General features: G+C 73.5%; 50 protein-coding genes and 5 tRNA genes (2 of these 55 cut by a window edge). 27 read left to right on the top strand and 28 right to left on the bottom strand.

The features are described from left to right. On the top strand, window positions 1–436 hold the 3' portion of the coding sequence (locus ACY34I_RS13685) for a DUF488 domain-containing protein (protein WP_462755321.1). The gene continues 104 nt to the left of window position 1, outside the view; the window shows 436 of its 540 coding nt (coding positions 105–540); the start codon falls outside the window, past its left edge; its stop codon occupies window positions 434–436. On the opposite strand, the gene ACY34I_RS13680 is transcribed toward ACY34I_RS13685, so the two are convergent. The 3 genes from ACY34I_RS13680 to bioB are packed head-to-tail and all read right to left on the bottom strand — an operon-like array spanning window position 418 to window position 2,149. Next, complete coding sequence (locus ACY34I_RS13680) at window positions 418–924, bottom strand: GNAT family N-acetyltransferase (RefSeq protein WP_462755319.1); 507 nt, start codon at window positions 922–924, stop codon at window positions 418–420. The two genes, ACY34I_RS13685 and ACY34I_RS13680, sit on opposite strands and share 19 nt — an antisense overlap. A 1-nt stretch (window position 925) precedes the next feature. Then, window positions 926–1,135, bottom strand: coding sequence for a biotin synthase auxiliary protein BsaP (gene bsaP / locus ACY34I_RS13675; RefSeq protein ID WP_462755317.1), 210 nt, complete (start codon window positions 1,133–1,135; stop codon window positions 926–928). An 18-nt stretch (window positions 1,136–1,153) separates the two neighbouring features. Continuing rightward, window positions 1,154–2,149, bottom strand: coding sequence for a biotin synthase BioB (gene bioB / locus ACY34I_RS13670; protein ID WP_462755315.1), 996 nt, complete (start codon window positions 2,147–2,149; stop codon window positions 1,154–1,156). A gap of 178 nt (window positions 2,150–2,327) precedes the next feature. Between bioB and ACY34I_RS13665 the strand changes: the two genes are divergently transcribed. The 4 genes from ACY34I_RS13665 to ACY34I_RS13650 are packed head-to-tail and all read left to right on the top strand — an operon-like array spanning window position 2,328 to window position 6,636. After that, window positions 2,328–3,524, top strand: a complete 1,197-nt coding sequence (locus ACY34I_RS13665; protein WP_462755313.1) for an 8-amino-7-oxononanoate synthase — start codon at window positions 2,328–2,330, stop codon at window positions 3,522–3,524. Beyond that, window positions 3,521–4,249, top strand: coding sequence for a dethiobiotin synthase (gene bioD / locus ACY34I_RS13660; RefSeq protein ID WP_462755311.1), 729 nt, complete (start codon window positions 3,521–3,523; stop codon window positions 4,247–4,249). The genes ACY34I_RS13665 and bioD overlap by 4 nt, the downstream gene beginning before the upstream one ends. A gap of 54 nt (window positions 4,250–4,303) precedes the next feature. Further along, the gene (locus ACY34I_RS13655; RefSeq protein ID WP_462755309.1) at window positions 4,304–5,962 is read left to right on the top strand and encodes a sensor histidine kinase; all 1,659 of its coding nucleotides are present in this window, start codon (window positions 4,304–4,306) and stop codon (window positions 5,960–5,962) included. Next, window positions 5,959–6,636, top strand: coding sequence for a response regulator transcription factor (locus tag ACY34I_RS13650; protein WP_148795200.1), 678 nt, complete (start codon window positions 5,959–5,961; stop codon window positions 6,634–6,636). The genes ACY34I_RS13655 and ACY34I_RS13650 overlap by 4 nt, the downstream gene beginning before the upstream one ends. An 84-nt stretch (window positions 6,637–6,720) precedes the next feature. On the opposite strand, the gene ACY34I_RS13645 is transcribed toward ACY34I_RS13650, so the two are convergent. The 5 genes from ACY34I_RS13645 to ACY34I_RS13625 form a co-directional block, all read right to left on the bottom strand. After that, window positions 6,721–7,545, bottom strand: coding sequence for an ABC transporter permease (locus tag ACY34I_RS13645; RefSeq protein WP_462755306.1), 825 nt, complete (start codon window positions 7,543–7,545; stop codon window positions 6,721–6,723). Further along, window positions 7,542–8,477 carry an ABC transporter ATP-binding protein gene (locus ACY34I_RS13640; RefSeq protein ID WP_462755304.1) on the bottom strand — a complete coding sequence of 312 codons (936 nt, stop codon included), beginning with the start codon at window positions 8,475–8,477 and terminating at the stop codon, window positions 7,542–7,544. The genes ACY34I_RS13645 and ACY34I_RS13640 overlap by 4 nt, the downstream gene beginning before the upstream one ends. A 69-nt stretch (window positions 8,478–8,546) precedes the next feature. After that, a complete protein-coding gene (locus tag ACY34I_RS13635; protein ID WP_462755302.1) occupies window positions 8,547–9,710 on the bottom strand; it encodes a cytochrome P450 in 1,164 nt (387 codons plus the stop codon). 9 nt (window positions 9,711–9,719) lie between these two features. Next, window positions 9,720–10,388 carry a class I SAM-dependent methyltransferase gene (locus ACY34I_RS13630; protein WP_462755300.1) on the bottom strand — a complete coding sequence of 223 codons (669 nt, stop codon included), beginning with the start codon at window positions 10,386–10,388 and terminating at the stop codon, window positions 9,720–9,722. 135 nt (window positions 10,389–10,523) lie between these two features. Further along, a complete protein-coding gene (locus ACY34I_RS13625; RefSeq protein WP_462755298.1) occupies window positions 10,524–11,126 on the bottom strand; it encodes a TetR/AcrR family transcriptional regulator in 603 nt (200 codons plus the stop codon). A 259-nt stretch (window positions 11,127–11,385) separates the two neighbouring features. Here ACY34I_RS13625 and ACY34I_RS13620 point away from each other — a divergent pair. The 3 genes from ACY34I_RS13620 to ACY34I_RS13610 all read left to right on the top strand — a co-directional run bounded on the left by ACY34I_RS13620 (window position 11,386) and on the right by ACY34I_RS13610 (window position 11,651). After that, window positions 11,386–11,458, top strand: a tRNA-Gly gene (locus ACY34I_RS13620). A gap of 34 nt (window positions 11,459–11,492) precedes the next feature. After that, window positions 11,493–11,563: transfer RNA gene (locus ACY34I_RS13615), tRNA-Cys, on the top strand. Between the two features lie 13 nt (window positions 11,564–11,576). After that, window positions 11,577–11,651: transfer RNA gene (locus ACY34I_RS13610), tRNA-Val, on the top strand. A gap of 73 nt (window positions 11,652–11,724) precedes the next feature. Here the strand turns inward: ACY34I_RS13610 and ACY34I_RS13605 are convergent. Beyond that, window positions 11,725–12,705, bottom strand: coding sequence for an ArsR/SmtB family transcription factor (locus ACY34I_RS13605; protein ID WP_462755296.1), 981 nt, complete (start codon window positions 12,703–12,705; stop codon window positions 11,725–11,727). 69 nt (window positions 12,706–12,774) lie between these two features. Between ACY34I_RS13605 and ACY34I_RS13600 the strand changes: the two genes are divergently transcribed. After that, complete coding sequence (locus ACY34I_RS13600) at window positions 12,775–13,593, top strand: isocitrate lyase/PEP mutase family protein (protein ID WP_462755294.1); 819 nt, start codon at window positions 12,775–12,777, stop codon at window positions 13,591–13,593. A gap of 97 nt (window positions 13,594–13,690) precedes the next feature. Here ACY34I_RS13600 and ACY34I_RS13595 read toward each other — a convergent pair whose 3' ends face one another. Further along, on the bottom strand, window positions 13,691–13,930 hold the full coding sequence (locus tag ACY34I_RS13595) for a DUF6458 family protein (RefSeq protein WP_462755292.1): 240 nt from the start codon (window positions 13,928–13,930) through the stop codon (window positions 13,691–13,693). A gap of 163 nt (window positions 13,931–14,093) precedes the next feature. Here ACY34I_RS13595 and ACY34I_RS13590 point away from each other — a divergent pair. The 3 genes from ACY34I_RS13590 (at window position 14,094) to ACY34I_RS13580 (ending at window position 17,576) form a co-directional block, all read left to right on the top strand. Then, a tRNA-Gly gene (locus tag ACY34I_RS13590) sits at window positions 14,094–14,166 on the top strand. Between the two features lie 57 nt (window positions 14,167–14,223). Continuing rightward, window positions 14,224–14,298, top strand: a tRNA-Val gene (locus tag ACY34I_RS13585). A gap of 146 nt (window positions 14,299–14,444) precedes the next feature. Next, entirely contained in the window at window positions 14,445–17,576 is a 3,132-nt protein-coding gene (locus ACY34I_RS13580; RefSeq protein WP_462755290.1) for a BTAD domain-containing putative transcriptional regulator, read from the top strand. Here the strand turns inward: ACY34I_RS13580 and ACY34I_RS13575 are convergent. The 3 genes from ACY34I_RS13575 to ACY34I_RS13565 form a co-directional block, all read right to left on the bottom strand. Next, window positions 17,560–18,309 (bottom strand): ABC transporter permease, encoded by a 750-nt coding sequence (locus tag ACY34I_RS13575; protein ID WP_462755288.1) that lies wholly within the window; start codon window positions 18,307–18,309, stop codon window positions 17,560–17,562. The two genes, ACY34I_RS13580 and ACY34I_RS13575, sit on opposite strands and share 17 nt — an antisense overlap. Continuing rightward, a complete protein-coding gene (locus ACY34I_RS13570; protein WP_462755286.1) occupies window positions 18,306–19,247 on the bottom strand; it encodes an ATP-binding cassette domain-containing protein in 942 nt (313 codons plus the stop codon). The genes ACY34I_RS13575 and ACY34I_RS13570 overlap by 4 nt, the downstream gene beginning before the upstream one ends. A 116-nt stretch (window positions 19,248–19,363) precedes the next feature. Next, window positions 19,364–21,607, bottom strand: coding sequence for an MMPL family transporter (locus ACY34I_RS13565; RefSeq protein ID WP_462755284.1), 2,244 nt, complete (start codon window positions 21,605–21,607; stop codon window positions 19,364–19,366). A gap of 469 nt (window positions 21,608–22,076) precedes the next feature. On the opposite strand from ACY34I_RS13565, the gene ACY34I_RS13560 reads away from it, so the two are divergent. From ACY34I_RS13560 to ACY34I_RS13545, 4 genes are all read left to right on the top strand, one after another. Then, window positions 22,077–23,723: a PKD domain-containing protein gene (locus tag ACY34I_RS13560; RefSeq protein ID WP_462755282.1), complete on the top strand. Its 1,647-nt coding sequence runs from the start codon at window positions 22,077–22,079 to the stop codon at window positions 23,721–23,723. 208 nt (window positions 23,724–23,931) lie between these two features. Beyond that, entirely contained in the window at window positions 23,932–24,420 is a 489-nt protein-coding gene (locus ACY34I_RS13555) for a SigE family RNA polymerase sigma factor (protein WP_462755280.1), read from the top strand. Next, entirely contained in the window at window positions 24,413–25,108 is a 696-nt protein-coding gene (locus ACY34I_RS13550) for a hypothetical protein (RefSeq protein ID WP_462755278.1), read from the top strand. Before ACY34I_RS13555 ends, ACY34I_RS13550 begins: the two co-directional genes overlap by 8 nt. 220 nt (window positions 25,109–25,328) lie before the next feature. Beyond that, complete coding sequence (locus ACY34I_RS13545; RefSeq protein WP_462755276.1) at window positions 25,329–26,336, top strand: NAD-dependent epimerase/dehydratase family protein; 1,008 nt, start codon at window positions 25,329–25,331, stop codon at window positions 26,334–26,336. A gap of 64 nt (window positions 26,337–26,400) precedes the next feature. On the opposite strand, the gene ACY34I_RS13540 is transcribed toward ACY34I_RS13545, so the two are convergent. Continuing rightward, a complete protein-coding gene (locus tag ACY34I_RS13540) occupies window positions 26,401–27,375 on the bottom strand; it encodes an Acg family FMN-binding oxidoreductase (protein ID WP_462755274.1) in 975 nt (324 codons plus the stop codon). Between the two features lie 176 nt (window positions 27,376–27,551). Here ACY34I_RS13540 and ACY34I_RS13535 point away from each other — a divergent pair, with 176 nt between their 5' ends. Next, window positions 27,552–28,190, top strand: coding sequence for a response regulator (locus ACY34I_RS13535; protein ID WP_148801905.1), 639 nt, complete (start codon window positions 27,552–27,554; stop codon window positions 28,188–28,190). Window positions 28,191–28,236: 46 nt separating this feature from the next. On the opposite strand, the gene ACY34I_RS13530 is transcribed toward ACY34I_RS13535, so the two are convergent. Then, window positions 28,237–29,910, bottom strand: coding sequence for a sensor histidine kinase (locus ACY34I_RS13530; protein ID WP_462755469.1), 1,674 nt, complete (start codon window positions 29,908–29,910; stop codon window positions 28,237–28,239). A gap of 92 nt (window positions 29,911–30,002) precedes the next feature. Further along, the gene (locus tag ACY34I_RS13525) at window positions 30,003–31,013 is read right to left on the bottom strand and encodes an Acg family FMN-binding oxidoreductase (RefSeq protein WP_462755271.1); all 1,011 of its coding nucleotides are present in this window, start codon (window positions 31,011–31,013) and stop codon (window positions 30,003–30,005) included. 191 nt (window positions 31,014–31,204) lie between these two features. Here ACY34I_RS13525 and ACY34I_RS13520 point away from each other — a divergent pair, with 191 nt between their 5' ends. After that, window positions 31,205–33,553 carry a heavy metal translocating P-type ATPase gene (locus ACY34I_RS13520; protein WP_462755269.1) on the top strand — a complete coding sequence of 783 codons (2,349 nt, stop codon included), beginning with the start codon at window positions 31,205–31,207 and terminating at the stop codon, window positions 33,551–33,553. Window positions 33,554–33,614: 61 nt separating this feature from the next. Here the strand turns inward: ACY34I_RS13520 and ACY34I_RS13515 are convergent, their stop codons facing one another. The 4 genes from ACY34I_RS13515 to ACY34I_RS13500 all read right to left on the bottom strand — a co-directional run bounded on the left by ACY34I_RS13515 (window position 33,615) and on the right by ACY34I_RS13500 (window position 38,764). Beyond that, window positions 33,615–34,544 carry a universal stress protein gene (locus ACY34I_RS13515; RefSeq protein WP_462755267.1) on the bottom strand — a complete coding sequence of 310 codons (930 nt, stop codon included), beginning with the start codon at window positions 34,542–34,544 and terminating at the stop codon, window positions 33,615–33,617. Continuing rightward, a complete protein-coding gene (locus ACY34I_RS13510) occupies window positions 34,496–36,898 on the bottom strand; it encodes a phosphoketolase family protein (RefSeq protein ID WP_462755265.1) in 2,403 nt (800 codons plus the stop codon). The genes ACY34I_RS13515 and ACY34I_RS13510 overlap by 49 nt, the downstream gene beginning before the upstream one ends. Window positions 36,899–37,024: 126 nt before the next feature. After that, on the bottom strand, window positions 37,025–37,852 hold the full coding sequence (locus tag ACY34I_RS13505; protein WP_462755263.1) for a universal stress protein: 828 nt from the start codon (window positions 37,850–37,852) through the stop codon (window positions 37,025–37,027). Window positions 37,853–37,969: 117 nt separating this feature from the next. Next, window positions 37,970–38,764, bottom strand: coding sequence for a PP2C family protein-serine/threonine phosphatase (locus ACY34I_RS13500; RefSeq protein ID WP_462755261.1), 795 nt, complete (start codon window positions 38,762–38,764; stop codon window positions 37,970–37,972). A 110-nt stretch (window positions 38,765–38,874) separates the two neighbouring features. On the opposite strand from ACY34I_RS13500, the gene ACY34I_RS13495 reads away from it, so the two are divergent. The 6 genes from ACY34I_RS13495 to ACY34I_RS13470 all read left to right on the top strand — a co-directional run bounded on the left by ACY34I_RS13495 (window position 38,875) and on the right by ACY34I_RS13470 (window position 44,186). Next, window positions 38,875–39,111, top strand: coding sequence for an HTH domain-containing protein (locus tag ACY34I_RS13495; protein WP_073836364.1), 237 nt, complete (start codon window positions 38,875–38,877; stop codon window positions 39,109–39,111). Then, window positions 39,111–39,689 carry a Clp protease N-terminal domain-containing protein gene (locus ACY34I_RS13490; protein ID WP_148801917.1) on the top strand — a complete coding sequence of 193 codons (579 nt, stop codon included), beginning with the start codon at window positions 39,111–39,113 and terminating at the stop codon, window positions 39,687–39,689. Before ACY34I_RS13495 ends, ACY34I_RS13490 begins: the two co-directional genes overlap by 1 nt. Window positions 39,690–39,809: 120 nt before the next feature. Beyond that, the gene (locus tag ACY34I_RS13485; protein WP_462755258.1) at window positions 39,810–40,817 is read left to right on the top strand and encodes a diacylglycerol/lipid kinase family protein; all 1,008 of its coding nucleotides are present in this window, start codon (window positions 39,810–39,812) and stop codon (window positions 40,815–40,817) included. Then, window positions 40,810–41,811 carry a YihY/virulence factor BrkB family protein gene (locus tag ACY34I_RS13480; RefSeq protein WP_462755256.1) on the top strand — a complete coding sequence of 334 codons (1,002 nt, stop codon included), beginning with the start codon at window positions 40,810–40,812 and terminating at the stop codon, window positions 41,809–41,811. Before ACY34I_RS13485 ends, ACY34I_RS13480 begins: the two co-directional genes overlap by 8 nt. A 71-nt stretch (window positions 41,812–41,882) precedes the next feature. Continuing rightward, window positions 41,883–43,373: a phosphatase PAP2 family protein gene (locus ACY34I_RS13475; protein ID WP_462755254.1), complete on the top strand. Its 1,491-nt coding sequence runs from the start codon at window positions 41,883–41,885 to the stop codon at window positions 43,371–43,373. A 9-nt stretch (window positions 43,374–43,382) separates the two neighbouring features. After that, window positions 43,383–44,186: an endonuclease/exonuclease/phosphatase family protein gene (locus ACY34I_RS13470; protein WP_462755466.1), complete on the top strand. Its 804-nt coding sequence runs from the start codon at window positions 43,383–43,385 to the stop codon at window positions 44,184–44,186. Between the two features lie 250 nt (window positions 44,187–44,436). Here ACY34I_RS13470 and ACY34I_RS13465 read toward each other — a convergent pair whose 3' ends face one another. The 5 genes from ACY34I_RS13465 to ACY34I_RS13445 all read right to left on the bottom strand — a co-directional run bounded on the left by ACY34I_RS13465 (window position 44,437) and on the right by ACY34I_RS13445 (window position 48,807). Further along, a complete protein-coding gene (locus ACY34I_RS13465; protein ID WP_462755252.1) occupies window positions 44,437–45,399 on the bottom strand; it encodes a TIGR03557 family F420-dependent LLM class oxidoreductase in 963 nt (320 codons plus the stop codon). Between the two features lie 158 nt (window positions 45,400–45,557). After that, entirely contained in the window at window positions 45,558–46,802 is a 1,245-nt protein-coding gene (locus tag ACY34I_RS13460) for an RNA polymerase sigma factor (protein ID WP_462755464.1), read from the bottom strand. A 7-nt stretch (window positions 46,803–46,809) separates the two neighbouring features. Beyond that, on the bottom strand, window positions 46,810–47,202 hold the full coding sequence (locus ACY34I_RS13455; RefSeq protein ID WP_222870765.1) for a YciI family protein: 393 nt from the start codon (window positions 47,200–47,202) through the stop codon (window positions 46,810–46,812). Window positions 47,203–47,326: 124 nt separating this feature from the next. Continuing rightward, on the bottom strand, window positions 47,327–48,010 hold the full coding sequence (locus tag ACY34I_RS13450; protein ID WP_462755250.1) for an ABC-2 transporter permease: 684 nt from the start codon (window positions 48,008–48,010) through the stop codon (window positions 47,327–47,329). Between the two features lie 77 nt (window positions 48,011–48,087). Then, on the bottom strand, window positions 48,088–48,807 hold the full coding sequence (locus ACY34I_RS13445; RefSeq protein WP_462755248.1) for an ABC transporter ATP-binding protein: 720 nt from the start codon (window positions 48,805–48,807) through the stop codon (window positions 48,088–48,090). Between the two features lie 176 nt (window positions 48,808–48,983). Between ACY34I_RS13445 and ACY34I_RS13440 the strand changes: the two genes are divergently transcribed. Next, the gene (locus tag ACY34I_RS13440; protein ID WP_462755246.1) at window positions 48,984–50,180 is read left to right on the top strand and encodes a sensor histidine kinase; all 1,197 of its coding nucleotides are present in this window, start codon (window positions 48,984–48,986) and stop codon (window positions 50,178–50,180) included. Continuing rightward, on the top strand, window positions 50,177–50,854 hold the full coding sequence (locus tag ACY34I_RS13435) for a response regulator (RefSeq protein WP_462755244.1): 678 nt from the start codon (window positions 50,177–50,179) through the stop codon (window positions 50,852–50,854). The genes ACY34I_RS13440 and ACY34I_RS13435 overlap by 4 nt, the downstream gene beginning before the upstream one ends. 136 nt (window positions 50,855–50,990) lie before the next feature. Here ACY34I_RS13435 and ACY34I_RS13430 read toward each other — a convergent pair whose 3' ends face one another. Genes ACY34I_RS13430 through ACY34I_RS13420 form a run of 3 tightly spaced genes read right to left on the bottom strand, consistent with a single transcriptional unit; the run spans window position 50,991 to window position 55,847 of the window. Beyond that, window positions 50,991–51,659, bottom strand: coding sequence for a hypothetical protein (locus tag ACY34I_RS13430; protein ID WP_462755242.1), 669 nt, complete (start codon window positions 51,657–51,659; stop codon window positions 50,991–50,993). A 10-nt stretch (window positions 51,660–51,669) separates the two neighbouring features. Beyond that, entirely contained in the window at window positions 51,670–54,003 is a 2,334-nt protein-coding gene (locus ACY34I_RS13425) for an FHA domain-containing protein (RefSeq protein WP_462755240.1), read from the bottom strand. Further along, complete coding sequence (locus tag ACY34I_RS13420) at window positions 54,000–55,847, bottom strand: protein kinase domain-containing protein (RefSeq protein WP_462755238.1); 1,848 nt, start codon at window positions 55,845–55,847, stop codon at window positions 54,000–54,002. Before ACY34I_RS13420 ends, ACY34I_RS13425 begins: the two co-directional genes overlap by 4 nt. Before the next feature lie 201 nt (window positions 55,848–56,048). Between ACY34I_RS13420 and ACY34I_RS13415 the strand changes: the two genes are divergently transcribed. Further along, window positions 56,049–56,310, top strand: the 5' portion of a protein-coding gene (locus ACY34I_RS13415; RefSeq protein ID WP_462755236.1) for an AfsR/SARP family transcriptional regulator. The gene runs 2,750 nt beyond the window's last position; only the first 262 of its 3,012 coding nucleotides appear in the window; the start codon lies at window positions 56,049–56,051; the stop codon falls past the right edge of the window.

Raw genomic sequence — 56,310 nt, 5'->3', positions numbered from 1 at the left:
CAGCCGGACCAACCCGGACGTGCGGCGGGAGGCCCTGGAAAGCTGGCTCCCGGAGCGGGGCATCGACTACCGCTGGGAGCCCCGCCTCGGCGGCCGCCGGCACGTCCCGGCCGGGGAGCCGGAGCCGGACATCTGGTGGACGGTCGCGGCGTTCCGGGCGTATGCCGCGTACACCCGTACGCCGGAGTTCGACGCGGCCCTGGACGAGGTGCTCGCCGACGCGGCCCGCCGGACGACGGCGGTGATGTGCAGCGAGAGCGTCTGGTGGCGCTGCCACCGGCGGCTGATCGCCGACGTGGCGGCACTCGGCCGCGGGGTGCCGGTGCGGCACCTCATGCCGGACGGCCGGCTCAGCCCGCACCGCCCCGCCGAGGGGGCCCGCCGCCGGCCCGACGGCCACCTGGTCTGGGACGTGACTCAGTCGGACAGTTCGTGAGCGAGGAGGTCCATCAGCAGGCCGTCGTGCCAGCGCCCGTCCGCGCCGCGCTCGTAGCGCCGCATGATGCCCACCGGGCGGAAGCCCACCTTGGCGTACGCGCGGATCGCCGCGGTGTTCGCCGCGGCCGGGTCGATGGTGAACCGGTGGTGACCGTGCTCGTCGACCAGGTGTCGGGCCAGGGTGCGGATGGCGTCCCCGCCGAGGCCGGCACCGCGTACCGCCGGGTCGAGGAAGATGTCCAGGCTGGCGTGGCGGTAGTCGGGGTCGGTCTCGGCGTACCACTGGATGGCGCCGACCACCCGGCCGTCGTGCTCGATGGCGTACACGGTCAGGTCGTCGTCGGCCAGGTCGGCGCGGACGGCCTCGGCGAGGTCGTCGTCGCCGCGCCACCAGCGCCGGACCTCCGGTTTGGCGCGGATCTCGGCGAGGGCTGGCACGTCCGCGTCCGTCGCCGTGCGCAACGTCACCGCCCGCCCGCGCAGCACGTCAGCCCCGGCTCTCGCCGTGCTCGACACAGACCGCCGACCAGCCGGTCGGCACGACCTGCACCTTCATCCGCCGGCGGCAGCGGGTGCAGTAGCGCGGCGGCTCCAGCTCGCGCGCCGCCTGGCAGGCCGCGTGCGCGCCGGCGTCGGCGGGCTCACCGCAGCGGTCGCACCAGCGCTGCGCCGCCGCGGGCTCGACAAGCTCGGTCACGTCGTCCTCACCGGGTCTCTACAGGGTCGCCGACAGCGCCTTCACCGGCATCTTCAGGTCGTCCAGCAGCTTCAGGTCGTCGGTCGCCGGTCGGCCCAGCGTGGTCAGGTAGTTGCCGACGATGACCGCGTTGATGCCGCCCAGCAGGCCGTCCCGGGTGCCCAGGTCGCCCAGGGTGATCTCCCGGCCGCCCGCGTACCGGAGGATGGTGCGCGGCATGGCCAGCCGGAACGCGGCGATGGCGCGCAGCGCGTCCTTGCCCTCCACCACCGGACGGTCGCCGAGCGGGGTGCCGGGGCGGGGGTTGAGGAAGTTCAGCGGGACCTCGTGCGGGTCCAGCTCGGCGAGCTGCGCGGCGAACTCGGCGCGCTGCTCGACCGACTCGCCCAGGCCGAGGATGCCGCCACAGCAGACCTCCATGCCGGACTCGCGGACCATCTTCAAGGTCTCCCAGCGCTCCTCCCAGGAGTGCGTGGTGACCACGTTCGGGAAGTAGGAGCGGCAAGTCTCCAGGTTGTGGTTGTAGCGGTGCACGCCCATCTCGACCAGCTCGTCGACCTGCTCCTGGGTGAGCATGCCCAGCGATGCGGCGACCTGGATGTCGACCTCCGCCTTGATGGCGGCCACGCCCTCGCGCATCTGCTTCATCAGCCGGGCGTCCGGGCCGCGCACGGCGGCCACGATGCAGAACTCGGTCGCCCCGGTCGCGGCCGTCTGCTTCGCCGCCTCGACCAGCGCCGGGATGTCCAGCCAGACCGAGCGGACCGGCGAGGTGAACAGGCCGGACTGGGAGCAGAAGTGGCAGTCCTCCGGGCAGCCGCCGGTCTTCAGCGAGACGATGCCCTCGACCTCGACCTCGGGGCCGCACCAGCGCATCCGTACCTCGTGGGCGAGCTGGAGCGCGGCGGGCAGGTGCTCGTCGGGCAGGTTCAGCACGGCGAGGACGCCCGCCTCGTCGAGGCCGACGCCGTTCTCCAGCACCTGGGTCCGGGCCTGGTCGAGGATCTCTGGCATGGCTCGTACCCTACAAGGCCGCTCGGGCGGCGGAAACGGCCGAGTCCGGGGCCTACGAGCAGGGATCGACCGGCCTCGGCGAGCCGGGCCCGCGCCACGCCGGGGCCGCCGAGCCGGGTGGTAACTTCGCCCGGCGGAAGCGCCCGAGCGGCGACGATCGGCGGGAAGGGACGGGACGGTGGCGGACTGGCTGGCGGCACTCGACCGCCGCGCCGAGCTGCGGGCCAGGGCGGGGCTCACCCGTACGCTGCGTCCGCGTGCCGCCGACGATGCCGTGGTCGACCTGGCCGGCAACGACTATCTCGGCCTGGCCACCCACCCGGAGGTCGTCGCCGCTGCCGCACAGGCTCTGTCCGCGTACGGGCTGGGGGCGACCGGGTCCCGGTTGGTGCGCGGCTCCACCGACCTGCACCACGCGCTGGAGGACGCGCTGACCGACTGGCTCGGCACCGACCGGGCGCTGGTCTTCTCCTCCGGCTACCTGGCCAACCTCGCCGCCGTCCGGGGCCTGGTGCAGCCGCGTACGCTCCTCGTCTCCGACGCCCACAACCACGCCTCGCTGATCGACGGCTGCCGGATCTCCGGCGCGGAGACCGTGGTGACGCCGCACGCCGACGTCGACGCGGTGGCCGCGGCGCTCGCCGCCGCCCCGGGCCGGCCCGCCGTGGTGGTCACCGAATCGGTCTTCTCCGTCGACGGCGACCTTGCCCCGCTGGCCGCGCTGCACGCCGTCGCCCGCCGGTACGGTGCCCTGCTGCTGGTGGACGACGCGCACGCGCTCGGCGTGACCGGACCGGCCGGGGCCGGCGGGGTGGCCGCGGCGGGGCTGGCCGGCGAACCGGACGTGGTGGTGACGGCCACCCTCTCCAAGGCGCTCGGCGGGGCCGGCGGCCTGGTGGCCGGGCCGGCGGAGTTCGTCCGACACCTGGTGGAGACCGGCCGGACCTTCATCTTCGACACCGCGCTGCCCCCGGCGGTGGCCGCCGGCGTCCTGGCCGCGGTCGGCCTGGCCCGGGCCGACGACGGGCTGCGCGCCGAGCTCGCCGCGCGGGCCGCTGTCGCGGTGCGCACGCTGGGCGGGGCCGGGCTGGAGGTCTCCGCGCCGGACGCGGCGGTGGTGTCGGTGACCGCGCCCAGCCCGGAGGCGGCGACCGCGTGGGCGGCCGACTGCCGGGACCGGGGCGTCGCGGTGGGCTGCTTCCGGCCGCCGTCCACCCCGGACAGCCGCTCCCGGCTCCGGCTGACCATCAGTGCCGGGGTGACGCGGGCGGACTTCGAGCGAGCCCTCGACGTGATCCTGGAGTGTGCGCCCCTGAGCGCGAGGAGCGAGTCGGGTTTGCGAGCCCCGCAGTCGCGAACGAAGGAGGGCTCATGACGGGTGGCTGGACCGGGGCGGTGCTGGTGACCGGGACGGACACCGGGGTGGGCAAGACGGTGGTGACCGCGGCGATCGCGGCCGCCGCCCAGGCCGCCGGGCTGCGGGTGGCGGTGGTCAAGCCCGGCCAGACCGGTACGGCCACCGACGAGCCCGGCGACGTCGACTCGGTGACCCGGCTGGCCGCCCCGCTCACCGGCCGGACCCTGGCCAGCTACCCGGATCCGCTCGCCCCGCTCGCCGCGGCCCGGGTCGCCGAGCTGGAGCCGCTGGAGCTCTACACCGCCGTCGACGCGATCCGCGAGGAGATCGACAAGCACGACCTGGTGCTCGTGGAGGGGGCCGGTGGGCTGCTCGTACCGATGGGGTTGCGGCCCTCGGGCGAGCCCTGGACGGTGGCCGACCTGGCGGTGTCGCTGGGCACGCCGGCCGTGGTGGTGGCCCGCGCCGGGCTCGGCACCCTGAATCACACCGCCCTCACCCTGGAGGCGCTGGAACGCCGGGCGATCCCTGCCGGCGTGGTCATCGGCGCCTGGCCGGCCGAGCCGGAGCTGGTGCACTGGCTCAACCTGTCCGAGCTGGTGCCGAACCTGCTGGGCGCGGTGCCCATGGGTGCCGGGTCGATGGACCCCGGGGTGTTCCGGCGGTCCGCCCCGGGCTGGCTCACCCCCGCCCTGTACGGGGTGCTGGACGACTGGCGGGCCTGGGCCGAGGACGCGGGCTGAGCACCTGACTTTCGTCAGTGCCCGGTCCGGCCGCCCGTGGGTAGCCTGGCCGCCGTGAAACTGCGCTGGTGGCCGGCGGGACGCCCGGATCCCGACGGCGGGTCGAACGGCCGGCGGTGGGTCGGGGACCTGCTGCTGTGGGCGGCGCTGTCCGCGCCGGTGGCGTACGCCGGGGTCACCCCGCCCTATCCGCGGTTCGCGGTGCCGCTGCTGGTCGGGTCCCTGGCGCTGCTCGCGCTCGCGGTGGCGCTCGGCCGCCGGCTGCCCCTGGCGGCGTTGGTGGCGGTGGTGATCGGCTCGCTGCTCGACGGCAACTTCGTCTTCGCCATCCCGGTGTTCAGCTATCTCGCCGGGCGGCGCGGCACCGGCACCGGGCGGGCGGCGGCCGTGTTCGGCGCCATCGCGGTCGGCGGGAGCGCGGTCAACCTCGGGCTGCTCGGCACCGAGCCGGCGACCTGGTTCCTGCTGGCCTCGGTGCTGCTCTTCGCCGGGGTGTTCCCCTGGCTGCTCGGGCGGCACCGGCGGCAGCAGCGGGCGCTGGCGCGGGCCGAGCGGCGGCACGCCGAGGCGGAGGAGCGGGAGCGGCGCAGCGCGGTGGACCGGATCCGGCTGCGGGAACGGGCCCGGATCGCCCAGGAGATGCACGACTCGCTGGGCCACGACCTGAGCCTGATCGCGTTGCGCGCCGCCGCGCTGGAGGTGGCGGCCGACCTGGCCCCCGCGCACCGGGCCGCCGCCGGGGAGTTGCGCGCCAGCGTGGCCGCGGCCACCGAGCGGCTGCGGGAGATCATCGGCGTGCTCCGGGAGGACCGGCCGGGCTCGCTGCGCCCGGCGGACGAGACCGTGGCGGAACTGGTGGCCGGGGCCCGCGACGCGGGGATGACGGTCGCGCTGCGGGTGGCCGCCGACGTCAACGCGCTGCCCCCGCTGGCCGGGCACACCGTGCACCGGGTCGTCCGCGAGGCGCTGACCAACGCCGCCCGCTACGCGCCCGGCGCCCCGGTGACCGTCACCGTCGACCGGACCGGTGGTCAGGTGGCGGTCAGCGTGGTGAACGCCAGGCCGTCGGCCGATCCGCTGCCGGGGCCGGCCTCGCACGGCTCGGGCCTGCTCGCCCTGCGCGAGCGCGCCCGGCTCGCCGGCGGGGTCCTCGACGCGGGTCCGTGCGCCGGTGGCTTCGCGGTGCGGGCCCGGCTCCCGCTGGCCCCCGACCCGGCGCCCGGCGTGGATCGTGCGCCGCTGCCGGCCGACCCGGAGCCGGGCGGGAAGGGCCTGCCGGTTCCGCCCGATCCGGCGCCGGGCGGGGAGGGGTCGTGGGGGGCGGCCGACGTGCGGCGGGGCATCGTGGCGGTTCCGGCCGGCGACCGGGCCGGCGAGGCGGAACGGCGGCTGCGGGACGCCCGCCGCCGGGTGCGGCACAGCCTGCTCACGGCGTTCGGCGCCCCGGTCGTCCTCGGGCTGGTGCTTGCCCTGGTCTACTACCCGCTCGCCACGGCGGGCGCGGTGCTCGACCGGGCCGGGTACGAGCGGCTGAAGGTCGGCGACCCCCGGGACGGTCTCGGGCTGCCCCGGCGGCAGGCGGCCCCGCCGACGGCGGACGAGCCGGGGACCTGCGAGTACTACACCGACGGCAACTTTCCCTTCGCGGAGCCGACCTGGCGGCTCTGCTTCTCCGACGGCCGGCTGGCCAGCAAGGAGCGGATCGCGCGGTGACCGACGACCACGGGCGCCCCCTGCGGGTGGTGCTCGCCGACGACGAGGCGATGGTCCGCGCCGGGGTACGCGCCATCCTGGCGGCCGACCCGGCGATCGAGGTGGTCGGCGAGGCCGGCGACGGCCGCGCGGCGGTGGAACTGGTCCGCGCCCACCGGCCGCGGGTGGCGCTGCTGGACATCCGGATGCCCCGGTGGGACGGGATCAGCGCGGCGGAGGAGATCCGGCGACTGGTGCCGGAGACCGCCACGCTCATGCTGACCACCTTCGGCGAGGACGACCTGATCGCCCGGGCACTCGGGCACGGGGCGAGCGGGTTCCTGCTCAAGTCCGGTGATCCCCGGGAACTGCTCGCCGCGATCCGGGCGGTGGCCGACGGCGGGGCGTACCTGTCGCCCCGGGTGGCGCGCCGGGTGATCGAGCTGAGCGGCGGGCGGATGGCCCGGGGTCCGTCCGCCCGGGACCGCCTCGCCGGGCTGACCGACCGGGAGCGGGAGGTGCTGGCCCTGGTCGGGGCGGGACTGTCCAACGCCGAGATCGGCCGCCGGCTGCACCTCGTCGAGGGCACTGTGAAGAGCTACCTGACCAGCATCTTCACCCGGCTGGACGTACGCAACCGGGTGCAGGCGGCGATCCTCGCGTACGAGGCGGGGCTGGTCCCGCCGTCCGGGTGACCAGCCCCGCCCTCGCTCACGCCCCCGCTTCCGTGGCGGCGCGAGGGGCCCTGCCGAGCTCGTTGGTTCGCTCGCGCTGCTCGCTCACGCGTCCCGGCGGGCCAGCGCGTACCGGCCGAGCGCCAGGGCGGCGGCTGCCCAGCCGGCGAGCAGCAGCAGTCCCACCGCCGCCGGGTACGGCTCGGTGTCGCCGGCGAGGAAGTGGTTGCCGGCGACGCCGGGGAACGCGTCGGCGAGCCGGGTGAGCACGGTGATCCCCGGTTCCTGCAGCGACAGCGGCACGATCATCAGCAGGGCGAAGAGCACGGTCAGGGTGAGCACCGCGCCGCGCAGCGCCGCCGCCAGCCCCAGCGCCAGCACGCCGGCCAGCGCGAGGTACGCGGCCGAGGCGGTCACGTCACCGAGGGTGCCGGCGAGCGGGGCGCGACCCCACTCGCCGAGCACCGGCCCGGCGACCGCCGCGCCGATGCCGCCGAGCAGCAGCCCGAGCAGGAACGTCACGACGGCGACCACCACCGCCTTGGCCAGCAGCACCCGGCCCCGGGACGGGGTGCAGCGCAGCGTCGTGCGGATGGTGCCGGTGGCGTACTCGCTGGTGACGGCGAACAGCCCGAGGGCGAGGACGACGTACTGGGTGAGTTCCAGCGAACCGGTCACGATGTCGCCGACCGGGAGCACGCCCGGGTTGACCGCCGGGTCGTCGTCGGTGTTGGCGTTGACGGCGTAGATGGCGAGCTGGGCGGCGGTGGCCGCCATGGTCAGCGCCGCCGCCAGCATCGTCCACCAAGTGGACCGGACCGACCACAGCTTGGTCCATTCGGCGGCGACGGCGCCGGCGAACGGGCCGGTCGTCGGGGCGGGCCGGGACGCCGGCCGGGCGGTCGGCGGGACGGTGGACAGGGTGCTCATCGGGTCTCGCTTCCGGCCGGGCCGGCGGCGTACTCGACGCTGTCGGCGGTGAGTTCCAGGAACGCTTCCTCCAGCGAGGCGGCCAGCGGGGTCAGCTCGTGCACCCGCACCCCCAGCTCGTACGCCAGGTCACCGACCCGGGAGGCGGCGGCGCCGGTGACGGTCAGCCCGTCCGCGTCGTACCCGGTCACCGTCGCCCCCTCGGCAGTCAGCCGGGCGCCCAGCGCCGCCAGGCCGGCCGGCTCGGGGCCGCGTACCCGGACCGACGCGGCCGGGCTGGCGGCGATCAGCTCGGCCAGCGGAGCGTCGGCGATCAGCCGGCCCCGGCCGAGCACGACGACCCGGTCGGCGGTCTGCTGCATCTCGCTCATCAGGTGGCTGGAGAGCAGGACGGTCCGTCCCTCGTCGGCGAGGGTCCGAGTGAGCCGGCGGATCCAGCGCACCCCGTCCGGGTCGAGGCCGTTGACCGGCTCGTCGAGCAGCAGCACGGGCGGGTCACCGAGCAGCGCGCCGGCGATGCCGAGCCGCTGGCCCATGCCCAGCGACAGCGCCCGTCCCGGCTTGTCGGCGGCGCGCCCGTCCAGGCCGACCAGGTCGAGCACCTCGGCCACCCGCCGTGCCGGAATGCCGTTGCTGCGGGCCATCGCCCGCAGGTGGGACCGGCCGGAGCGGGTCGGATGAATGCCGGTGGCGTCCAGCAGCGCGCCCACCTCGTGCAACGGATGCCGCAGTTCCCGGTACGGCCGGCCGTTGACCAGGGCCCGTCCGGCGGTCGGCCGGTCCAGCCCGAGCACCATCCGCATGGTGGTGGACTTGCCCGCGCCGTTGGGGCCGAGGAAGCCGGTCACCTGCCCCGGTCCGATGTCGACGGTCAGGTCGTCGACCGCGGTCGCCGTCCCGAACCGTTTCGTCAACCCACGTAGTGTGATCATGCTCCGACGCTAGGCAGCGGGCGGGTGGCCGCACCGCTGCCGATCGGCGTCGGCCCACCCTGACTTTCGTCAGGCCCGGCGCACGACGAACGCGTCCGGCATCCGGAAGGTGAGGTTGTCCGGGCACCACGGCGGGCGGACCACGATCACCCCGTCGAGCAGCGGCGCCGCCTCGGCGACCACCACCGCCGCCTCCATCCGGGCCAACTGCGCCCCGACGCAGCGGTGCGCCCCGGCCCCGAAGGCCAGGTGCCGGCGGGAGCCGCGCTGCCCGGGCCGGAACTCGCCCGGCGCAGCGACCACCTCCGGGTCCCGTCCGGCCCGGGCCAGCCAGGCCACGATGCTGGTGCCCGCGGCGACGGCGGTGCCGCCCAGCGTGGTGTCCACCGCCGCCACCCGCCGCCAGGTGACGATCGGTGGCTCCAGGCGGAGCCCCTCCTCGACCACGTCGGCGACCGGGATCTCGCCGGTGCGCAGCCCGGCGCGGACCGCGGGTTCGCCGGCCAGCCGGTGCAGCAGCAGGGTGAGGAACTGCGAGGTGGTCTCCTGGCCGGCGACCAGCAGGAAGAAGAGTGCGCCGACGACCACGTCGGGGGAGTGCCCGGCGTCCCGCAGCCGGGCGGCCAGCCCGCCGCCGGTAGCGGCGAACGCGCGCAGCACGGTGTGGAACCGGCCGACCTCGGCGGCGAGCGCGAGCTGCCGATCCTCGTCCAGCGGGGCCCAGAACAGCTCCAGGGCGGCCCGGGCGAAGTCCTTCACCGCGCCGACCGGGGCGTCCGGCAACTCGACCAGGCGGGCCAGCACCAGCAGCGGCAGGTCGGCGGCGAGTTCGGCGTACAGGTCGACCGGCTGGCCCGCGTCGAGGGCGGCGGCGATCCGGGCCACCCGCCGCCGGACCAGGTCGGTCAGCCAGGGCTGCTGCGCGGCGACCCGGGTGGGGTGCAGCGCGTCGGCGACGATGCCGCGGATCTCCGGGTGGCTGGCCCCGGAATTGTTGGCCAGGGTCGGGGGCAGCCGGAACCGGTGGCCGGCGAGGACCCGCAGGGCGGCCACCGGGATCGGGGTCACCGCGTCGAGGGCGTTGTCCGGCCGGAAGGTTTCCGGGTCGGTGAGCAGCTGCCGGATCAGGGCGTGCCGGGTCACCACCAGGTGCGGCACGCCGACGTGGTCGACCACGGTGGCCACCTCGGGCCATCCGCCGTCGACGGACTTCCCCCAGCCCCGGAACAGCACGCCGTCACGCTAGTGGGCGGCTCCCGGCGGAGCCGGATTCAACTCCCACACCGTGGTGTGCTTCACCCGTACGCTCTCCAGCGCCTCCGGCACCGGCACGTCGTAGGTGGCCAGCCGGTGGAAGCGCTCGCGGGGCAGGAACGCCCGGCCCGGGTCGCCGACCAGCACCCGGGCCCCGGATCGGGCGGCCCGGAGCAGGAAGCGCAGCATCCGCCGCGCCATCGCCTCGCTGTAGAAGACGTCGCCGGCCAGCACCACCTCGGCGTCCCCGGCGTCGTCGTCGAGGATGTCGCCGAGCTCGGCGTCGACGCGTACCCCGTTGGCCTCGGCATTGAGCGCGACGGCCGCGACGGCCCGCTCGTCCACCTCGACGGCCCGGACGGCGGCGGCGCCGGCGCGGGCGGCGGCGATGGCGACCAGGCCGGAGCCGGCGGCGAGGTCGAGCACCCGCCGCCCGGCGACCAGGTCGGGGTGGTCGGTGACGTACCGGGCGAGCCCCTGCCCGCCGGCCCAGGCGAAGGCCCAGAACGGTGGGGGCTGCGCGCTGTGGAACTCGCCCTCGGTCAGCTCCCAGAGGCCGATCGGCTCGTCGGCCTGGTGCAGCCGCACCTCGGGGACGAAAGCGACCGGGGCGAGCCGGGCGTGCAGCCGGACGAAGGCCGCGGACAGGTCGGACACCGGCTGATTCTGTCGTACGCCGCGACGCCGCCCGTCGGCGATCCCGGACGTTTCGCGGGTACGCGTGACCGGTTCATCACGGAGGGCGAGGCGGTGGTGAGCGGGTGGCCCAGCGGACCGCGGTGAGCGGCCCGGTCAGTCGAGCTGGGCGGGTTCCAGGCCCAGCTCCCGGGCGGCCACCAGCCGGATCCACTCGGCGATCTGCCGGCGGGTGATCACCCGCTCGTGCACCGCGAGCTGCACGGCGAGGCCGTCCATCACCGCGCTGATCCGCCACGCCGCGCCCGCCGGGTCGGGGCAGTCGAAGGTGCCGTCGGCGACCCCGGCGGTGATCACCGCGGCGAGGTCCTGCCGCCACCGCAGGTCGAGCCGGCGGGAGAGCTTCTCCAGCTCCGGGGTGCGCAGCGATTCGGACCAGCCGTCGATCCAGATGGACCAGGAGGTCGACCGGCCGGTCGGGGCGTAGAGGCGCAGCATCCGGCGCAGTTTGGTCAGCGGCGGGGCGGAGGAGCGGAGCACCGCGTCGAGCCGGGCCAAGTTCTGCTCGACGGCGTACGCGAACGCCTGCGCGAGCAGCCGGTCCTTGGTGGCGAAGTGGTAGAAGACCAGCGCCTGGCTGACCCCGGCGGCCTCCGCCACGTCGGCCGTGCGGGTGTTGGCGAGTCCACGTTCCGCGATCACGTCACAGGCCGTGCGAAGCAGGGCATCCAGGCGGATTTCGGCGGCGCGTCTCGTCACGATCGCTACCGTAACCCATCGATGTGACCACGAGGAGTTACCGACGCGGCCGGTCGTACCCCCGACAGTCGGAAGCCGGACAGTCCCGCCCGGCGTGTCGGTAATCGATATTCCCTCGCCCGGCTCCCGCCCCTCTGGGAAGCTTGGCGAGGATGAGCCGGGCCATCACCCGGACGCGCCCGGAACGGGACCCGATTTGGCAACCGTTCCCCGGCTCGGCTAAAGTTCTCATCCGTCGCCGGGTAACAACCGGGGGCATGCGGACGTAGCGCAGTTGGTAGCGCATCACCTTGCCAAGGTGAGGGTCGCGGGTTCGAGTCCCGTCGTCCGCTCGGAGATGCCGCCACGCATGTCGGGGGCAACCTCGGTGGAGTGGCCGAGAGGCGAGGCAACGGCCTGCAAAGCCGTGTACACGGGTTCAAATCCCGTCTCCACCTCGGCAGTAGACGAGGGCGATTGGCGCAGTGGGAGCGCGCTTCCTTGACACGGAAGAGGTCACTGGTTCAAACCCAGTATCGCCCACCAGTTCGATGAGCAGACGGCTCGTCACCGGAGTCCGGTGACGAGCCTTTCTGTTCCTGGTGTCCGGTTGCGCCGCTCACGCCGACGCGGTCAGCAGCGCCTCCGCGACCGCCGTCCGGCTGCTCAGCAGTGACCTGCCCTGCCGATGCGTCACCACCAGGCCCGCCGCGCGCAGCGCGGTGAGATGCTGCGACACGCCGGCCGGGGAGAGACCCGTGCGCCGGGCCAGGTCGGTGGTCGACCGAGGCGCGTCCAGCGCCGCGAGCAGCCGCGCCCGCCCCCGGCCGAGCACGGCACCCAGCGCGTCCGGCGCGGTCGGCGGGCACGCCCACAGCGCGCCGAGACCCCGCGCCGGGTACGCCAGCTGCGGCACGTCCCCGGCGGAGATGCTGAGCACGGACGGCCAGGCGAAGACCGACGGCACCAGGACCAGCCCGCTGCCGTCCGGCACGTCGGGGGCGGCGCAGTGCCGCTGGCTGATCAGCAGGGCGTCGTCCTCCCAGCGGACCCGCTCGTGCAGGTCGTTGAGCAGCCCGGCGGCGCCGTCCTCGGCCAGCAGGCGGGCCCGCCGGAACACCTCCGCCTCGAGCAGCGCCCGGATCCGGGGCCAGTCGCCGGCCAGGGCCAGCCGCCAGTACGCCTCGATCTCCTCGGCGAGCCGGTGCAGCCCGTCCTCCGGATCGGCGTGGAGGGCGGACAGGGCCGGAGGCCGCGGGCCGGGGTAGAGGTCCAGGTGGGCGCGGACGGTCTCCGGCGGGGTGGCGCGCAGCGCGGCCAACTCCTGCCCGAGGTCGGGGGCCAGGCCGGCGGGCGGCGGGGTGAGGAAGTCGGCCAGGTATCCGGGCGCGGGCGGGACGAGGTGCCAGAGCAGGCCACCGCCCGGACTGACCAGCCCCGCCTCGGCCAGGCGCGGCCGGACCCGGTTCGCCCAGGGCAGGTGGATCGCGTGCTGGCCCGGGTCGCGGAGCACCCGCACGCTGGCGACCGCCTCCCAGAGGCAGGACAGGGCGAACCGGACCCGTGCCACGGCCCCCGCCGACAGGCCGATCGCGACCATGCCGCCTCCTTCGTTTCAGCTGGGACTGAAACATTACGTCCGCCGGCGGCGCGGACCCAGACTGGCCGGGTGAACGATCACCAGAGTCGAGCCCTGCACTTCCGTTCCCTGCACCTCCCCGGCGAGCCGCTGGTCCTGGTCAACGCCTGGGACGCCGCGAGTGCCCGGATCGTCGCCGCCGCCGGCGCCCGAGCGGTCGCCACCACCAGCGCCGGCGTCGCCTGGAGCCTCGGCGCCCCGGACGGCGACGCCCTCGGCCGGGCGGCCGCCGTCGACCTGGTCCGCCGGGTCGTCGCGGCGGCGCCCCTGCCGGTCACCGCCGACATCGAGTCCGGGTACGGCGACACCGCCGACGAGGTCGCCGTGACCGTCGAGGCGGTGATCGCGGCGGGCGCGGTCGGGGTGAACGTCGAGGACGCCCAGCACGACGGAGCGGCGCCGCTGCGCGCGGTCGACGAGCAGTGCGCCCGGCTGGCCGCCGCCCGGTCCGCCGCGGACCGGGCCGGCCTTCCGTTGTACGTCAACGCGCGCATCGACACGTTCCTGCGGAGTGCCGGCGGCTTCCCGGAGACGGTGGCGCGGGCCCAGGCGTACCTGGACGCCGGCGCCGACGGGGTGTTCGTGCCCGGCGTGGTGGACCCGGCGACCGTGGCCGCCCTGGTCGAGGCGATCCCGGCCCCGCTGAACGTGATGGCCGGACCGGGCGCCCCGGCCGTGCCGGAACTGGCGAAGCTGGGGGTGGCCCGGATCAGCCTCGGCTCGTCGGTCGCCCAGGCCGCGTACGCCGTGGCCCGCCGGGCCGCCGAGGAGGCGCTGGCCGCCGGTACGTACGGCGCGCTGGCCGACGCCCTCGACTACGGCACGCTCAACGAGCTGATGCGCGGCTGACCGGGCAGGCGAAACGGAGGCGCCGGCCGCGCTGGCCGGCGCCCCCGTACGCGTGCCTCAGGTCGGGGACCGATCAGCTCCCTCGGCCCCCGGACGGTCACAGCGGCGGGGCAGTGTCCCGACGCTCCTCGACCCGCCGGTACTCCACCGGCTCGGCCGTGGTGACCACCTCGCGGCGGCGGCCCCAGACCAGCGTGGTCATGATCAGGCCGAGTACGCCGGCCGCCATCAGGATCCAGCCGACGACGTCCAGGCTGACCCCGCCGATGTTGGCGTCCAGGGCGAAGGTGAGGATCGCGCCGACGGCGATCAGGAAGATGCTGGTGCCGATTCCCACGACAGCCTCCTTCTCCGGGGGCGGGTTGTGCTGCCGAGTGGAGTCAGTACCCCGGCGGCGACCAGCGCAATCACCGGGGGCGGCGGCGTGGGTGGGGGCTCCCGTGCGACGATCTTGTCATCGGGTACAGTTCTACCCGTCGCCGACGAGAGCCGGCGACAACGCGGACGTAGCGCAGTTGGTAGCGCATCACCTTGCCAAGGTGAGGGTCGCGGGTTCGAGTCCCGTCGTCCGCTCGCGATCCGCCCCTCGCGGGGCCGACCGCCGCCGGTGTGTCAACTCGGCGAGCGTTCGGGCGATTGGCGCAGTGGGAGCGCGCTTCCTTGACACGGAAGAGGTCACTGGTTCAAACCCAGTATCGCCCACCACACAATATGGACATTTCGCACAGGTGGAGGCCTGGCTCGTTGAGCTGGGCCTTCGCTGCGTTACTGGCTCCGTTGGCGAGCCATGTGCTTTCCGCGCCGCATCAGCAGGTGGGAGCCGGTCAACCGCCCGTGGCAAGATCTGCCAGGTGCAGATCGGGATGCTTGGACCGTTCGAGGTTCGCACGGACGGGGGCGTCTCAGCCGAGGTGCCGGGTGCGCGGTTGCGCGGGCTGTTGGTCGCCCTCGCGCTCAACCCTGGTCACGTAGTCCCGAAGGCGGCACTCGTCGACTGGATCTGGGGTGAAAACCCGCCGGCCGATGCGGCGAACGCCCTGCAACGCCTGGTCTCCCGGCTGCGGAAAGTGCTCCCGGAGGGGTCGGTCGAGGGGCAGCCGGACGGCTACCGGTTGACGGTGGAACCCGACGCCGTTGACGCCGTACGGTTCGAACGGCTCGTCAACCAGGCCCGCGACGGCGAGGGTCCGCAGCGGGTACGGCGGCTGCGCGAGGCCCTCGCACTGTGGCGCGGTGCGGCCATGCAGGACGTCGGCCTGCCCGACAGCCCGGCGCTGGACGCGGCGGTCACCCGGCTGGAGAGGCTACGCCTGACCGCCGTGGAGGATCGGTTCGACGCGGAGGTCGGCCACGGCCCCGATCTGATCGCGGAGCTGACCGACCTGGTGTCCGCCCACCCGGTGCGGGAGCGGCTCGTCATCGCGCTGATGCGTGCCCTCGCCATGGCCGGTCGCGACACCGAGGCGTTGCTCGTGTACCAGCGCACGAGCGAAGCCCTGGCCGACGCGCTGGGCGTCGACCCCTCACCGGAGCTCTCGGCACTGCACGTCGCCCTGCTGCGGGGCGAGTTGGGACGGCGGGAGGAGAGCCGGCGGACCAACCTGCGTGCCGAGCTGACCAGCTTCATCGGCAAGGACGACGTGGTCGCCGAGGTCGGCGCACTCGTCGCCGAACACCGGCTCACCACCCTGATCGGGCCGGGCGGCTCGGGGAAGACGAGGCTGGCCACGGAAACCGCGCGCAGCCTGCTCGACGACCTGCCGGACGGCGCCTGGCTGGTGGAGCTCGCCGCCATCGGCGCCGACGGTGACGTGGTGCAGGCGACGCTCGCCGGGCTCGGCCTCCGGGACGCTCTGCTCGGCGAGGCGCCGAACATGGAGCTGATCGACCGGCTCATCGCCGCGATCCGCGAGCGGGAGGCGCTGCTGATCCTGGACAATTGCGAGCACGTGATCGAGGCGGCGGCGGCGTTCGCCCATCGACTGCTCGGGGAGTGCCGGCGGCTGCGGATCCTGGCGACGAGCAGGGAACCGCTCGGCATCACCGGTGAGGCGCTGTGGCCGGTCGCGCCGCTGGCCTTGCCCGACGGGGACGCCGGCCCGGGCGAGATCGAGTCCTCTCCCGCCGTCCGGTTGCTGCGGGACCGGGCGAGCGCGATGCGCCGGGATCTCGCGGTCGACGCTCACACGTTGTCGGCGATGGCGCGCGTCTGCCGGGCGCTGGACGGGATGCCGCTGGCGATCGAACTGGCGGCGGCCAGGTTGCGCACTATGTCCATCGATCAACTCGCCAACCGGCTCGACGACCGGTTCCGCCTGCTCACCGGTGGCAGCCGTACCGCGTTGCCCCGGCACCGGACGCTGCGCGCGGTGGTCGACTGGAGCTGGGAGCTGCTGACCGACGCCGAGCGGGCGGTCCTGCGCAGGTTCTCGGTGTTCTCGGGCGGGGCGAGCCTGGAAGCGGCCGAGCGGGTCTGCGCCGGCGACGCGGTCGAGCCGGAGGAGGTGCTCGAGTTGCTCACCGCGCTGGCCGAGAAGTCGCTGCTGGTCGCCGAGGGCGACGGCGCACCGCGCTACCGGATGCTCGGCACGATCAAGGAGTACGCCGCGCACCGGCTCGCCGAGGCGGGGGAGGCGGACCTGGCGCGCCACGCGCATCTGGCCTACTTCACCGAACTCGCCGAGACCGCGGAGCCGCAGCTGCGCCGCGCCGAGCAGTTGACCTGGCTCGCCGCACTCGAGGCCGACCACGACAACATCGGGTCCGCGATGCGTGGTGCGCTCGCGGCCGGCGAGGCGCATGCGGCGATGCGGCTGGCCGCGGGCGCCGGCTGGTACTGGTGGCTCGGCGGCCACCGGACCGAGGGCATGGAGCTGATCACCGCGGCCACCGAGACGCCCGGCGAGGTGAGTGATGAGATCCGGGCCACGGTGTACGCGCTCGTCGTGCTGTTCCTGAACTCGGGGCCGGGCGACGAGCGTCATGCGGCGGAGTGGATCCACCAGGCGTACCGGTTCAGCCAGCGCAGTCGAGGCAGCCACCCGGGGATGGCGCTCGTCGTCCCGCTGGAACGCATGTTGCAGGCGCCGGATGCGTTCCTGCCCGCGTGGGAACCGTTGCTGGACCACGAGGACCCCTGGGTACGCGCGCTGGCCCGGCTGCACCTCGGCAAGATGCGGATCGGGCTCGGCCAGGACGGGCGCGATGTGGACGCGTATCTCGAGCGGGCGCTCGTCGAGTTCCGGGCCCTCGGCGAACGGTTCGGGATCTCGTTCGCCCTGACCGAGCTGGCGGAGCTGATCGCCGTACGCGGTGAGTTCGCCGCGGCGTGCGAGCACTACGAAGAGGCGATCGCGGTCGTCACCGAAGTCGGTGCCGTCGAGGACGTCATCCGGATGCGGTCGCGGCAGGCGCGGCTGTACTGGTTGCTGGGCGATGAGGATTCCAGCGGGGCCGCCATAGCCGAGGCGCAACGGTTCGCGGAACGGGTCACCTGGCCGGGTGCGCTGGCCGAACTGGCGCTGTCGAAGGCGGAGCTCGCGCGCTGGCGCGGTGACGCCGGGGAGGCGTACCGGCAACTCGGCGTCATGACGGCGATGCTGGGCGACGAGGCTGAGCTGGCGGGTGTCCGGGCGGGGACGCACGACCTGCTGGGTTATCTGGCCGACGACATCGGCCAGGCCCGTGTGCATCGTGTGGCGGCGTGTCAGGCGGCGCTCGAGGCTGGTTACGCACCGTTGATCGCGCAGGTGCTCGTCGGGGTTGCGGACCTGGCGCTGCGTCGCGACCAGCCCGAGCAGGCCGCGCGGCTGCTCGCGGCGAGCGCCGGTGTGCGGGGATTGCCGGACCGTTCCCATCCGGATGCGGCCCGGGTCGAGCAGACGGCGCGGAGCCGCCTCGGCGAAGCGCGGTTCGCCGAGGCGGCTCGGGAGGGCACTGAGACGAGTTGGCGTCAGTTGGTCGAGGTCACGCTCGCTTCGTGAACGTGGAACGCGCCCACAGGTACCCGACGAGGGCGATGCCGACGCACCAGGCGAGGGCGGGGATCACGTCGCCGGTGGACGGTGCGCCGTTGAGGAAACCGCGCAGCGTTTCGATGATCGGCGTGAAGGGCTGATATTCCGCGAACTGCCGGAGCCCCGGCCCCATCTTGTCCGCCGGCACGATCGCGCTGCTGAAGAACGGCAGCATGACCAGCGGCACGGAGGCCAGTCCCGCCGTTTCCGGAGACTTCGCCGACAGCCCCAGAGCGACCGTGAGCCAGCTGGCCGCGAAGCCGAGCAGCACGATCATGCCGATCGCGCCGAGCCAGTCGAGGAAACTCGCCGACGGGCTGAACCCCAGCAGGAAGGCCACCCCGATGAGGGCCGCGATGGCGACCAGGTTGGTCAGCACGGTGGCGATCACGTGGCCGGTCAACACCGCGCCACGGGAGACGTGCATGACCTTGAACCGGTTGATGATGCCCTTCGTCATGTCGGAGTTCACCGCCGTCGCGGTGGACCCCAGCCCGTAGCAGACGGCCAGCAGCATCAGTCCTGGCGTCGCGTAGTCGATGTAGTCGACGCCGACGTTGAAGGCGTCGCCGAACATGTACACGAACATCAACATGATCACGATCGGCATCAGGACCGCGTTGAACACCGAGGTCGGATTCCGGGCGATGTGCTTGAAGTTGCGACGCAACATGACCATCGAATGGGACTTGGTGCTCATTTCGCAGCCACCTCCGTGGTACGGCCCGTCAGGGCGAGGAAAACGTCATCAAGGTCCGGCGTCTGGACGGAGAGGCCTTCGGCGCTGATCGCGTACTCGTCGAGCCGATCCAGCAGAGTCCGCAGCGACTTCGTCCCGCCGTCGCTGGGCACCCGCAGGGCCAGTGCCTCGTCGTCCCGCGTGGAGTCGCTGAGGACCCGCGCGGCCGCGTCGAGTTCGGCGACGGTGGTGAACCGGAGCAGGACGTGGGTCCCGGGGATCTGGCGCTTGAGGTCGTCCGGAGTGCCCTGGGCGACCAGCCGGCCCTGATCGAGGACCGCGATCCGGTCGGCGAGCTGATCGGCTTCCTCGAGGTACTGGGTGGTGAGGAAAATGGTCACGCCGTCGGCCACCAGATCACGGATGATCGACCACATCGTGCGCCGGCTGCGCGGATCCAGCCCCGTCGTCGGCTCGTCGAGGAAGATGATCCGCGGGTTGCCGACGAGCGTCATCGCCAGATCCAGCTTCCGGCGCATACCCCCGGAATAGGTCGACACCGGCTTCTGCGCCGACTCGACCAGGTCGAACCGCTCCAGCAGCTCCGCGACGACCCGTTTGCCGCCATTGGCGGGCACCGGGCTCAGGTCCACCATCAGCTGCAGGTTCTCCCGCCCGGTCAGCAGCTCGTCCACCGCCGCGAACTGGCCGGTGACCCCGATCGCCGCGCGCACCGCCTTGGCCTCGGTCGCGACATCATGTCCGGCGACGCGTACCGACCCACCGTCGGCCTTCACCAACGTGGTCAGCACGTTCACCGTCGTCGTCTTACCCGCTCCGTTGGGACCGAGGAGGGAGAAGATCGTGCCCGCCCGGACATCCAGATCGATGCCGTCGAGCACGACCTTGTCCTTGTATGCCTTGCGCAGCCCGGAAACCGCAATCGCTGAACTTGTCATGCGACCACCATGGGCACCCGGCCTGTCACCCGCCTGACACGACCCTGACACGGCCGCTGACACGGCGTACCCCGCCGAAAGGACCCGCGCCGGGGCGCGGGTCCTTTCCTTCGTTCCTAGCTCACCGGGACCGGCTCGCGGGCGGGCGCCGGCTCGTCCTCCCTCTCCTCGGCCACCTCACCGTGCGACAGCGTCGGCAGCCAGTTGAGCCAGCTCGGCAGATACCAGGCCCGGTCGCCGAGCAGTTTCATCGTGGCCGGCAGCAGGACGGCGCGCACGATGGTGGCGTCGATCAGGATGGCCACCGCCAGTCCCACGCCCATCTGCTTGAAGCTGAGCAGCGACATGGTGCCGAACACCGCGAACACCGCCACCATGATGAGCGCGGCGTTGGTGACCACGCCCGCGGAGGCCTTGATGCCGTGGGTGACCGCGCGCTCCGTGGACATCCCGCTGTCGTACGCCTCGCGGATCCGGCTGAGGATGAACACCTGGTAGTCCATCGACAGCCCGAACAGGATGACGAAGAGGAACAGTGGCAGCCAGTTGACGATCGCCCCCGGCGTGAAGCCGAGCAGGTCCGCGCCGTGCCCGTCCTGGAACACCAGCACCAGCACGCCGTAGGCGACGGCCACCGAGAGCAGGTTGAGCACGATCGCCTGGATCGCCACCATGATCGACCGGAAGCTGCTCAGCAGCAGGAAGAACGCCAACAGCAGCACGAACACGAGGACCAGCGGCGCGGTGCGGGACATCTGCCGGTTGAAGTCCACGGTGGCGGCCATGGCGCCGGTGACGTACGCCCGCGCGCCCGGCTGTGCGCCGACGGTCTCGGGCACGATCGTCTCCCGCAGCGCCGCCACCGACTTCCGGCCCTGCTCGCCGTAGCCGATGCTCAGCGAGACCGTGGCCACCGTCTTCGCCGGGTTCACCTGCACGCTCACCGGTTCGTGCGCCACGCCCGTGGCCAGCGCCCGATCCTTGAGCCGCCCGATCGCCTCCTGCATCGCGGGGCTGGACACGTCCGGCGCCTGGACCGCCACGGTGGCCGGCTCGTTGCCGCCCGGGAAGGCCCGGTCGATCGCCTTCAACGTGGCCGCGATCGGGTAGTCGCCCTGCAGGTCGTCGATGCCGGGCTGGCCGAGCCGCATCCCGACGGCGGGCACCGCCAGCGCGACGAGCACGCCCACGGTGAGCACGGTGGACAGCCACGGCCGGCGCAGCACGCCGGTGAGGATCAGGTTCCACACCCGGCCGCCGCCGTCCCGGCCGCCCAGTCGCCGTGGCCAGGTGACCCGGCCGCGGGTGACCACCCGGACGATCCCGTGGATCACCCGGGCGTCGACCGCGTCACCGAACACCGCGAGCGCCGCCGGCAGTACGGTCACCGAGGCCACCATCGCCGTGAGGACGACCAGGATGGTGCCCTGCGCGAAGCCCATGAACACGCCGTGGCCGGTGAGGAACATGCCGGCCATCGCCACGATCACGGTGACGCCGGAGATGAGCACCGCCCGGCCGGAGGTGGCCGCGGCGATCTCCAGGGCGCGCTCCTTGGACCGGCCTCTGGCCCGCTCCTCCCGTTCCCGGCGCACGTAGAACAGTGAGTAGTCCACGCCGACGGCCAGCCCGATCAGCAGCATCATGTTGGTGGTCGTGTCGGCCACGTGCAGCAGCTTGCTGGCCAGGGCCAGCAGGCCGGTGGCGGCGAAGAACGCGGTCATCGACACCCCGAGCGGGATGAGCATGGGCAGCAGGGTGCCGAAGGCGATCAGCAGGATGAGCGCGGTGATCGGCAGCGACAGCGCCTCGGCCCGCTGGAAGTCCTCGTTGACCGCCACGCCGGCCAGCCGCTGCATGCTGGCCGCGCCCGCCTGCTCCACCCGCAGGTCGGGGTGGCGGTCCTGCACGCCGGCGACCGCGTCGAGGACCGGCTGGACCCGCTCGTCCGCGGTGTCGCCGGCCCCGGTCATGTCGAACAACACCAGCGCGGTGGTCCCGTCGGCGGTCCGCGGTGCCGGGGCGGCCGGGTCGTACGGCGTGCGCAGGTGCTCCACCTGCCCGGTGGCCTGGACCGCGCTCGCGACGTCCTGCACCGCCTGGCGGAACTCGGGGCTGTCCACCGTGATCCGCCCGTCGCGGGCCTGGACCAGCACCATCTCACCGGCCACATCGGGGAAGCCGGCCTCGTCGATGATCTGCTGGGCCCGGCGCGAGTCGCCGTTCTGGCCCTCGTAGCTCTTCATCGGGGTGGTGCCCACCGCGTTGCCGACGACGGTCGCGAGCACCACGAACGCCAGCCAGAGCAGGATGGCCCACCACCGGTGACGTGCGCTCCACCCGCCGACACGGGCGGCCACATTCCTCGTTCCCCTGGCCCGTTCCCTGGTCAATTCTCGCCTCCGCCGTCTGTGCTGAACGCTGTTCGTGGTTGCGCGCCCCACCACGCGCGTCTTCTCGACCGCGGCTCGTCCTCGTGGCGTACGCCGTCGAGCTTCGGCGATCGACTGAAGCAACCAGGCCTCGAGACAGCCTCGACGCCGCCCACAGCAACCACCCGCCCCGCCACGTACGGCGGCCGGCCGCGGACCAGGCGCGCCGCGCCAGCGGCGCCGCGGTGGTCTCCGGCCGCCTGCTCGCCGAGCCCAGCCGGGCGTCTCCTTCGGCTGGTCGCCGGTGCCCGGCCGGCCGCAATCGGGCCGCCCGCACCGGCACATCGGTCACCCGCCGTTCCGTCAACGGCATCCCGCGGGTCCACCCAACGGGCCATGGATGGCGCGGGATCGCCCGTGACAGGGTGAGGATCCGCAGACCAGAGGAGGCGACCGCATGCGGTCAGGCACCGTACGACGCGGCACCCGCATCATCGGCCGGCTCGGCGTCGCCGCCCTGCTGGCCGGGATGGGCGTGCTCGTCGGAGGATCACCCGCCCAGGCGACCGCCACCCGCACCGTGGCGTTCTGGAGCATGGACGAGCCGGTCGGGTCGACCGTGCTCATGGACAGCAGCGGCAACGGCCGCAACGGCACCGTCGGCGCCGAGGTGGTGACCGGGGTGCGCTACGCCGGGTCGACCGGGCACCGGTTCGCCACCCACCTGCCCAGCGACATGGAGTACGTGCCGGGGCACGTGGACCTGGTCCCGCACAGCACCGACTTCAACCCCGACGCGGGGGACTTCTCGTTCACCATCCGCTACCGGACCACGTACTCCTTCGGCAACATCCTCCAGAAGGGACAGGGCGCGACGGCCGGCGGCTACTGGAAGTTCGAGGCCCCCGGCGGCAAGCCGAAGTGCCTGTTCCGCGGCGGCGACGGCGCCTCGCGTACCGGCTACACGGACGTCTCCATCGCCGACGGACAGTGGCACACCGTGACCTGCAACCGCACCTCCAGCTACGTGGAGATGTACGTCGACGGGGTGCGGACCAGCCGGCTGACCGGCCCGACCGGCACCATCGCCAACAACTGGCAGCTCTCCATCGGCGGCAAGAGCTCCTGCGACGGCGTAAAGGTCACCTGCGACTACTTCGCCGGCGACATCGACTACGTCAAGATCCTCAAGGGCGCCGGCGGCACCGCGAACCAGCCGCCGGTCGCCGACCTCGTACCCTCCTGCGCCGGCCTGGTCTGCACCTTCTCCGGCGCCAGCTCCACCGACGCCGACGGCGCGATCCAGGACTACCGCTGGGACTTCGGCGACGGGACGGGCGCCGACACCGTCTCGGTGCCGACCACCTCGCACGCCTACCCGACCGCCGGCACCTACCCGGTCACGCTCACCGTCACCGACGACCGGGGCGCCACCGCCACCACCACCGTCCAGGTGACCGTCGCGCCGGTCGCCGAGCGGATCTCCTTCGTCGGGCAGGCCACCGCGAACGCCAACTGGACCAGCCACACCGTGACGGTGCCGTCGACCGTCCAGCCGGGCGACACCCTGCTGCTCCTGCTCAGCCAGAACACCCACACCGGCACCGGGCAGCCCACCGGGGTCACCGGCTGGACCCAGCTCGACCGCCTCGACGGCGGCTTCGCCACCACCACCGCCTGGTGGAAGGTCGCGGCGGCCGGCGACGCCGGATCGACCGTACGGGTCGCCCTCGACGCGCAGTCCAAGGGCAACCTGATCGTGGCCGCGTACCGGGGGGTGGCCCCGACCGAGCCGGTCTTCGCCCGGGCCACCGACCCGGCCAGCACCGCCACCCGCACCACCCCGTACGCGTCGGTGACCGCGGACCAGAGCTGGGGGGTGTCGTACTGGCTGCACGGGGACGGCGCGTCCACCATGCTGACCCCGCCCTCCGGCGTCGCGGTACGCAGCAACAGCTCGCAGACCGGCGGGGGACGGGTGACCGTGCTGCTCGCCGACTCGGGGAGCACCGTGCCGGCCGGCAGCTACGGCGGGCTCGTGGCGGTGGGGGCGGCGGCGAGCACGACCACCACCACGTGGACTTTCATCCTCCGCCCGGCTTAGCGGCGTGGGCTGGGGGCGAGGTGACCGGCTCCGGGCGGTCAGGCTTGATCCCTGCGCCGGTCACCCTCGCCCCCAGCCCCGTCGGGCGCCTTCGCCGCCCGTCCCTTGCGCGCCTTTCCGGTACGTCCCGTCGTGTTCGGCCGACGGTGCGAGCAAAATCGTCCTGGAAGCCTGCAGCGTGACGACCCGCCCCTGCGTGTAGTCGTCGATGACAGACTTCGACGACTTCTACGCGGCGCACTACGCCGACCTGACCGTGCAGGTGTACGCCTACTTCGGCGATCGGCACGAGGCGCAGGACGTCGTCCAGGAGGCCTTCTGCCGGGCGCTCATGCGCTGGCGGCGGGTCTCCGGCTACGACGACCCCGTTGCCTGGGTCCGTCGGGTCGCCTGGAACCTCGCGACCAGCCGTTGGCGGCGGATCCGCACAATGCGGGCGTTCCACAGCCGCCAGCACGGTGAGCCGGTCGTCGAGGGGCCGGGACCCGACCGGATCGCCCTGATCGGGGCCCTGGCCTCGCTACCGGCCGCGCAGCGGCGGGCGATGGTACTGCGCTACCTCGCCGACCTTCCAGTCGCCGAGATCGCCGACCGTGAGGGGGTGCCCGAGGGCACCGTCAGGTCATGGCTCCACCGCGGTCGCGCTGCGCTCGCCGCGAGCCTCGGACCCGCACAGATGGAGGTACGGCATGGCTGAGGAGTTCACCGAGGAGCAGACCAGCGAGGCCTTCGCTCTCCTGCGTGCCGAGGCGCTGACGCACATCCGTCCACCGGGAGCCGCCCAGGCGCTGCGGACGGTGCAGCGTCGTCGCCGCACCGGGGTCGCTGCGGTGGCCGCCAGCGTAGCGATCGCGATGGCCGGTGGCGCGGCGGTGGCGAACCTGGTCGACGCCGACGCCGCCCCGCAGCCAGCGGCGCCGAGCCCCTCGCCATCCCCGTCGGCGCTCTCCTCGGCCCAGCTCGACCACCTGGCGGCCAGAGCGTCCGCCGGGCTCGGGCTCAACTCCGTGAACAACCGGAAGCGCAAGAGTGAGGGCAAGGGGCCGATCATCATGAGCAGCGGCGATCGCGTCCTGCGGGGCCATCTGGGCCTCAGCGGCACGGGTTACAGCGAGAACAAGAGCGGCGTCTACGTGCTCGAGATCCTGTGCGTCGGCGAAGGGACGCTCCGTGCGCGATTCTGGGCCGGGGACTCGACCGCGAAACCGCCCCGACCCACGCCCTCGCCCGACTCCCCGGACCTGCGCGTGCCCTGCGGCGACGAGCTGACACCGGCCACGGCCAGCGTGCGCGCGCCCTGGCCGGCACGGGTCTACGTCTCGATCGAAGCCGACCAGACGGCCGTCGGGCGCGCCGCCTACGCCTCCCTGGTCCGCGTGCCGTAGCGCCGCGCTCAAGGTCGGCGAACGCTGCGGCGACCAGTCTCGGTTGATCCACTCCATGTCGCGGAAACGGCGGTATCCGGCAACGCCGATACCGCCACATCCCGTACCTGGAGTCGATCACGCGTCGGCGGCGGGGCGGCGGGAAGCTTCTGCCCTGGGCAGATCCGCTCACCGTGAACATCCCTCGCCGCGGAGCGGGGCGCGGGGCAGGGTGGAACGCATGCGACTGCTGGTGTTGGGTGGGACAGGATTCGTCGGTGGGGCCGTGGTGGCCGAGGCCGCAAGCCGAGGCTGGTCGGTGACGGTGTTCAACCGAGGGTTGCACGGTGACGTGCCGCCGGGCGTACGCCGGTTGCAGGGGGACCGGACGGTGCCGGACGGGCTGGCGGCGCTCGCCGGCGGTGAGTGGGACCTGGTGGTGGACACCTGGGACGGCGCGCCCCGGGCGGTGCGGGACGCGGCCCGTGCGCTCGCCGATGCGGTGCCGCACTACGTCTACGTCTCCAGCGGATCGGTCTACGCCGAGCCGGTGCCGCCCGGCGTGGGCGAGGAGGCGCCGGTCGTGGACGCTGCGGCCGACGCGGTCGACGGTGGCTATCCGCAGCTCAAGGCGGGCGGGGAGCGGGCCGCGGTGGAGGTGTACGGGGAGCGGGCGTTGCTGGCGCGGGCCGGGTTGATCCTCGGGCCGGGCGAGGACATCGGCCGGCTGCCGTGGTGGTTGCAGCGGATCGCCCGGGGCGGTCCGGTGCTGGCCCCGGGCCCGCGCGACCTTCCGCTGCAGTACGTCGACGCGCGGGATCTCGCCGGCTGGCTGCTGGACCGGGGCGCCGAGGGTGTCGGCGGTGCGTACAACGTGGTGAGCCGGACCGGGCACGCGACGATGGGTGAGCTGCTCGACGCGGCCGTGGTGGCGACCGGCGCGGACGCCGATCTGCGCTGGATGGACCCGGAGCCGATCCTGGCCGCGGGCGTGGAGCCCTGGAACGACCTGCCGATCTGGATTCCGGCGGGCCACCCGTACCGGTGGTTGCAGGAGCGGGGCGTGGAGCGGGCGTACGCGGCGGGGCTGGTCTGCCGGCCGGTCGCCGAGACGGTCGCCGACACCTGGCGTTGGCTGCGCGAGGCCGGCCAGGTGCCGCCCCGCGCCGGGCGGCCGGCTCGGGCGGCGGTCGGGCTCGACCCGGAGCGGGAGGCGAAGTTGCTGGCCGGGTTCACCCCGACGGCCTGACGGCGCCGGACCTGCCGGCCGCCATCCTGCGGCGACGCCAGGACCCGGACCGGGCGCGGCCAGGTCAGGCGGGCACCACTGGCAGGTCCAGCACCTCCCCGACCGGGCGGCGCGGGGTGGCGCTGCCGGGCTGGCCGTAGCCGATCCGCATCACCATCTGCGGGGTGCCGAACCGGCCCAGGGACAGCCGCAGCGCCTCCCGCGCGCCGGGCACCTCGATCGGCTGGGAGATCAGCGACACGCTGAGCCCGGCGTCGGTGGCGGTGAGCAGCACCCGTTGCAGGGCCTGCCCGGCGATGACCTGGTCGGTGGCGGTGTTCCCGGCCGCGCCGAGCACGGCGACCAGGGGCTCCGGCTCGAAGTCCCGGCCCGGTGCCCGGTGGCGGCCGCCGAAGTCGCGCTGCGGCAGCAGGTCCTGCGGCTCGCTCCGCGGCCCGCCCGCGGTGGCCGGTACGCCGTCGGGTGACGGCTCGCCGCGGATCCACTCGGCCCGCTCGGCCACGTACGCGGGGTCGCGTTCGAGGACCCGGTGGGCGCTGCGGGCGATCTCGGCGAGCGCGTTGACCGGGCCGGCGCCGATCACCAGCTCCAGCCAGCACTGCTCGGCCCGGGCGGCCTCGGCGAGCCGCCAGCGGGCCTCGGCCGGGACCGGGTCGGGCCAGAACGGGGCCCGGTTGCTGAACCGGCGGCCGATGGCGGCGTACAGGCTCTGCTCGGCGGGGGTGGGGCGGCGCGGCAGGTCCGGGACCAGCCGCGCGACCACGTCCGGGTCGGCGGGGTACGGGCGGAGCCGGACCCGGGCCGGCGTGCCCGCCACGGCGAGCGCCAGCCGCAGGTTGAACAGGGCCGCCCCGCAGGCGATCCGGCTGCCCCAGCCGCTCGGATCGGCGGCGGGCAGCCGGCGCAGCGGGTCGACGGAGAGTTCGATCCCGCCGTCGCGCAGCCGGAACCGCCACGGCTGGGTGTTGTGCAGGGACGGTGCCCGGACGGCGTCGCTGGCGGCGGCCCGCAACTGCTCGACGCTGAATCCCGTGGTCATGGTGGTGCTCCTTCCGTGGCAGGTGGTGCGCGCCTCCCGGTTGGTTCCACGGTGCGGCAACCAGCGGCTTCGCGAGCAGGGCCGGAGGTCCCACCTGGGCGGGCCCGTCTGCCCCGCGGCGCGGTAGGGACCTTCGGCCCGTGCCCAGCGCGGGGGAGGCGGGGTAGAAAGGACGGATGATCCGGGTGTTCCTGCTCGACGACCACGAGGTCGTCCGTCGTGGCCTGGCCGACCTGCTCACCAGCAGCGGCGACATCGAGGTTGTCGGCGAGTCCGGCTCCGCCCAGGAAGCGGCCCGCCGGATCCCGGCGCTCCGCCCCGATGTGGCGATCCTGGACGCCCGGCTGCCCGACGGCAACGGCATCGACGTGTGCCGGGACGTCCGGGCCGTGGACTCCTCGATCAAGGGGCTGATCCTCACCTCGTACGAGGACGACGAGGCGCTCTTCGCCGCGATCATGGCGGGTGCCGCCGGATACGTGCTCAAGCAGATCCGGGGCACCGACCTGGTGGACGCGGTCCGCCGGGTGGCGGCCGGGCAGTCGTTGCTCGATCCGGCGATCACCACCCGGGTGCTGGAGCGGATCCGCAGCGGCGTCGAGGAGCCGCGCGAGCTGAAGTCCCTCACCGAGCAGGAGCGGCGGATCCTGGAGTACGTGGCCGAGGGGCTTACCAACCGGGAGATCGCCGGCAAGATGTTCCTCGCCGAGAAGACGGTGAAGAACTACGTCTCCAGCGTGCTGGCCAAGCTCGGCCTGGAACGGCGTACCCAGGCGGCGGTGCTGGCCACCCGGCTGCTCGGCCCGCGGCGCTGACCGCGCCGGCCGCCGGGACGCCGGTCGGCGGGGCCCGCCGGTCCGGTCAGTCGCGCAGCGGCACGCTCCAGCGCACCTCAGTGCCGTGCGGGGCTACCCGGCCGAGCTGGAAGTCGCCGCCGAGCCGCTCGGCCCGCTCCCGCAGGTTCACCAGGCCGCTGCGGGCCGCCTCCGGGTCGCAGCCGACGCCGTCGTCGGTGACGATCACGGTCACCCAGCCCGCGTCGACCCGCACCGCCACCGACACCCGGTCGGCCTGCGCGTGGCGTACCGCGTTGGACAGCGCCTCCCGCAGCACGGCGGTGAGCTCGGGTCGCAGCTCGTCCGGGACGGCGCTGTCGATCGGGCCGCTGAGCTCCAGGTGTGGCCGGTAGCCCAGCGACTCGGCGGCCACCTCGATCGCCTCGCGGATCTCGGTACGCAGCGCGGCGCTCATCGGGGTGCGCAGCTCGAAGATGGTGCGGCGGATGTCCCGGATGGTGGCGTCCAGGTCGTCGACGGCGGCGTTGATCCGCTTGGCCACCTCGGGCCGCATCGCCACGGGGGCGGTGCTCTGCAGCTGCAGGCCGGTGGCGAACAGCCGCTGGATCACCACGTCGTGCAGGTCGCGGGCGATCCGTTCGCGGTCTTCCAGGACCACCAGCAGCTCCCGCTCCTCCTGGCCCCGGGCCCGCTCCATGGCCAGCGCGGCCTGGCCGGCGAAGCTGTTCAGCAGCGCGGCGTCGTCCTCACCGACGGGACCGTGGTCGGGCCGGTGGGCGATCACCAGTACGCCGTGCAGAGCCTCCGCCGCGGCGAGCGGGGAGACCACCGCCGGCCCGGCGACCACCGGCCGGGGCCAGGGAGCGGCCTCGGCGAGGTTCGCCAGCAGCTCGTGGCGGCCCTCGGTGACCGAGCCGGCGAAGGTGGCCTCGGTGGCGGGCAGCACCACACCGACCAGGTCCCGGGCGGCCCCGTCGGCGCCGTCGGCCACCTCGACGGTGAACTGGCCCTCGTCCTCGTCATAGAGCAGCAGCAGGGCCAGCTCCGCCTCGGCGACCTCCCGGGCTCGCCGGGCCACCAGGGTCAGCGCGTCGGTACGCCGTACCTCGCCTAGCAGCACCGAGGTGATCTCGGCGGTCGCGGCCAGCCAGCGCTCCCGCCGGTGGGCCAGCGCGTAGAGGCGGGCGTTCTCGATGGCCACGCCGGCCGCGGCGGCCAGCGCCACCACGATCTCCTCGTCGTCCTCGGTGAACTCGGCCGCGCCCTGCTTCTCGGCGAGGTAGAGGTTGCCGAAGACGTGGTCCCGGATGCGCACCGGCACGCCGAGGAAGCTGTGCATCGGCGGGTGGTGCGGCGGGAAGCCGTACGACTTGGGGTGCTGGGTGATGTCCGGCATGCGCAGCGGCCGGGGGTCGTCGATGAGCAGGCCGAGCACGCCCCGGCCATGCGGCAGCTCACCGATCTCGGCGTGCAGTTCGGGGCTGATGCCGTGGATGATGAAGTCGTGCAGCAGCCGGTCGGGGCCGATCACGCCGAGCGCGCCGTACTTCGCGCCGACCAGCTCGCACGCCGACGCCACGATCCGCTGCAGGGTGCTGCGCAGGTCGAGGTCGGAGCCGATGCCGACCACCGCGTCGAGCAGGGCCCGCAGACGTTCCCGGCTGGTGACCACCTCGCCGACCCGGTCGAGCATCTCCTGCAGCAGCTCGTCGAGCCGGACCCGGGACAGCGGGGTCAGCCCCAGCGACGGGGTGACGTGCTCGTTCCGTGGATTCGGTGCGCTGGCCACCGGCCGATGCTATCGCCCGGGGGACGTCGGGAACGAGCTCGTCAAGCGCTGCCGGCGCGGACCGCCGAGGTGTCGACGATCTCTTCGGTGCGGAGCCGCGGGGTGTGCGGCGGCCCCGCGTGCGCCGGGTCCGCGAGCCCCAACCGCAGCGCCAGGTAGGGGAAGCCGAGCCCTGCCAGCAGCCGGCGCACCGTCTGCCGGGTGCCCTCCACCTCCACCACGCCGCTGAGCGGCACCAGCGACGCGCCGAGCCGGGTTGCGGTCAGCCAGGCGGCGGAGAGCCCCTCACCGGCGCGCAGCCAGTTGTCCGGTTCGTCCTCGGCGTTCCAGAGGATCCCGTAGACGGCCGCCCGGTCGTGCCCCGGGCCGACCGGCAGGGTGCCGGGACGGCCGAAGTCCCGGGCCGGCACGGTGGTCTGCGGGGCCTGCTCGGGCAGCACCTCGGGCGGCAGCCCGGTGCCGGTGTCGGCCCGGCTGGTCCAGTAATCGAGCTCCTCGCGGGTTTCCGGGTCCTCCGCCGTCACGGTGGCGGCCTGCCCGGCCGCGGCGGCCAGTTCCATCACCTGGTCGAAGTCCAGCACCTCCAGCCGTACGCCCTCGGCGAGGGCCGCCTGCACGATCTCGTTGAGGGCCGGGCCGGGCAGCGGCTCCTCGCTCACCGGCCGGCGGTCGGTGTGCCGGACCTGCATGCACTGCACGAGGCGCATCGCGTCCGGGTCGGCCCCGGTGTGCCGGAGCCCGGTGAGCCGGGCGAGCAGTTCCGGCTGCTCCGGGTCGGGCAGCCGCTCCACCAGCGCCGTCCAGCCCTCGGCGGCCAGCGCCACGCGTGCGTGGTGCAGCGCCGCGCCGCAGCTCAGCGTCACCAGCCGGCCCTCCGGGTCGGTGGCGGTGAGCCGGGCTTCCCGCACCATCCGCAGCTCCAGCGCGTCGGGGAGGACCGTCCAGCGCCACGGCTGGGTGTTGTGCACCGAGGGGGCGCGACCGGACGTCGCGGCGGCCTCGGTGAGCGCGGTGGTCAGCGCGCGGTCGGTGGCCGGCGTCTCGTGGCTCATCGTCACGACCTTTCCCGTTTCCGTCATCGTGCCTCACCCCGGCCGGGTCCCGGGCGGCGTTGCCGCTCCATCCTCTGGCATGCGCAGGGCGGACGCACGGTACGCGAGTCCCCCACATCCGGGCCCTTCGGCCCGCGCCCGATTGCCCCGGTTGCCCTGCCCACAGCCCGCGCCGTTGAGACGATCCGCAGGTGGGGGCGGAACCGCGCGAGTGCGTACCGGAGCGGCCGGTGCCGGAGCACCGGACGGACTGGCGGCTGTGGGTGCCGCTGACCCTGCTCACGGTGGCCGTGTTGGTGGGTGCCGGGTTGTGGCTCGGCGGGCTGCGGGGCGCGGCCCGGCTGGTCTGGGCGGCGGTGACCGTGGCAGCGCTGGTGCCGGCCACCTGGACGACGCTGCGGCAGTTGTGGCGCCGGCAGTTCGGGGTGGACGTGATCGCGGTGCTGGCGTTGGTCGGCACGTTGCTGGTCCGCGAGTACCTGGCCGGTGCGGTGATCGCGGTGATGGTCGCCACCGGGCAGGCGCTGGAGAGCTACGCGGAGCGCCGGGCCAGCCGCGACCTGCGGGCGCTGTTGGAGCGCGCGCCCCGGCAGGCCCGGCGGCGTACCCCGGACGGCGGGATCGAGGTGGTGCCGCTGGACCGGGTGGCGGTGGGGGACCGGTTGGTGGTCGGCCCCGGCGACGTGGTGCCGGTGGACGGGACGGTCGAGGAGACCGCGACGCTGGACGAGTCGGTGGTCACCGGCGAGTCGCAGGTGGTCACCCGCGCCGCCGGCGAGCAGGTGGCCAGCGGTGTGGTCAACGCGGGGGCCGGGTTCGGGCTGCGGGCCCGCAGGAGCGCCGCGGAGAGCACGTACGCCGGGATCGTCCGGCTGGCCGAGGAGGCGACCGCGCACAAGGCGCCGATGGTCCGGCTCGCCGACCGGTACGCCGCCGCGTTCGTACCGTTCACCCTGCTGGTGGCCGCGATCGCCTGGCTGCTCTCCGGGCAGTTCCTCCGGGCGGTGGCGGTGCTCGTGGTGGCCACCCCCTGCCCGCTGCTGCTGGCCACCCCGATCGCGATCGTGTCCGGGCTGTCCCGGGTGGCCCGGCGCGGCGTGCTGGTCCGCGAGGGCGGGTCGCTGGAGCTGCTGGGCCGGGCCCGCACCCTGCTCATGGACAAGACCGGCACGCTGACCGCCGGCCGTCCCCGGGCCGCCGAGACGGTGGTGGCGCCCGGCGGCGACCGGGACGAGGTGCTGCGGTTGGCCGCCTCCGTCGAGCAGCTCTCCCCGCACGTGCTGGCCGCCGCCCTGGTCCGGCAGGCCCGGGAGCAGGGGCTGCCGCTGGCCGAGCCGACGGACGTCACCGAGGAGCCGGGGCGCGGGGTGACCGGCCGGGTGGACGGCCGGCTGGTCCGGGTCGGCCAGCTCGCCGGCGAGCCGCCCGAGTGGGCCCGTCGGGCCCGCGAACGGGCCGAGCTGGCCGGCCGCTCCACCGTCTGGGTCAGCGACGACCAGGGTCCCCTCGGCGTGATCCTGCTGGAGGACCCGGTACGCCCCGACGCCCGGCGTACCGTGCGGCGGCTCCGGCAGGCCGGGCTGGACCGTCTGGTGATGGTGACCGGTGACCGGCCGCGCACCGCCGAGCAGGTCGCCCGGATCGTCGGTGTGGACGACGTGATCGCCCAGTGCTCGCCGCAGGCGAAGGTGGCCCGGGTCAAGGAGGAGTCCGGCCGCGCGGTGACCGTGATGGTGGGCGACGGCGTCAACGACGCGCCGGCCCTGGCCGAGGCGCACGTCGGGGTGGCGATGGGCGCCACCGGGGCGACCGCCTCGGCCGACGTGGCCGACGCGGTGCTCACCGTGGACCGGCTGGACCGGCTCGCCGACGCCGTCGAGATCGCCCGGTACGCGCGCCGCATCGCGGTGCAGAGCGCCACGGTCGGGATGGGCCTGGCCGTCGTGGCAATGGTGGCGGCCGCGGCCGGCGGCCTGCCTCCGGTCGCCGGGGCGTTCCTCCAGGAGGGCATCGACGTGCTGGTGATCGTCAACGCCCTTCGCGCCCTACGGGGCGGTCTGCGACACCGGGACGTCCCGCCGGAGACCCGGGAGATGCTCGACCGGTACGCGGGCGAGCACGGCGGGGTACGGGACGTGCTGACCCGGCTGCGCGACACCGCGGACCTGGTGGCGACCCGCCCCGACGCGCCAGAGTGCGTGCCGGCGCTGCGGGAGGTGCACCGCCGCCTGGTCGACGAGGTGCTGCCGCACGAGGCGGCCGAGGAACGCCAGCTCTACCCGGCCCTGGCCGGCCCGCTGGGCAGCGAGGAGGCGACCTCGACGATGAGCCGCGGGCACGTGGAGATCAGCCGGCTGGTGGACCGGATCGGCGGTCACCTGGCCCAGCACCCGGACGGCCGGCTGCGCCGCGATGAGGTGCCCGACCTGCTGGCCGCGCTCTACGGGCTGGACGCCGTGCTCCGGCTGCACCTGGCTCAGGAAGAGGAGGACTACTTCTCGCTCAATCCCACCGACGGGGGCCCGGGCCACGGCCGGTGACCGCCCGACATCATCCACTCACCGGTCCCGCCTCCAGCGACTGCTTCGGGGCCGGCAAGGGTCAGCGTTCTCGGACCACCGCCACCGGGCAGCTCGCGTGGTGGATGAGCTGCTGGCTGACCGAGCCGAGGAGCATCCCCCGCAGCCCGCCCCGGCCCCGGCTGCCGACCACCACCAGTTGCGCCGTGCGGCTCGCCTCGACCAGCAGCGCGGCCGGGTTGCCCGGGGTCACCTGGAGCTCGACCGGGACGTCCGGGAACGTCTTCCGCCACCGGGCCAGGCTCTCCTCGGCCGCCGCCCGCTCGGCGGCCTCGGTCTCCTCTGGCGCGGAGCCGGGATCCACCCACCGCTCACTGGGTGGCGGCGCCCAGGCCCGCAGCAACCGCAGCGGCGCGTCCCGCTGGGCCGCCCGCTCGACGGCGAACCCGAGCGCCAGTAGGGAGGACTCGGAGCCGTCCACGCCGACCACCACCGGCCCGGAGGGGGCCGCCTGTCCCTGGCGGACCACCACGACCGGGCAGTGCGCGTGGGCGGTGACGGAGACCGCGGTGGAGCCGGCGAGCAGGCCGCCGAAGCCGCCGTGCCCGCGGCTGCCGAGCACCAGCAGCCCCGCCTCGGCGGATCGTTCCTGCAGCACCAGGGCCGGCGGGCCGTCGAAGACCTCGCCGTGCACGGTGAGGCCGGGCCGCTCGGCGGCGGCATCCGCCGCCGCCTTGCGGACCAGTTCCTCGACCTTGCGCCGGGCGGTCTCGTCGGGCCAGATCCCCGGCGCCACCCCGGGCCCGATCCAGCCGACCACGGTCAACCACTCGAAGACGTACGCCAGCCGGACCGGCCGGCCGGAGCGGCTCGCCTCGTCCAGCGCCCAGTTCAGGGCCACCGTCGCGTCGGCGGAGCCGTCGTAGCCGACCAGGATCTCGTTGCGGCTGACGTCGGCCGGGTTCACTGTCCGCCTCGCAGGCCGGGCTCGGTCTCCCGGATCCATCGCCACTCGGCGACCCTGGGGTCGTCCTCGCCGTACTCGCGGGTGTAGTCGCGGGCGGCCTGCCGGGCGTCGACCATGTCCTGGCGCAGGTGGGCGGCGCGCGGGGCGAGCCCGGGCACCCGGTCGATGACGTCGATGACCAGGTGGAAGCGGTCCAGGTCGTTGAGCATCACCATGTCGAACGGCGTGGTGGTGGTGCCCTCCTCCTTGTAGCCGCGCACGTGGAGGTTGTCGTGGTTGGTCCGCCGGTAGGTGAGCCGGTGGATCAGCCACGGGTAGCCGTGGTACGCGAAGATGATCGGCTTGTCGCGGGTGAAGATGGTGTCGAACTCGCGGTCCGGCAGGCCGTGCGGATGCTCCGAGGGCGGCTGCAGCCGCATCAGGTCGACCACGTTGACCACCCGCACCTTCAGCTCGGGCAGGTGCCGGCGGAGCAGGTCGGCCGCGGCGAGCGTCTCCAGCGTCGGCACGTCGCCCGCGCAGGCGAGCACGACGTCCGGCTCGGTGCCCTGGTCGGTGCTGGCCCAGTCCCAGATGCCCAGCCCGCGCCGCGCGTGCTGGATGGCCTCGTTCATGCTCAGCCAGTTCGGCGCCGGCTGCTTGCCGGCCACCACCACGTTGATGTAGTGCCGGCTGCGCAGGCAGTGGTCCATGGTGGAGAGCAGGGTGTTGGCGTCCGGCGGCAGGTAGACCCGCACCACCTCGGCCTTCTTGTTGGCCACGTGGTCGATGAAGCCCGGGTCCTGGTGCGAGAAGCCGTTGTGGTCCTGCCGCCAGACGTGGCTGGAGAGCAGGTAGTTCAGCGAGGCGAGCGGCTCCCGCCAGGGGATGCCGCGGGTCACCTTCAGCCACTTGGCGTGCTGGTTGACCATCGAGTCGACGATGTGGATGAACGCCTCGTAGCTGGTGAAGATGCCGTGCCGGCCGGTGAGCAGGTAGCCCTCCAGCCAGCCCTGGCACAGGTGCTCGGAGAGCACCTCCATCACCCGGCCGTCGGGGGAGAGGTGGTCGTCGCCGGGGACCGTCGCACCGACGAACGCCCGGTCGGTGACCTCGAAGGCGGCGCCGAGCCGGTTGGAGGCGACCTCGTCGGGGCCGAACAGCCGGAAGTTCTGCGGGTTGGCGGTGATCACGTCACGGATCCACGGGCCGAGCACGCCGGTGGAGCCGGCCACCGGCTCGCCCGGGTGCTCGACGTCGACCCCGTAGGCGCGGAAGTCCGGCAGGTCGAGATCGCGCAGCACCCGGCCGCCGTTGGTGACCGGGTTGGCGCTCATCCGCCGGTCCCCCTTCGGGGGCAGCGCGGCCAGTTCGGCGACCGGGGCGCCGGTGGCGTCGAAGAGTTCCTCCGGCCGGTAGCTGCGCAGCCAGCGCTCCAGTTCGGCCAGGGCCTCCGGGCTCTTGCGTACCCCGTCGATGGGCACCTGGTGGGCGCGGAAGGTCCCTTCGACCGGCTTGCCGTCGACCTGCCGGGGTCCGGTCCAGCCCTTCGGCGTACGGAGGATGATCATCGGCCAGCGGGGGCGCTCGACCTGGCCGCCGGAGCGGGCCCGCCGCTGGATCTCGGCGATCTCGTCGAGCGTCCGGTCCAGCGTCGCGGCGAGGCTCTGGTGCACCTGCACCGGGTCGTCGCCGGCGACCACGTGGGGCTGGTAGCCGTAGCCGCGCATCAGGCCGAGCAGGTCGTCCTCGGGGATCCGGTCCAGCACGCTCGGGCTGGCGATCTTGTAGCCGTTGAGGTGCAGGATGGGCAGCACCGCCCCGTCCCGGGCCGGGTTGAGGAAGACGTTGGACAGCCAGCTTCCGGCCAGCGGGCCGGTCTCCGCCTCCCCGTCGCCGATCACGCAGGCCACCAGCAGGTCCGGATTGTCGAACGCGGCGCCGTAGGCGTGGCTCAGGGCGTACCCCAGCTCGCCGCCCTCGTGGATCGAACCCGGCACCTCGGCGGCGACGTGGCTGGGGATGCCGCCGGGGAAGGAGAACTGGCGGAACAGCCGGGCCATCCCGGTCTCGTCCCGGGTCACCGAGTGGTAGAGCTCGCTGTAGGTGCCCTCCAGCCAGGTGTTCGCCACGATCGCCGGCCCGCCGTGCCCGGGCCCGGTGAGGTAGATGACGTTCAGGTCGCGGTTGACGATGACCCGGTTGAGGTGGGCGTAGATCAGGTTGAGCCCCGGGCTGGTGCCCCAGTGCCCCAGCAGTCGCGGCTTGACGTGCTCGGGCTTGAGCGGCTCGCGGAGCAGCGGGTTGCCGAGCAGGTAGATCTGCCCGACGGTGAGGTAGTTCGCCGCCCGCCAGTAGGCGTCAAGCCGGCGCAGCTCGTCTTCGGTCAGTGGGCTGTGCAGGTCGAGAGCGGTGTCCATGCTGCCATAGCCTCTCGCGGCTCGGGGACTTCTGCAGCCCGAAGGCGGATATCCCGTCCGGGCAGGTCCAGCTTCGCCCCCGGCGGGTCGGGGCGGTCAGGGCCGGAGGTCCCGGGACGGTGGGCGTCACGGCCCGTACGCGTCCGGGACGAGTCCACGGACGACGATCACCGGGGCCGGCGAGTGGTAGAGCAGCGACTGGCTGACCTCGCCCAGCATGCCCCGCCAGGCTTCGTCGCCGCGCGCGGCGACCAGCGCGACCTGCGCCGAGCGGGACTGTTCGACCAGGACGGCGCCGGGGTCGCCGCGGACGGTGTGGCATTCGGCGGCCACCGTGGGGTGCCGGGCGGCGTACCGGGCCACCGTCTCGGCGAGCAGATCGTCGACGTCGCCGGGGCGGCCGGATTCGACGACCCAGATCGCCAGCAGCCGGGCCCCACGGCGTTCCGCGCAGTCGAAGGCGTAACCGAGGGCGGTGTGGGAGGACGTCGACCCGTCCACGCCGACCAGCACCGGTCCCGGTGGCGGCGGCTCGGCCCGGCCGACCAGGACCGGGCAGCCGGCCCGAGCGGCGAGCTGCACGGCCGGCGCGTCGGTCGGTACGCAGTTCGCGCAGTCGGCCATCCCGCCGTCACCGAGCGCCACCAGGAAGGCCGACTCCGAGGCCCGGATCAGCGCCTCGACCGGGGATCCCTCGACGATCGCGCCGCTCACCGGCACCGCCGGCTCCGCCTCGGCGACCACCTGTCCGGCCTGTTCCAGCAGGTTCTCGGCGGCGGCGCGCGGCCCGCCCGCGGCGGACGTCTGGGCCTCCGCCGCCCAGTTGAAGGCGTGCAGCAGGTGCAGCGGGCGGTCGTGGGCGGCGGCCTCCACGGCGGCCGTCCGAACCACCTGGAGGTCCTCGTCCGACCGGCCGACGCCGACCACCACCGCGTCCTCGGTGGGTGCGGCCATTCCGCCTCACCTCCCGACCGCGCTCTCCTCACCCACGGTAGTCGTGGGGGGTGCCCGCCCGGACCGGGTCGGCGGAACTGGAGCGGTCACCGCGCCGGGGGTGCCCGGCGCGGGCGGTCAGCGCGGGGTGGGCACGGCGGGCAGGACGCGGATCACCACGGCGGTGGCGTTGTCGTCGCCGCCCTCGTCCAGGCTGGCCGACAGCAGGGCGCGGGCCGCCCGCGCCGGGTCCCGCTCGGCCAGCAGGTCCCGCAGCCGGTGGTAGCCGAGCTGGTCGCTGACCCCGTCTGTGCAGAGCAGCCAGGTGTCCCCGGTACGCAGCGGGACGGCCAGCACGTCCGGCTCCGGCCGGTCCGGGTGGCCGACGTAGCGCAGCAGCTGGTAGCGGGCCCGGGCCGCCTCGGGTGAGGTGGCCGGCCACCAGCCGTGCACCACCCCGAGCCAGGCCGTGGTGTGGTCGACCGTCACCAGTTCCAGCAGCCCGTCGCGCAGCCGGTAGGCCCGCGAGTCGCCGAGCTGGACGAGCCAGCCCTGCCCGCCGTCGGGTTCGACGGCCAGTGCGGTCAGGGTGCAGCCGGTCAGCCCGGCCAGTCCCGCCCCGGCCTGGCGTACCCGCAGCTGCGCCTCCGCGGTCGCGGCGCGCAGCTCGCGCGCGCCGACCGCGGGCCAGGCGGCGCGGACCTGCTCGACGAAGGTGCTCGTCGCGGTGGCGCCGGCGACCCGGCTGCCGTCACCGTCGCCCATCCCGTCGACGACCGCGAACAGCGGCAGCTCCGGGTCGACGTGCAGCACGTCGAAGTTCTCCGGGTAGTGGTGCCCGACCACGCTGCCGCCGGCCGTCTCCAGCGTGAGCCGCCCGACGGTCAGCTGGCGGGCCTCGACCGGTCGGTCCAGCGAGCGGCGGCGGAACACCAGCGGACCGTAGCACCACCAGCGGCTGTTCCCGGCGCGTCGCCGTCGTGTCGGCCCGCCAGCGTCAACCACGGTTGACAAGCGGGGCGTTGTCAACCTATGTTGACAGCATGAGTCAGGCGACAGAACTCGCGGCGGCCGCCGGCAGCACCGACCCCAAGGTCGGGCTCCGCGCCGTCCTCGCCCTGCGCCGGCTGCTCGAGCGGCTCGAGGTGGTCCAAGTGGACAACGCCCGACGGCAGGGCTGGTCCTGGCAGGAGATCGCCGACGCGCTCGAGGTCAGCCGGCAGGCGGTCCACAAGAAGCACGCCGGACGACCGGCGGTGCCCGGAAGCTGGGAGGCGTGATGTTCGAACGGTTCACCGACCGGTCCCGGACGGTGGTGCGGCACGCGGTCGACGAGGCCCGCGCCGAGGGCCGACGTCCGGTCGGCACCGAGCACCTGCTGCTCGGCGTGCTCGCCGACGGCGACAACCTGGCCGTCCGGGTGCTGGCGCAGGCCGGCATCCGGGCCGAGGACCTCCGCGCCGCAGTGGCCCGGCACACCGCCGGCGGCGTCGACGGCCTCGGCGAGGCCGACGCGGCGGCGCTGCGGGAGATCGGCATCGACCTCGCGGCGATCGTCGCGCGGATCGAGGAGACGTTCGGACCCGACGCGCTGCGCGAGGCGGTGCCCCCACCCCGCCGGCGCTGGGGCCGGCGCCGGCTCGCCGACGGCCGGTTCTCGCCCCGGGCGAAGAAGGTGCTGGAACTCAGCCTGCGCGAGGCGCTCCGGCTGCGCCACCGCCACATCGGCACCGAGCACATCCTGCTCGGCCTGCTCCACGAGGGCAACGGCCTGGCCGCGCTGGTGCTCACCGAGGCCGGCGCCGACCTCGACGACCTGCGCCGTCGGGTGGAGGCGGCGCTGCGTACGGCGGCCTGACGCCGACGACGCGGCGCGCGACGCCCACCCGTGGCGCCGACGGCCAAACCTGTTTGCGGTCCATGCAACGTCCGTCGCCGCCGAGTCGCTGACCCGTCGGAGTTGCTGCACACTGGCGCCGTGGACGGTGGAGCGGACAAGCGGCTGGTGACCGCCGGCAACCCCGCGCCGCGCTCGGCGGTGGTGGTCAACCCGGTGAAGGTGACCGATCTCGACCAGTTCCGCCGGACGGTGGACGGCGCCCTCGACGCCGCCGGCTGGCCCGCACCGACCTGGTACGAGACCACCGTCGAGGACCCGGGCCGCGGCCAGGCCGAGGCAGCCGTCAAGGCCGGCGCCGAGGTCGTCTTCGCCTGCGGCGGCGACGGCACGGTACGCGCCTGCGTGACCGCGCTCGCCGGCACCGACGTGGCGCTCGCCGTGCTGCCCCAGGGCACCGGCAACCTGCTCGCGGCCAACCTCGGCCTCTCCGGCGACCTGGCCGCGGGGCTGGAGATCGCCGTCGAGCGCGGGATGCGGCGGCTGGACGTCGGGGTCGTCGGCGACCAGTGCTTCGCGGTGATGGCCGGCATGGGCTTCGACGCGCAGATGCTCGACGCCACCTCGGAGACCACCAAGGCGCGGATCGGCTGGCCCGCGTACCTGGTGGGGGCCGTGAAGCACCTGCGGGACCGGCCCATGCGGGTCAGCATCCGGATCGACGGCCAGCCCCCGCTGCGCCGCCGGGCCCGCTCCGTCCTGGTCGCCAACGTCGGCCGCCTCCAGGGCGGCGTCCGCCTGCTCACCGACGCCGAACCCGACGACGGCTGGCTCGACGTCGCGGTGCTCACCCCGCGTACGCTCGGCCACTGGCTGGCCATGGCCTGGGCCTTGGTCCGCCGGCGCGGCCGGGTGCCCCGGATGGAGATCCTCCGCGGCCGGCAGGTCGAGATCGCCAGCAACCGGGCGCAGCCCCGGGAACTCGACGGTGACCTGATCGAGCCCGGCCGGTCGCTCACCGCGGAGATCCGGCCCGAGGCGCTCTGGCTCTGCGTGGCCCGCCCCGAGCGCCACCCCGACCTGTCGGTGGACGCCGACGCGGCGGGCGAGCGCGGTGAGCGCCTGGTCGAGGAGGCCCGCCGTGAGTAGCACCAAGCTGGTCCCCGAGACCCGGCTGATGTCGGCGGACGAACTCTCCGCCGACCACGCCTGGCACACCCTGCGTCGCCACGGCGGCTGGTGCCTGCTCCGGGACGCGTTCATCCGGTTCCGCTACGGCGACGGCTTCAGCCACTCCCGCGCCTTCGCCCTGCAACTCTGCCTGGCCGTGGTGCCGTTCCTGATCGCGCTCACCGGCCTGATCAGCGACCTCGGCGCCGACGAGGGCGGCAAGGTCGTCGCGGACACGGTGCTCGCGCTCACCCCCGGCCAGAGCGAATCCGTCGTGCAGCAGCTGCTCGCCGACGGCGAGCACACCGAACGGGCCGGCGAGCTGGCGCTGACCCTCGGCCTGCTGACCGGCCTCGTCGCGCTCACCACCACCATGGCCCAGATCGAACGGGGCGCGAACCGCATCTACGGCGTCGAACGGGACCGCCCGGCCGTGGCCAAGTACGTCCGCGCCGCCGTCCTCGCGGTGACCGCCGGCACATCCGCGCTGGCCGGGTTCCTCATCCTGGTCGGCGGCCGGGCGATGGGCGACTCAGTGCAGCGGCACTACGCCTGGGGCAGCGTCGCCAACGCCGCCTGGGACGTGGTCCGCTGGCCGCTCAGCCTCGGGCTGACCGTGCTGGCCGTGGCGGTGCTGTTCCGGCACGCGCCCCGGCGCCGGCAGCCCGGCCTGTCCTGGCTGTTCTTCGGCGCCGGCATCGCGACCGCGCTGTGGTGGCTGGCGAGCCTGCTGCTCGCCGCATACGTCAAGTACAGCGACGGGTTCGGGCAGACCTACGGCGCGCTGACCGGGATGATGGCCCTGCTGCTGTGGGCCAACCTGACCGGGATGGCGATCTTCGGCGGGCTGGCCTTCGCCGCCCAGCTGGAGGCGATGCGGATCGGTGTGGAGGAGCCCGCCCAGCCCGACCTCTGGGAGCCGGAGGCGGCGCGCCCGGAGGTCCTCGACACCGGCGAGATGACCGCGCTCTGACCCGCCGCCGCGTGTACGCGGACCGCGAACCGGGTACAGCGCGCCTCGCCAGGACATCAGGGAGGTGCGGGGTGACCGCGGTCAAGGAGACGAACCGCCGGACCCTCGGTCGGTTCGCCGAACGCAGCGCCGTGGGGCTGCTCGCCGTCGCCGGTACGGGCGTCGCGTTCGGCGTGCTGCTCATGCTGGTCCGGTTCCACTGGGATCCGCTGTACCACGCCGACCGCGAGGCGGCCGAGTGGTTCAACGCCCTCGTGGCGCCGCACCACCCCCTGGTCACCGTGCTCCAGGCGATCACCGACCTGGGCGGCCGGCCGGTGCTGATCTGGCTGGTCACCATCGCGGTGGTCGGCCTGCTGATCCGTCGCCAGTCCCGGCTGGCGGTCTATCTGATCATCAGCGGGGTAGGCGGGCTGATCCTCGACCCGTCGCTGAAGGCACTGGTCGGACGGCTGCGCCCGGTGGTGGACGTGCCGATCACCCACGCGCCGGGCAACAGCTTCCCGAGCGGGCACGCGCTCGGCTCGTTCGTCGCGTACGGGGCGCTGCTGCTGGTCTTCCTGCCGGCGATGCGACCGCGCTGGCGCAGGCCGGCCATCGCCGGGGTGGGCGTGCTGGTCGTCCTGATCGGGCTGACCCGGATCGCGCTGGGCGTGCACTTCGTCTCCGACGTGCTCGGCGGCTGGCTGCTGGGCGCGACCTGGCTCGGCGTCACCGCGTACGCCTTCCGGCTGTGGCGCCGCGACCGTGGCCGGCCGGTGCCGCCGATCAGCGAGGGCCTGGAGCCGGAGGCGGGGGAGGAGATCACCCCCGCGCCGGCCGAGGAGCACGTGCTGGAGCACCCCCGCTCGGCGGTCGCCGAGCTGCTGGTCGGCTGGGTGCTCGTCTTCGGCGCCCTCTACGCCTTCGGCATGCTCGTCAGCTACCACGCCAAGGGCACCTTCCTCGACACCCTCGACACCGAGGTGCCGCAGTGGTTCGCGGCCCGGCGTACCGACCCGCTGAACAACCTGAGCTGGTGGTGGAGCAAGTTCGGCGACACCCACGCCATCCTGCTGATCTCGCTGATCTTCTGCCCGCTGGTGCTGGCTGTCTGGAAGCGCTGGCGGCCGGTGCTCTTCGTGGCGCTGGCGATGTTCGGCGAGCTGAGCCTCTTCCTCGCCGCCTCCGGCGCTGTCGACCGCCCCCGCCCGCCGGTGGAGAACCTGGACGGAAACCTGCCCACCTCGTCCTTCCCGTCCGGGCACATCGCCGCCACCATCTGCCTCTGGACGGCGATCGCGATCATCGTGCTCGCCCGCACCGACCACTGGTGGCGGTGGCTGTTCGTGGCCCTGGCGGTGCTCATGCCGGTCGGGGTGGCCGTTTCCCGGATGTACCGGGGCATGCACCACCCGACCGACTTCATGGGCGCGATCCTGCTCAGCGCCCTGTGGATCGGGCTGCTCTGCTGGGTGGTCCGGCCCAACGCCGACGTCCGGCAGGGCAACCGGCCGGCCATCGAGGCGGAGCAGGTGCCGGAGCTGGACGACGAGCTGGCCAAGGCCGGCCGGGACGACTGACGGGTGCCGATGCTGCGGGTGATGACCTGGAACATCCGTACCGGCGGGCGGGACCGCGACGGGCCCGACCGGTGGGACCGGATCGTCGCGGTCGTCACCGGGCAGCGCCCCGACGTGCTGGCCCTGCAGGAGCTGCGCGGCCTCGACCGCGGCGGCCGGATGGCCGACCTGGCCGCCCGGCTGGGCATGGTGCCCCACCTGGCCCGGTCCTGCTTCGGGCAGCCGGTCGCGGTGCTGGTCCGCGCGCCGCTGCGGGTGCTGCGCGCCGCCCGGGTACGCCGGCCCTTCCACCACGCCGCCGCCCGGGTCGAGGTGGCCACCGGGGCGGGCCCGCTCACCGTGTTCAGCACCCACCTCGATCCGTACTCGGGCGGCCGGCGGCGGATGGAGGCGGAGTGGCTGGCGGCGGCGGTCCGCCGGACCGGAGGCCGGCTGGCCCTGCTTGCCGGAGACCTGAACACCCTCGACCCGACCGTCGACCACGCGGCGCTGCTGGCCGGCCTGTCCTCCCGGTACCGGCGCCGCCACCTGCGCCGCGACGGCCGTACCGTCGACACCCGCGCGGTGTCCCGCCTGCTCGACGCCGGCCTGGTCGACCTGTGGCCGGCCAGCGGCGGCGGCGAACCGGACGGCCTGACCGTGCCGACCCGGCACGGCGGGGCGGAGTTCGCCGGGATGCGGCTGGACTACCTACTGGCCACCCCCGCGCTGGCCGCAGTGACCCGCCGGTTGCGGGTGGTCCGGGGCGGCGACGCCGACACCGCCTCCGACCACTATCCGGTGGTGGCGGACCTGGCGCTGGCCCCGGCCTGACCGGTGGGCGGCCGTCCCCGGAGGCGGCGGTTCAGATGATCAGGTTCAGCACGATGGTCAGCACCACCGAGACGAGGATCGAGAAGAGGATCATCAGCAGGCAGCCGAGGCCACCGCCGAGCGGTCGGATCTCCATGTTCCCGATACGCATGCCCTCACCCTGTCAGGGCGGGCGCCGGCCGGGTGCGGATCGCGTCGGCTCCGCCAACCTGCACCGCCCCGAGGGGTGACGGCCATCAAGGCCGGAGGGTCACAGCCCGCGGAGCCGGGGCAGCAGCTCCTCCTGCGCCCAGTTCAGGAACATCGGCTGGCTGTCCGCGCCCACCTGGACGAACGCCACGTGGGTGAAGCCCGCGTCGACGAACTTCTTGAACGCCGCCACGTGCCGGTCCACGTCCGGCCCGCACGAGATGCCCTGGGCCACGTCCTCCTCGCGCACGAACTGGGTCGCCGCGGCGAACGAGTCGGGCCCGGGCAGCTCCGCGTTGACCTTCCAGCCCAGGCCGAACCAGCGGAACTGGTCGTGCACGACCTTGCGGCACTCGGCCTCGTCCGGGCCGTAGCAGATCGCCACCTGCCCGTAGCGCGGCTTGCCGGCACCACCGGCGTCGTCGTACATCTGGACCAGGTGCGGGTCGGGCTCCGTGGCGATCAGGCCGTTGCCGTACTCGGCGGCGAGGGTGGCGGACTGCCGGCCGGAGGCGGCGATCGCCATCGGCACCGGCCGCTCCGGCCGGTCCCAGACGTACGCGTCGGGGACGTCGTAGTGGTTGCCGGAGAAGGTCAGCGTCTCGCCGTTGAGCAGGGGCCGGATGATCTGCAGCGCCTCCTCGAACATCTCGTGCCGCTGCTCCACGTGCGGCCAGCCGCCGACCACGTGCTCGTTGAGGTTCTCCCCGGCGCCGAGCCCGAGGGTGAACCGGCCGTCCGAGAGGACCCCGACCGTGCTGGCCTTCTGCGCCACCACCGCCGGGTGGTAACGGCGGATCGGGCAGGTCACGAAGGACATCAGCCCGACCCGGCTGGTCGCGTGGGCGACCGCGCCGAGCACCGACCAGGCGTACGGGGAGTGGCCCTGCGAGTCGAGCCACGGGTAGTAGTGGTCGGACATGACCAGATGGTCGAAGCCGGCGGCCTCGGCGCGGATGGCGTGGTCGACCAGGTGCTTCGGGCCGGCCTGCTCGCACAGGAGGCTGTAGCCGACGTTGACCATGGCGCATCTCCCTTCGGGCGGATCGTCACGGGATACCCGGGAGCGCGGCGGTCAACCCTGGTGTCCGCTTCGCGCCTGCCATGCCGGATCAGCGACGTGGCGGTGTCCCGCCGCCCGGGATACCACCACCTCGCCGATCTGAAGCGGTGTGGCGGGGATCAGCCCTGGGCCAGCCGGGCCGCGCGCATCTGCAGGTAGCGCTGCTCGGGGAGGCTGGTGGTCTGCCCGGCGGCGGCCCGGTAGTGGGCCACCGCGGTGTCCCGGTCGCCGGCCATCTCGTAGAGGTGTGCCCGGGCCGCGTCGAGGCGGTGGTGCCCGGCCATCCGGGGGTCGGCATCCAGGGCGGCGAGGGCATCCAGCCCGGCGGCCGGGCCGTGCACCATGGCGGCCGCCACCGCGCGGTTGAGCGAGACCACCGGGTTTCCGGAGAGGCGTTCCAGCACCTGGTAGAGGGCGAGGATCTGCGGCCAGTCGGTCTGCGCGGCGGCCGGCGCCTCGTCGTGCAGCGCGGCGATGGCGGCCTGGAGCTGGTATGGCCCGACCGGCCCGCGGGCCATCGCCCGGGTGACGAGCGTGGTCCCCTCGGCGATCGCGGCGGCGTCCCACCGGCTGCGGTCCTGGTCCGCCAGGGAGATCAGCTCACCCGACGGGCCGGTCCGGGCGGCGGCGCGGGCCTCGGTGAGCAGCATCAGGGCGAGCAGCCCGCCCACCTCGCTGTCGTCCGGCAGCAGCGCGTGCATGGCCCGGGCCAGCCGGATCGCCTCCTCGGCCAGGTCGACCCGGCGCAGGTCCGGGCCGAGGCTGGCGGTGTGCCCCTCGGTGAAGATCAGGTACAGCACGTGCAGCACGGTGGCGAGGCGGGCCTCGCGTTCGCCCTCGTCCGGCATCCGGAAGGGCAGCCCAGAGGTTCGGATGCGCTGCTTGGCGCGGCTGATCCGCTGCGCCATGGTGGCCTCGGGGACGAGGAAGGCGCGGGCGATCTCGGCGGTGGTGAGGCCACCCACCGCCCGCAGGGTCAGCGCGATCGCCGACGCGGTCGACAGCGTCGGGTGGCAGCAGAGGAAGAGCAGGACCAGGGTGTCGTCCCGGTCCGAGATCAGCGGCTCGTCCGCGGCCGGCGCTACCCGCCCGTGGTCGCCGTCGCGCCGGGCGACGCGGTCCTCCCGGTCCCGGCGGGCGGCCTCGGCCCGGACCAGTTCGATCATCCGGCGGTACGCGACCTGGACGAGCCAGCCGCGCGGGTTGTCCGGCAGACCCTGGGCCGGCCACTGGGTGGCCGCGTCCAGCAGCGCCTCCTGCACCGCGTCCTCGGCGGTGGCGAAGTCACCGAACCGGCGGGTGAGCACGCCGAGGACCTGCGGCGCCAGCTCGCGCAGCAGGTCCTCGACGGTCCGGTCCGGGATGCCCAGGTCAGATCTCCTGCGGTGGCGCCGACATGACCGGGTGCACCTCGATCGGCATGTTCAGCGGTCGCCCGCCGGGGCCGGGCGCGGTGGAGATGTGCGCGGCGATCTCGACCGCCCGCTCCGGGGTCTCGCAGTCGACGATCCACCAGCCGGCGAGGAACTCCTTGGTCTCCGCGAATGGCCCTTCGGTGACGACCGGGGCGCCACCCTCACCCGCCCGGACGATCCGCGCCTGCTGCGGGCCGGCCAGACCCTCGGCCTGGACCAGTTCCCCGTCGGCGGTGAGCTTCGCGTTGACCTCCCGCATGAACCCGATGTGCGCCTGGATCTCCTCCGGCGTCCAGGTGTCGATCGACGGGAAGTCGGTCCCGGCGGCGCTGAACTGCATCAGCAGCATGTACTTCACGGTTCGCTCCTCACGCCTGTGCACCGATTCTCGGTGCTTTCACCCTCAGGTAGAAGCCGCCACCCCGGTTCTCGACATCCGCGGCGAAAGAAATTCCTACCGTTCGGCTCGCCCTTCAGGCGTCTCGCTGACGCAGCACGAGATATCCCCCGACGAGGGCGGCCGTCGTCCAGCCCGCCAGAATGACCAGCGCGGTCCCCGGTCCATACTCGGGTCCGAACCGGCCGTCCTGCGGTCCGCCCGCGATCCGCATCAGCTCCATGCCCGCCTGGTCGGGTAGATACTGCAGCACCTTCCGCAGCCCAGGGAGGTTGGCCAGCCCCTGCGACCCGAGGAACAGGATCGGGATCAGCACACCCAGGGCGATGGCGGAGCTTCGCACCATGGTCGCGACGCCCGCGGCGAGCAGGCAGATCATCGGAAGGTATGCGATCGCGCCGGCGACGGCCGGAACCACGTCGTCGTCCCCAACTCCGGCCGCATAGGGGCCGAGCGCTCGCTGGGCCACCACGAACGCCGCAATCACCGTCGGCCCCGACACGGCGAGCGCCACCAGCCCGACAACAGTCATCTTTGCCAGGAAGAACCTCCCTCGCCGGGGAACCGCGGCCAGGGATGCCCGAATGGAGCCGGACGAGTACTCCGAACCCACGGCCAGCACGCCGAAGACGACAACTGCCAGCTGCGCGAGCAGCACCCCGTAGAGACCGGGGAAGATCGGGTTGAAGTTCTGGACGCGGTCGATGTTGTGCCGGAAGTTCGACCCGATGAACGCTCCCAGCGCCACGGCCAGGCCCACCGTCGCCACCAGGGCCCAGGCCGTCGACCGGACACTCCTGATCTTGATCCACTCTGCCGAGATCGTGGCCACGCCCTTCACCGGTTCCCCCGATACTCGACCGCGTCCGCCGTCAGCCGCAGGAAAGCCTCCTCCAGCGAGCCGGATCGGGCCACGAAGTCGGCTGTGCTCGTGTCGGCCAGCAGGCGCCCTCGCCCGAGGACGATCAGATGGTCCACCGTCTGCGCGGCCTCGCTCATCAGATGGCTGGAGACGAAGATGGTGCGGCCTTCCGCAGCCAGGCCACGCAACAGTCCGCGGATCCACAGGATCCCCTCCGGGTCGAGCCCGTTCACCGGCTCGTCGAGGATCAGCACCGCAGGATCACCGAGCAGCGCCGCCGCGATACCCAGCCGCTGCGCCATGCCCAGCGAGAACCTGCCCGCGCGCCGCCGCGCCACGCTCTCCAGTCCGGTCACCTCGATGGCCTCCTGGACCCGCTGGCGGGCGATGCCGTTGCTGCGGGCCAGATACCGCAGGTGGTTCACGGCGGACCGGCCCGGGTGGACCGCTCTGGCGTCCAGCATCGCGCCTACCGTGCGCAGCGGCTGCTCAAGCTGGTCGTAGCGCTTCCCGGCGATGCGTACCCCGCCGGCGGTGGGCCGGTCCAGCCCCAACATCAGCCGCATGGTGGTGGACTTCCCGGCACCGTTGGGCCCTAGGAAGCCGGTCACGACACCTGGCCGGACGCTGAAGGTCAGCCCGTCGACCGCCGTGGTACGCCCATAGCGCTTGGTCAGATGGGATACCTCGATCATGCCGACATCCTGGAAGACATGGCCCCGTCACACATCGGGCCATGGTCGGAGCTGCGGCCCTCCACCTGGAGGCGGGAACGGCGGGCCGCGGCTCCACCTTTGGGCGGAGGCCGGCCACCTGCGCGACCGCCACCGGGCGGAGGCGCCCTCGCGCTGGCCACGGCTATGGTCGACCGGTGGCAACCCCGATGAGCGCCGCCGACGACCATCCGGTCCTGGCTCGGCGGCTGAGCCGGGCGCAGCTCGTCGCGCTGGACGCCGCGGCCGTCCTGGCATACGTGGCGGTACTGCTGGCCGCCGGGCCGGCCGAAACCTCGGCGGCGCAGCCGGTGGCGGCGGCGCCCTGGGAGCAGTTCGTTCTCGCCGGGGCAGCCCTCACGCCCCTGGCGGTCCGCCGGCTCTGGCCGCTACCGGTCTTCCTGTTCACGCTGGCCGTGAGCGTCGTGGCCGTCGTCCGCGACCTGATCTGGGATCCGCTGCTTCCCGCCGCGTTCGCCCTCTACACCGTCGCGGCCACCCGTACGCCCCGGCACTGGTGGGAACGATGGCTCCCGGTGCTGTCCATCGGGCTGCTCACCATCGCCGGCCTGGTCAACGCCAGCCGCCACGCGAGCCGCGCCTGGTGGCAGAACGGCACGGGCCTGCTCCTGCTCGGCTTCCTGGCCCTCCTCGCCGCCTGGGAGCTCGGCCGGGCCGCCCGGCAGCGCCGGACGTACGCGATCCGCGCGGCACATCAGCTGGCACAGCAGGCCGTCACCGAGGAGCGCCTGCGCATCGCCCGCGAGCTGCACGACGTGGTCACCCACAGCATGGGGCTGATCGCCGTCAAGGCCGGCGTCGCCAACCACGTCGTTCGCACCCGGCCCGAGGAGACCCACGAGGCGCTGCGCGTCATCGAGCAGACCAGCCGGTCCGCACTGGACGACATGCGCCGCATGCTCGGCGTGCTGCGCGCCGGCGACATGCTGGCCGCCGATCTCGCCCCGGCGCCGGGGCCGGAAGCCCTGCCGGAACTCGCGCGGCGAGCCGGCGCGGAGTTGACCATGCGCGGCCTGACGGACCTGCCCGACGGTGTCGGCCTCGCCGTGCACCGGATCGTCCAGGAGGCGCTCACCAACGTCGCCAAGCACGCCGGCCCGCAGGCACGCTGCGCGATCGTCGTCGAGGCCGACGCCCACGAGGTCCGGCTCGCCGTCACCGACGACGGCGGAGCCGGCCGGCACCGGCCCGCGCCCGAGCCGGCAGCGGGTAGACACGGCCTGGTCGGCATGCGGGAGCGGGTCGCGATGTACGGCGGCACGTTCGCGGCGGGCCCGGAACCCGGCGGCGGCTTCACCGTACGAGCCACCCTGCGCTACGAGGCGGCCCGATGAACGACCCGGTCCGCGTCCTGCTCGCCGACGACCAGACACTGCTGCGCGGCAGCCTCCGCGTACTGATCGATGCCGAACCGGGCCTGACCGCCGCTGGCGAGGCGGCGACCGGAGACGAGGCGGTGCGCCTGGCCCGCGCCAACCTGCCTGACGTCGTGCTCATGGACGTGCGGATGCCCGGTCTGGACGGCATCGAGGCAACCCGCCGAATCTGCGCCGACCCGGAGACCTCCGGGGTGAAGGTGCTCATGCTGACGATGTTCGACCTCGACGAGTACGTCTTCACCGCGCTGCGCGCCGGCGCCAGCGGCTTCCTCCTCAAGGACACCCCGCCCGCCGACCTGCTCGCCGCGATCCGGGTGATCGCCGCCGGCGACGGCCTGCTGGCCCCCGCGATCACCCGGCGGCTCATCATCGAGTTCGCCCGCCGGCCCGAGCCCGATCGGTCGGCACCGACCGCGCTCACCGGAATCACGGATCGGGAACGGGAAGTCCTGATCCTGATCGCCCGAGGACTGTCCAACGCCGAGATCGCCGGCCGGCTGCACGTCGGAGCGGCCACCGTGAAGACCCACGTCGGCCACCTGCTGATGAAGCTCGCCGCCCGGGACCGCGCCCAGCTGGTCATCGCGGCGTACGAAAGTGGCCTCGTCATCCCGACCACAGGTTCGTGAGATTGGCCCGGATCCGTGGCTTGCCGGCCGTCATGCCGTGGGCTCTGGGTGCGCTTGTTGTCGCTGGGGTGGTTACCCAAGGATCAGCACGCGCCCTGGCCCCGTCCACGGCGGTTCATCGAGACGAGGATCGCGGCTAGGCGGGCGGCAGTGCCGGAGGGCCACCGGAGCCGTTTCCAGGGACGGTCCCGCCACTGATGATCCGTTGCTGGTGGGCCGTGGCTTCGGCTACCGAACGAGCCAGCGCGGCGAGGGCCGGAAGTTGCAGGCCCCTCCGCCCGTACACGAGGTGCGCGACACTGACCGCGAACCAGGGCGCCGCCGGGCCATGCAGCATGATCGGGTCGCCGACCTGGTAGCGTAGCACGAAGAGCCACTGCGCCATGTCGCCCTGGAACTCCACGATTCCCTCGTGCCAGAAGCTCAACCATTTGCCGCGGTAGTCGCACAACAAGCGTTTGTTGGTGAGGATCGTCCGGACGTGCGCGTGGTCGCGCCACTGGGTGGCGGCCTGCGCCGCCGCCCGGTTCTTCGCGGCCGAGTTCGCGATCGCGTTCGCAGCCAACCCGGCGGCTACGAACGTCGCCGAGCCCAGCAGGAACATGCTGCTCTGCTGGTACGTCACGGTCGTGCCGTAGAAGCGGGCGTAGCCGAGCACCGCCTCCGCGTACGGCACCTCGTCCGGGTTCAACCGAACCGCGCCGGGCGGCAGGATGGTGAGATCACCGCCGCTTTGGAGATGCTGGTAAAGCTGGCATGCGCTGGTCCAACCCTCGCGCAGGGCGTTCTCGAGGCGTCCGTCCATCTCGTACCCCTCAGCGGCCCGGCTCATGGCGCCGCAGCGCCCACCTGGCGGCGCAGGTGAGCACCACACCCTGCAGCGCGAGAACGCCCATCGCCCACCACCACGCTCCGGCGGTGTGCTTCCACAGCGCATCCGCGCTGGGATTCACCACCAGCGAGCGCAGGTCGGCGGTCGCCGCCGCAGCCGCATATCCCCACCTGGACGGTGCGAGCCAGGACAACTGCTCGACGCCCTGGCGGCCGACCACTTCGAAAAGTCCGCCGCAGAGCACCAGCTGCGCCATCACCAGCCCCACCAGGATGGGCATCGTCTGCTCGCCGGTGGAGACGTATGCGCTGACCAGCAGGCCGGTCACGGTCGCGACCAGGGCGGTCAACCAGACCACCACGATCAGCTCCAGCAGCGGCCATGGCAGCGCCAGCGTCTCCTCGGCCCGCGGCCGCCCGGCGAGGCCCACCGCCACGAACAGCGCGGCCTGCATCCCGTTCAGGATCGCGAACACCAGAAGCTTCGAGCCGAGATACGCGCCGGGCGCGAGCCCGACGGCCCGTTCCCGGCGGTAGATGGCGCGCTCCCGGACGAGCTCCCGGACGCCGCCCGCGAGCCCGAAGAACACGGCTCCGATGATCAGCACGACGAGCAGCTGCGACGCTTCCGGGCTGCGCCCGAGCGGGTTGTCCGGCTTGGCGAATCCGTTGTCGCCGGGGATCACGTGCAGCAGCGCGGCGAGGCCGAGCGGCAGCCCGAGCAGCAATGCCACGTACATCCGGTCGGCCAGGGTCACCGCGGCCATCCGCCGGGTCTGGATCGCGAGCTGTCGCCGCCAGCTCTGCCGCGGCGGCGGCGCCTGGGTTGGTTGGGGCGAGGGCGCCGCCCGTTCGCCGGCGGCGGGTGGCGGCGCCACCGTGGCGGCGAAGCGCGCGGCCCAACCGTCGGGGTCGTCGTACACCTGCTTGAAGACGTCGGCGTACTCGCTGGCGCCGAAGAACGGCAGCAGGTCGCCGGGCGGCCCGAAATAGGCGACCTTGCCGCCCCGCCCGAGCACCAGTACCCGGTCGCAGACGTTGAGGTGCAGCGGGCTGTGGGTGACCACGACGACCGTACGGCCCCGGTCAGCGAGGTCCCGCAGGCTCACCATCACATCGCGGTCGAGCGCCGGGTCGAGCCCGGAGGTTGGCTCGTCGAGGAACAGCAGCGAGGGCTCGGTGAGCAGTTCCAACGCCACCGACGTGCGCTTGCGCTGGCCGCCGGAGAGGGTGTCGATCCGCTGATCTGCCTGGCTGGTCAGACCGAGCTGGTCGACCACCTCGTCGATCCGCCGTTCCCGCTCCGCGACCGTCACGTCGGACCCGAATCGCAGGGCGGCCGCGTATCGCAGGGCACGGCGTACGGTCAATGCCGAATGCAGGATGTCGTCCTGCGGCACCAAGCCGATCCGCTGGCGCAGTTCGTCGTATTCCCCGTACAGGTCGCGGCCCTGGTAGATGACGGCACCCTCGTTCGCCGGACGGTACCCGGTCAACGCGCCCAACAAAGTCGACTTGCCGGCCCCGCTCGGGCCCACGACGGCGAGCAGGCTGCACTCACCGAGCGCGAAACTGACCTTGTCGAGCAACCGCTTGCCGCCCGAAACGGTGACCTCCAACCCGTCCACGTTGAGCGAGACGCGGCCGGTGTCGACGTATTCCCGCAGCTGCGTGCCGTCGACGACGAGCTGATGCCGGCCGAACGACAGCAGGTCACCCTGCCGCAGGTCGGCCTCGGAGATCCGGCGGCCGTTGACGAACGTGCCGTTGCGGGTGCCCAGGTCGACGAGCTTCAGGCCAGCCGGGGTGCTCAGCAGTTCCGCGTGGTAACGCGACACCTGCAGGTCGTCGAGCACGATGTCGTTGTCCGGGGCGCGCCCGATCCGCGTGCGGTGCGCGGCCCGGTAGGTCGCGGAGGGTGCCCGCCCGGCCTCGAACCGCGGCCCGGACGTGGCCGCCCCGGGCCGTGCCGGGCCAGCCGCCGCAGTGACCGTCACCGGCGGTGCATCGGCCCGGACCGACTCCGGCCGCAGGGTGAGTGACGGCCCGTCGGCGGCTCCAAGTCGCACTTGGCACGGCTGCGTCAGGTCGAGTTCGTCGACCCGTACCCCCGCGGCGTAGGTGCCGTTCCGGCTGTCCAGGTCCCGCAGCCGCCAGCCACCGGGCAGGTATTGCACCTCGACGTGTTCGCGGGACACCCGGGGGTCGTCGATCACGATCCGGCACAACGGATCCCGACCGATCCGCAGCACCGCCTCCTCCGGCATGATCCGGCGTTCCCCGTCCTGCGTACCGATCAGCAGCGCGGCGCCGGTCATGTGCCGCTCTTCGGGAGCCGCTTCGCCATCACTTTGGCGAGCTGGATCGCGTCCGACTGGTAGCTGCCGTGGACAAGGTCCATGAAGGTCTGCCCCGTCACCACCACCTCGATGACCGCCTGACCCCTACGGACAAAAACGATGGCCAGCTTGCGGCTCCCATCGTCGGTGAAAACCCCGAGCGTTTCATCGCCGAGCTTCGCGGTCTGCATCTCCGTCCACCCGCATCGGCCGGCCTGGTCGCGCAGGGCGGCGAAGAAGACCTTCGCCTCGTCACCGTAGAAGCCCGCGACGGCCGAACTCACGTACGGGTAGCCCTCGGCACCCAGGACCTTGAAGTTGTTCGTCTCGGAGCCGGCGATGGCGTCCCCGGCCACCGCGCCGTCGGCGCACATCTTCAGGCTGGACAGCCCACCCTGAAGATAGTTCTCGTCAGACCTCGTCTCGACCGTGTCGCGCGGTGCGCGCATCACTGCGGTGATGTCACCGACCGAGACCAGCGCCGACCGCAGCTCCGTCACCGGTGGCGGGGGCTTGCTCTTGTCGAACGACCGCGCGGGGCGGGCGCCGGGACCGCCGCCCAAGGTGGATTGGCCGTTGCCGGAGGTCGTCGACGATCCCATCTTGTAGAGGCCACCGCAGCAGCCGGCGAAGACCAGCAGCACCACGCCAATGATCACGAAAGGCAGCTTGCTGGCCTTCTTCTTCGTCGTCAGGGGCGGGGCGCCCAGATAGCCACCGGCGGACGGCGGGAGCTGCGGTGCGCCGAGGCTGCTGGCCGGCATCGGATAGCTCACCGGTCCCGGCGGCGCACCGGCAGAGGAGCCGGGCGGCATCGGGTATCCGGACGGGGACGCCGTGGTGGGCGGACCCGCGGGGCCAGGCAGAGAGGCGGCCGTCGTGGGCGGACCCGCGGGGCCAGGCAGAGAGGCGGCCGTCGTGGGCGGACCCGAGGGCCCCGGGCCAGCCGTCGTCTGCAGCGGTGCCGCTCGCAGGGCGCGAATCCAGGCGGCGGCGCTGGCGGGGCGCGCGTCGGGCGGCACCGCGAGCATCGCGAGGATGCCGCGGACCTCCCGATCCCTTCCCGGCCCCAGTGCCGCCGTCAACCGCTGCGCCATCCCCTCCAGGTCACCTGGCACCGGCGTCTCGGCGGTCAGCGCGTAGTAGACGGTGGCGCCCAGCGTGTACCGGTCGGTGGCCGGGGTGTATTCGCCGCGGGCCAGGGACTCCGGCGCCATGAACGGCGCGGTGCCGAAGATCCGCGAGGTCCTGTCGGTGCTGCGCAGGCGCACCAGTCCGAAGTCCACCAGGTATACCCGGCCGTCGGCGGCGAGCAGCACGTTCGCGGGTTTGATGTCACGGTGGATCACCGGGGCGCCGTTGGTGTCCCGTCCGCTGTGCAGGTAGTCGATCGCCTCGGCGACCTGCTCCAGAGGCACCAGCACATCGAGGCCCCGGATCTCGCCCCGCTCCAGCGCCTCCTGGAGGCTGCGCCCCTCGATCCACTTCATGACGAAGTACAGCCGCCGCCCGGTGGCGGTGGCTCCCTGACCGGCAGCGTGCGGCGGCGGGCCGACGAAGACCTCCTTCACCTTCACCAGTGCCGGATGCTCCACATGCGTGGCGAGCGCAGCTTGCAGCCGCAGTTCTTCGAGATGGCGATCCGCGGCCGAGTCGTCGTCGGTCCGGATCACCTTCACGGCGTAGGTGAACGACTCGGCGCCATGGCGTTCACGTGCCAGCCAGACCTCGCCCTCACCGCCTGCTGCGCGCCGCTCCACGAGCTCGTACCGGTCCAGCGCGTCGGTCGGGCCGACGAAGCCTGGGCCCCCGTTCAATGACACCAGTTCTCAACCGTTCTCTTGCCCTGGGCAATGTCCGCCACCCTAGTGGGGCACCGCTGCCGGCATCGAGCCGCTGTTAGAGGGTTGTTAGAGCGGCAATGAGCAATCCCAACATTCAGGAGAGCTTCGATGAGCTCGGCCTGCGGCGGCAGCGGTCCGCAACCGAGATGGACCGACCCATCTAAATGAATACGAGAATCGATGCGCTATCAATGTCTCGTGGAATTCGGAGTCTTGGGGCCGGTCGAAGTCCATGATCTGGGACGGCCCTTGCCGAGCGGGAGCGGGCGGGAGCGGCTGGTGCTCGCCACCCTGCTGGTCAACGCCGGAAAGTTGACCTCCACCGAGCTGTTGATCGCCCGGCTCTGGGATCAGGCACCAGGGTCCGCGAAGGCACAGCTGCACAACCTCATCAGCAACCTGCGTCGCCGGTTCCGCATCGTGGATCCCTCCCTGATCGAGA

The organism is Micromonospora sp. RTBAU3-60 (genome assembly GCF_054963695.1).
The sequence above is the reverse complement of the archived record's forward strand: the minus strand, read 5'-3'. Positions and strand labels throughout refer to the sequence as shown.

What these genes read in the sequence shown, in the direction of transcription:
- bioB (WP_462755315.1), bottom strand. Translation starts at nt 2,149, where the DNA reads ATGCCAGAGATCCTCGACCAGGCCCGGACCCAGGTGCTGGAGAACGGC.
- bioD (WP_462755311.1), top strand. Translation starts at nt 3,521, where the DNA reads ATGACGGGTGGCTGGACCGGGGCGGTGCTGGTGACCGGGACGGACACC.
- ACY34I_RS13645 (WP_462755306.1), bottom strand. Translation starts at nt 7,545, where the DNA reads ATGAGCACCCTGTCCACCGTCCCGCCGACCGCCCGGCCGGCGTCCCGG.
- ACY34I_RS13640 (WP_462755304.1), bottom strand. Translation starts at nt 8,477, where the DNA reads ATGATCACACTACGTGGGTTGACGAAACGGTTCGGGACGGCGACCGCG.
- ACY34I_RS13605 (WP_462755296.1), bottom strand. Translation starts at nt 12,705, where the DNA reads ATGGTCGCGATCGGCCTGTCGGCGGGGGCCGTGGCACGGGTCCGGTTC.
- ACY34I_RS13575 (WP_462755288.1), bottom strand. Translation starts at nt 18,309, where the DNA reads ATGAGCACCAAGTCCCATTCGATGGTCATGTTGCGTCGCAACTTCAAG.
- ACY34I_RS13570 (WP_462755286.1), bottom strand. Translation starts at nt 19,247, where the DNA reads ATGACAAGTTCAGCGATTGCGGTTTCCGGGCTGCGCAAGGCATACAAG.
- ACY34I_RS13560 (WP_462755282.1), top strand. Translation starts at nt 22,077, where the DNA reads ATGCGGTCAGGCACCGTACGACGCGGCACCCGCATCATCGGCCGGCTC.
- ACY34I_RS13555 (WP_462755280.1), top strand. Translation starts at nt 23,932, where the DNA reads ATGACAGACTTCGACGACTTCTACGCGGCGCACTACGCCGACCTGACC.
- ACY34I_RS13550 (WP_462755278.1), top strand. Translation starts at nt 24,413, where the DNA reads ATGGCTGAGGAGTTCACCGAGGAGCAGACCAGCGAGGCCTTCGCTCTC.
- ACY34I_RS13545 (WP_462755276.1), top strand. Translation starts at nt 25,329, where the DNA reads ATGCGACTGCTGGTGTTGGGTGGGACAGGATTCGTCGGTGGGGCCGTG.
- ACY34I_RS13540 (WP_462755274.1), bottom strand. Translation starts at nt 27,375, where the DNA reads ATGACCACGGGATTCAGCGTCGAGCAGTTGCGGGCCGCCGCCAGCGAC.
- ACY34I_RS13535 (WP_148801905.1), top strand. Translation starts at nt 27,552, where the DNA reads ATGATCCGGGTGTTCCTGCTCGACGACCACGAGGTCGTCCGTCGTGGC.
- ACY34I_RS13525 (WP_462755271.1), bottom strand. Translation starts at nt 31,013, where the DNA reads ATGAGCCACGAGACGCCGGCCACCGACCGCGCGCTGACCACCGCGCTC.
- ACY34I_RS13510 (WP_462755265.1), bottom strand. Translation starts at nt 36,898, where the DNA reads ATGGACACCGCTCTCGACCTGCACAGCCCACTGACCGAAGACGAGCTG.
- ACY34I_RS13505 (WP_462755263.1), bottom strand. Translation starts at nt 37,852, where the DNA reads ATGGCCGCACCCACCGAGGACGCGGTGGTGGTCGGCGTCGGCCGGTCG.
- ACY34I_RS13495 (WP_073836364.1), top strand. Translation starts at nt 38,875, where the DNA reads ATGAGTCAGGCGACAGAACTCGCGGCGGCCGCCGGCAGCACCGACCCC.
- ACY34I_RS13490 (WP_148801917.1), top strand. Translation starts at nt 39,111, where the DNA reads ATGTTCGAACGGTTCACCGACCGGTCCCGGACGGTGGTGCGGCACGCG.
- ACY34I_RS13470 (WP_462755466.1), top strand. Translation starts at nt 43,383, where the DNA reads ATGCTGCGGGTGATGACCTGGAACATCCGTACCGGCGGGCGGGACCGC.
- ACY34I_RS13465 (WP_462755252.1), bottom strand. Translation starts at nt 45,399, where the DNA reads ATGGTCAACGTCGGCTACAGCCTCCTGTGCGAGCAGGCCGGCCCGAAG.
- ACY34I_RS13455 (WP_222870765.1), bottom strand. Translation starts at nt 47,202, where the DNA reads ATGCTGCTGATGCAGTTCAGCGCCGCCGGGACCGACTTCCCGTCGATC.
- ACY34I_RS13445 (WP_462755248.1), bottom strand. Translation starts at nt 48,807, where the DNA reads ATGATCGAGGTATCCCATCTGACCAAGCGCTATGGGCGTACCACGGCG.
- ACY34I_RS13435 (WP_462755244.1), top strand. Translation starts at nt 50,177, where the DNA reads ATGAACGACCCGGTCCGCGTCCTGCTCGCCGACGACCAGACACTGCTG.
- ACY34I_RS13430 (WP_462755242.1), bottom strand. Translation starts at nt 51,659, where the DNA reads ATGGACGGACGCCTCGAGAACGCCCTGCGCGAGGGTTGGACCAGCGCA.
- ACY34I_RS13425 (WP_462755240.1), bottom strand. Translation starts at nt 54,003, where the DNA reads ATGACCGGCGCCGCGCTGCTGATCGGTACGCAGGACGGGGAACGCCGG.